Annotated in this window: 51 protein-coding genes and 2 other annotated features (1 of these 53 cut by a window edge); of the genes, 5 read left to right on the top strand and 46 right to left on the bottom strand. The window is 38.0% G+C overall.

Features of this window, described 5'->3' with window-relative positions:
• From V7138_RS04805 to V7138_RS04760, 10 genes are all read right to left on the bottom strand, one after another.
• Nucleotides 1-186, bottom strand: the 5' end (the start) of a protein-coding gene (locus V7138_RS04805) for a hypothetical protein (RefSeq protein WP_335394615.1). Its footprint begins 489 nt before the window's first position; 186 of the gene's 675 nt are visible here — the first part of the coding sequence; the start codon lies at nucleotides 184-186; its stop codon lies beyond the left edge, outside the window.
• 2 nt (nucleotides 187-188) lie between these two features.
• Nucleotides 189-1,160 carry a type IV pilus biogenesis protein PilM gene (pilM, locus tag V7138_RS04800; RefSeq protein ID WP_335394614.1) on the bottom strand — a complete coding sequence of 324 codons (972 nt, stop codon included), beginning with the start codon at nucleotides 1,158-1,160 and terminating at the stop codon, nucleotides 189-191.
• Nucleotides 1,161-1,170: 10 nt separating this feature from the next.
• Nucleotides 1,171-1,926, bottom strand: coding sequence for a prepilin peptidase (locus V7138_RS04795; RefSeq protein ID WP_335394613.1), 756 nt, complete (start codon nucleotides 1,924-1,926; stop codon nucleotides 1,171-1,173).
• A 63-nt stretch (nucleotides 1,927-1,989) separates the two neighbouring features.
• A complete protein-coding gene (locus tag V7138_RS04790; protein WP_335394612.1) occupies nucleotides 1,990-2,397 on the bottom strand; it encodes a type II secretion system protein in 408 nt (135 codons plus the stop codon).
• A gap of 136 nt (nucleotides 2,398-2,533) precedes the next feature.
• Nucleotides 2,534-3,739, bottom strand: coding sequence for a type II secretion system F family protein (locus V7138_RS04785; protein ID WP_335394611.1), 1,206 nt, complete (start codon nucleotides 3,737-3,739; stop codon nucleotides 2,534-2,536).
• Complete coding sequence (locus V7138_RS04780; RefSeq protein WP_335394610.1) at nucleotides 3,732-4,778, bottom strand: type IV pilus twitching motility protein PilT; 1,047 nt, start codon at nucleotides 4,776-4,778, stop codon at nucleotides 3,732-3,734. The genes V7138_RS04785 and V7138_RS04780 overlap by 8 nt, the downstream gene beginning before the upstream one ends.
• Nucleotides 4,779-4,789: 11 nt before the next feature.
• A complete protein-coding gene (locus V7138_RS04775) occupies nucleotides 4,790-6,445 on the bottom strand; it encodes a GspE/PulE family protein (protein ID WP_335394609.1) in 1,656 nt (551 codons plus the stop codon).
• 14 nt (nucleotides 6,446-6,459) lie between these two features.
• Entirely contained in the window at nucleotides 6,460-7,482 is a 1,023-nt protein-coding gene (locus tag V7138_RS04770; RefSeq protein WP_335394608.1) for a G5 domain-containing protein, read from the bottom strand.
• A 262-nt stretch (nucleotides 7,483-7,744) separates the two neighbouring features.
• Complete coding sequence (locus tag V7138_RS04765; RefSeq protein WP_335394607.1) at nucleotides 7,745-9,052, bottom strand: bifunctional folylpolyglutamate synthase/dihydrofolate synthase; 1,308 nt, start codon at nucleotides 9,050-9,052, stop codon at nucleotides 7,745-7,747.
• A gap of 68 nt (nucleotides 9,053-9,120) precedes the next feature.
• Complete coding sequence (locus V7138_RS04760; RefSeq protein ID WP_335394606.1) at nucleotides 9,121-11,763, bottom strand: valine--tRNA ligase; 2,643 nt, start codon at nucleotides 11,761-11,763, stop codon at nucleotides 9,121-9,123.
• Between the two features lie 50 nt (nucleotides 11,764-11,813).
• Nucleotides 11,814-12,042, bottom strand: a binding site (T-box leader).
• A gap of 337 nt (nucleotides 12,043-12,379) precedes the next feature.
• Here V7138_RS04760 and V7138_RS04755 point away from each other — a divergent pair.
• Nucleotides 12,380-12,574 carry a hypothetical protein gene (locus V7138_RS04755; RefSeq protein ID WP_335394605.1) on the top strand — a complete coding sequence of 65 codons (195 nt, stop codon included), beginning with the start codon at nucleotides 12,380-12,382 and terminating at the stop codon, nucleotides 12,572-12,574.
• A gap of 13 nt (nucleotides 12,575-12,587) precedes the next feature.
• On the opposite strand, the gene ysxE is transcribed toward V7138_RS04755, so the two are convergent.
• The 8 genes from ysxE to hemA all read right to left on the bottom strand — a co-directional run bounded on the left by ysxE (nucleotide 12,588) and on the right by hemA (nucleotide 21,378).
• A complete protein-coding gene (ysxE, locus tag V7138_RS04750; RefSeq protein WP_335394604.1) occupies nucleotides 12,588-13,628 on the bottom strand; it encodes a spore coat protein YsxE in 1,041 nt (346 codons plus the stop codon).
• A gap of 79 nt (nucleotides 13,629-13,707) precedes the next feature.
• The gene (gene spoVID, locus V7138_RS04745; RefSeq protein WP_335394603.1) at nucleotides 13,708-14,934 is read right to left on the bottom strand and encodes a stage VI sporulation protein D; all 1,227 of its coding nucleotides are present in this window, start codon (nucleotides 14,932-14,934) and stop codon (nucleotides 13,708-13,710) included.
• Nucleotides 14,935-15,088: 154 nt separating this feature from the next.
• Entirely contained in the window at nucleotides 15,089-16,378 is a 1,290-nt protein-coding gene (hemL, locus tag V7138_RS04740) for a glutamate-1-semialdehyde 2,1-aminomutase (protein WP_335394602.1), read from the bottom strand.
• A 65-nt stretch (nucleotides 16,379-16,443) separates the two neighbouring features.
• The gene (gene hemB, locus V7138_RS04735) at nucleotides 16,444-17,424 is read right to left on the bottom strand and encodes a porphobilinogen synthase (RefSeq protein ID WP_335394601.1); all 981 of its coding nucleotides are present in this window, start codon (nucleotides 17,422-17,424) and stop codon (nucleotides 16,444-16,446) included.
• Nucleotides 17,425-17,427: 3 nt separating this feature from the next.
• Entirely contained in the window at nucleotides 17,428-18,228 is an 801-nt protein-coding gene (locus V7138_RS04730; RefSeq protein ID WP_335394600.1) for a uroporphyrinogen-III synthase, read from the bottom strand.
• Nucleotides 18,228-19,160: a hydroxymethylbilane synthase gene (hemC, locus tag V7138_RS04725; protein WP_335394599.1), complete on the bottom strand. Its 933-nt coding sequence runs from the start codon at nucleotides 19,158-19,160 to the stop codon at nucleotides 18,228-18,230. The genes V7138_RS04730 and hemC overlap by 1 nt, the downstream gene beginning before the upstream one ends.
• Nucleotides 19,161-19,175: 15 nt before the next feature.
• Nucleotides 19,176-20,009 (bottom strand): cytochrome C assembly family protein, encoded by an 834-nt coding sequence (locus V7138_RS04720; RefSeq protein ID WP_335394598.1) that lies wholly within the window; start codon nucleotides 20,007-20,009, stop codon nucleotides 19,176-19,178.
• A gap of 16 nt (nucleotides 20,010-20,025) precedes the next feature.
• Nucleotides 20,026-21,378, bottom strand: coding sequence for a glutamyl-tRNA reductase (gene hemA, locus V7138_RS04715; protein ID WP_335394597.1), 1,353 nt, complete (start codon nucleotides 21,376-21,378; stop codon nucleotides 20,026-20,028).
• Nucleotides 21,379-21,636: 258 nt separating this feature from the next.
• Here hemA and V7138_RS04710 point away from each other — a divergent pair, with 258 nt between their 5' ends.
• Nucleotides 21,637-22,122 carry a LiaI-LiaF-like domain-containing protein gene (locus tag V7138_RS04710; protein ID WP_335394596.1) on the top strand — a complete coding sequence of 162 codons (486 nt, stop codon included), beginning with the start codon at nucleotides 21,637-21,639 and terminating at the stop codon, nucleotides 22,120-22,122.
• Between the two features lie 102 nt (nucleotides 22,123-22,224).
• Here the strand turns inward: V7138_RS04710 and V7138_RS04705 are convergent, their stop codons facing one another.
• From V7138_RS04705 to lonB, 6 genes are all read right to left on the bottom strand, one after another.
• Nucleotides 22,225-22,947 (bottom strand): amino acid ABC transporter ATP-binding protein, encoded by a 723-nt coding sequence (locus V7138_RS04705; protein ID WP_438824316.1) that lies wholly within the window; start codon nucleotides 22,945-22,947, stop codon nucleotides 22,225-22,227.
• Nucleotides 22,948-22,977: 30 nt separating this feature from the next.
• Nucleotides 22,978-23,640 (bottom strand): amino acid ABC transporter permease, encoded by a 663-nt coding sequence (locus tag V7138_RS04700; protein WP_335394594.1) that lies wholly within the window; start codon nucleotides 23,638-23,640, stop codon nucleotides 22,978-22,980.
• A gap of 65 nt (nucleotides 23,641-23,705) precedes the next feature.
• Nucleotides 23,706-24,452: a transporter substrate-binding domain-containing protein gene (locus tag V7138_RS04695; RefSeq protein WP_335394843.1), complete on the bottom strand. Its 747-nt coding sequence runs from the start codon at nucleotides 24,450-24,452 to the stop codon at nucleotides 23,706-23,708.
• Nucleotides 24,453-24,676: 224 nt separating this feature from the next.
• Nucleotides 24,677-25,273, bottom strand: a complete 597-nt coding sequence (yihA, locus tag V7138_RS04690) for a ribosome biogenesis GTP-binding protein YihA/YsxC (protein WP_335394593.1) — start codon at nucleotides 25,271-25,273, stop codon at nucleotides 24,677-24,679.
• Nucleotides 25,270-27,594: an endopeptidase La gene (gene lon, locus V7138_RS04685; protein WP_335394592.1), complete on the bottom strand. Its 2,325-nt coding sequence runs from the start codon at nucleotides 27,592-27,594 to the stop codon at nucleotides 25,270-25,272. The genes yihA and lon overlap by 4 nt, the downstream gene beginning before the upstream one ends.
• 164 nt (nucleotides 27,595-27,758) lie before the next feature.
• A complete protein-coding gene (gene lonB, locus V7138_RS04680) occupies nucleotides 27,759-29,438 on the bottom strand; it encodes an ATP-dependent protease LonB (protein ID WP_335394591.1) in 1,680 nt (559 codons plus the stop codon).
• A gap of 245 nt (nucleotides 29,439-29,683) precedes the next feature.
• Here lonB and V7138_RS04675 point away from each other — a divergent pair, with 245 nt between their 5' ends.
• Nucleotides 29,684-31,141 (top strand): vWA domain-containing protein, encoded by a 1,458-nt coding sequence (locus V7138_RS04675; RefSeq protein ID WP_335394590.1) that lies wholly within the window; start codon nucleotides 29,684-29,686, stop codon nucleotides 31,139-31,141.
• Between the two features lie 39 nt (nucleotides 31,142-31,180).
• Here the strand turns inward: V7138_RS04675 and clpX are convergent, their stop codons facing one another.
• The 14 genes from clpX to V7138_RS04605 all read right to left on the bottom strand — a co-directional run bounded on the left by clpX (nucleotide 31,181) and on the right by V7138_RS04605 (nucleotide 48,138).
• Nucleotides 31,181-32,443, bottom strand: coding sequence for an ATP-dependent protease ATP-binding subunit ClpX (gene clpX, locus V7138_RS04670; RefSeq protein WP_335394589.1), 1,263 nt, complete (start codon nucleotides 32,441-32,443; stop codon nucleotides 31,181-31,183).
• 407 nt (nucleotides 32,444-32,850) lie between these two features.
• Entirely contained in the window at nucleotides 32,851-34,137 is a 1,287-nt protein-coding gene (tig, locus tag V7138_RS04665) for a trigger factor (protein WP_335394588.1), read from the bottom strand.
• Between the two features lie 205 nt (nucleotides 34,138-34,342).
• The gene (locus tag V7138_RS04660; RefSeq protein ID WP_335394587.1) at nucleotides 34,343-35,368 is read right to left on the bottom strand and encodes a tetratricopeptide repeat protein; all 1,026 of its coding nucleotides are present in this window, start codon (nucleotides 35,366-35,368) and stop codon (nucleotides 34,343-34,345) included.
• 132 nt (nucleotides 35,369-35,500) lie between these two features.
• Nucleotides 35,501-36,088, bottom strand: a complete 588-nt coding sequence (gene leuD, locus V7138_RS04655; RefSeq protein WP_335394586.1) for a 3-isopropylmalate dehydratase small subunit — start codon at nucleotides 36,086-36,088, stop codon at nucleotides 35,501-35,503.
• Nucleotides 36,089-36,090: 2 nt separating this feature from the next.
• Entirely contained in the window at nucleotides 36,091-37,518 is a 1,428-nt protein-coding gene (gene leuC / locus V7138_RS04650; protein ID WP_335394585.1) for a 3-isopropylmalate dehydratase large subunit, read from the bottom strand.
• 99 nt (nucleotides 37,519-37,617) lie between these two features.
• Nucleotides 37,618-38,730, bottom strand: coding sequence for a 3-isopropylmalate dehydrogenase (gene leuB, locus V7138_RS04645; protein WP_335394584.1), 1,113 nt, complete (start codon nucleotides 38,728-38,730; stop codon nucleotides 37,618-37,620).
• 47 nt (nucleotides 38,731-38,777) lie between these two features.
• Entirely contained in the window at nucleotides 38,778-40,322 is a 1,545-nt protein-coding gene (locus tag V7138_RS04640; protein ID WP_335394583.1) for a 2-isopropylmalate synthase, read from the bottom strand.
• A complete protein-coding gene (gene ilvC, locus V7138_RS04635; protein WP_335394582.1) occupies nucleotides 40,309-41,337 on the bottom strand; it encodes a ketol-acid reductoisomerase in 1,029 nt (342 codons plus the stop codon). The genes V7138_RS04640 and ilvC overlap by 14 nt, the downstream gene beginning before the upstream one ends.
• A 56-nt stretch (nucleotides 41,338-41,393) precedes the next feature.
• The gene (gene ilvN, locus V7138_RS04630; protein WP_335394581.1) at nucleotides 41,394-41,912 is read right to left on the bottom strand and encodes an acetolactate synthase small subunit; all 519 of its coding nucleotides are present in this window, start codon (nucleotides 41,910-41,912) and stop codon (nucleotides 41,394-41,396) included.
• A complete protein-coding gene (gene ilvB, locus V7138_RS04625) occupies nucleotides 41,909-43,627 on the bottom strand; it encodes an acetolactate synthase large subunit (RefSeq protein ID WP_335394580.1) in 1,719 nt (572 codons plus the stop codon). The genes ilvN and ilvB overlap by 4 nt, the downstream gene beginning before the upstream one ends.
• An 84-nt stretch (nucleotides 43,628-43,711) precedes the next feature.
• Nucleotides 43,712-43,969 (bottom strand) — a binding site (T-box leader).
• A gap of 1,109 nt (nucleotides 43,970-45,078) precedes the next feature.
• On the bottom strand, nucleotides 45,079-45,588 hold the full coding sequence (locus V7138_RS04620) for a metallophosphoesterase family protein (RefSeq protein ID WP_335394579.1): 510 nt from the start codon (nucleotides 45,586-45,588) through the stop codon (nucleotides 45,079-45,081).
• A complete protein-coding gene (locus tag V7138_RS04615; protein WP_335394578.1) occupies nucleotides 45,585-46,190 on the bottom strand; it encodes an XTP/dITP diphosphatase in 606 nt (201 codons plus the stop codon). Before V7138_RS04615 ends, V7138_RS04620 begins: the two co-directional genes overlap by 4 nt.
• Before the next feature lie 3 nt (nucleotides 46,191-46,193).
• On the bottom strand, nucleotides 46,194-46,940 hold the full coding sequence (gene rph / locus V7138_RS04610; RefSeq protein WP_335394577.1) for a ribonuclease PH: 747 nt from the start codon (nucleotides 46,938-46,940) through the stop codon (nucleotides 46,194-46,196).
• A 136-nt stretch (nucleotides 46,941-47,076) separates the two neighbouring features.
• The gene (locus V7138_RS04605) at nucleotides 47,077-48,138 is read right to left on the bottom strand and encodes a GerMN domain-containing protein (RefSeq protein ID WP_335394576.1); all 1,062 of its coding nucleotides are present in this window, start codon (nucleotides 48,136-48,138) and stop codon (nucleotides 47,077-47,079) included.
• Nucleotides 48,139-48,302: 164 nt separating this feature from the next.
• Here V7138_RS04605 and V7138_RS04600 point away from each other — a divergent pair, with 164 nt between their 5' ends.
• Complete coding sequence (locus V7138_RS04600) at nucleotides 48,303-48,758, top strand: nuclease-related domain-containing protein (protein WP_335394575.1); 456 nt, start codon at nucleotides 48,303-48,305, stop codon at nucleotides 48,756-48,758.
• Between the two features lie 819 nt (nucleotides 48,759-49,577).
• On the opposite strand, the gene racE is transcribed toward V7138_RS04600, so the two are convergent.
• The 7 genes from racE to V7138_RS04565 form a co-directional block, all read right to left on the bottom strand.
• Complete coding sequence (racE, locus tag V7138_RS04595; RefSeq protein ID WP_335394574.1) at nucleotides 49,578-50,372, bottom strand: glutamate racemase; 795 nt, start codon at nucleotides 50,370-50,372, stop codon at nucleotides 49,578-49,580.
• Nucleotides 50,373-50,382: 10 nt separating this feature from the next.
• Nucleotides 50,383-50,841: a MarR family winged helix-turn-helix transcriptional regulator gene (locus V7138_RS04590; protein ID WP_335394573.1), complete on the bottom strand. Its 459-nt coding sequence runs from the start codon at nucleotides 50,839-50,841 to the stop codon at nucleotides 50,383-50,385.
• Between the two features lie 234 nt (nucleotides 50,842-51,075).
• Nucleotides 51,076-51,300 carry a spore germination transcription factor GerE gene (gerE, locus tag V7138_RS04585; protein ID WP_010678342.1) on the bottom strand — a complete coding sequence of 75 codons (225 nt, stop codon included), beginning with the start codon at nucleotides 51,298-51,300 and terminating at the stop codon, nucleotides 51,076-51,078.
• A 180-nt stretch (nucleotides 51,301-51,480) separates the two neighbouring features.
• Nucleotides 51,481-51,930 carry an acyl-CoA thioesterase gene (locus V7138_RS04580; RefSeq protein ID WP_335394572.1) on the bottom strand — a complete coding sequence of 150 codons (450 nt, stop codon included), beginning with the start codon at nucleotides 51,928-51,930 and terminating at the stop codon, nucleotides 51,481-51,483.
• Nucleotides 51,931-52,097: 167 nt separating this feature from the next.
• Complete coding sequence (gene sdhB, locus V7138_RS04575; protein ID WP_335394571.1) at nucleotides 52,098-52,856, bottom strand: succinate dehydrogenase iron-sulfur subunit; 759 nt, start codon at nucleotides 52,854-52,856, stop codon at nucleotides 52,098-52,100.
• 1 nt (nucleotide 52,857) lies between these two features.
• Nucleotides 52,858-54,618, bottom strand: coding sequence for a succinate dehydrogenase flavoprotein subunit (sdhA, locus tag V7138_RS04570; protein ID WP_335394570.1), 1,761 nt, complete (start codon nucleotides 54,616-54,618; stop codon nucleotides 52,858-52,860).
• Nucleotides 54,619-54,687: 69 nt separating this feature from the next.
• Complete coding sequence (locus tag V7138_RS04565) at nucleotides 54,688-55,296, bottom strand: succinate dehydrogenase cytochrome b558 subunit (RefSeq protein WP_335394569.1); 609 nt, start codon at nucleotides 55,294-55,296, stop codon at nucleotides 54,688-54,690.
• A gap of 401 nt (nucleotides 55,297-55,697) precedes the next feature.
• Here V7138_RS04565 and V7138_RS04560 point away from each other — a divergent pair, with 401 nt between their 5' ends.
• The gene (locus tag V7138_RS04560) at nucleotides 55,698-56,156 is read left to right on the top strand and encodes a YslB family protein (protein ID WP_335394841.1); all 459 of its coding nucleotides are present in this window, start codon (nucleotides 55,698-55,700) and stop codon (nucleotides 56,154-56,156) included.
• A gap of 88 nt (nucleotides 56,157-56,244) precedes the next feature.
• Here the strand turns inward: V7138_RS04560 and V7138_RS04555 are convergent, their stop codons facing one another.
• Nucleotides 56,245-57,489 carry an aspartate kinase gene (locus V7138_RS04555; RefSeq protein WP_335394568.1) on the bottom strand — a complete coding sequence of 415 codons (1,245 nt, stop codon included), beginning with the start codon at nucleotides 57,487-57,489 and terminating at the stop codon, nucleotides 56,245-56,247.
• Nucleotides 57,490-57,671: the final 182 nt, after the last annotated feature.

Raw genomic sequence — 57,671 nt, 5'->3', positions numbered from 1 at the left:
TAACTGCTTTTCTTTTAGTTCTGTAAGCTGATTTGATAGCTGTTCCTCTAATTGGGTTGCTTTATTATACTGGATAAAGAGCAATAAAAAGCCAATTAAAGCCACACTGACAATAATAATAAGGAGTAGTAATTTTGCTCGATTTTTAAATTCTTTTCTTGGTAGTAAATTAATATCTACAAGCATCCTCACACCTCTTTAAGTGCTAATCCTAATGGTAGAAAATAATGACTAGGAAGTTTATCAAATGTATCAATATGATATACCTGAATTTCATATCTTTCTATAAGTGCAGAACTAATGTCAGAAAGATTTGGGTGATCCCCACTAACAAGAATCCTTGAAATTTGTTCTTTCCCATGGGCCATATTAAAACTATAGAAATTCATCACATGTTCAATCTCTTTCATTATTTCATCTATGAGAACCTCTAATTTACTGCGATGACTGTTCCACTTGATAGATGCTAGCGTATGTGAAGAATTTTGTTGGATATCCCAATCATCAATTGATGTATCTAATGTAAGATGTCTCATAAACAATGGAATATCTTGATGAAAAATACTCAAGTTAGCGGATTGCAAATCAAATTGCAGCAATAAGGTATGCTCCGCTTCATTTGTTTTTTGACAAAAATGAAAGAGTCGATACATACATAGAGGTGTAATATCAGCTGCAATTGGTTTTAATGAAACGTCCTCCAATAGGGAGGAATATTCGAATGCAATATCCTCTGGTGCTGCAAAGATAAGAACCTCTTTTTTCTTTTCATCTTCAGACAATACTTTGAAATCAATAACAGGCTCATCAAATGGCAGATGAATGGTTGCTCCCAGTTCCAAATAGATGTACCCTACAATCTCATCATCTTTTACTTCATTTGGAATTGAGATTTTTCGAATCACAACAAATGGATCTGGAATGATGAACTGGACTTGTGAATTTTTTATCCCCCAGTCCGTTACACACTCTTCTAAAATGAGATGTAATGTGTCTCTTTCAAGAATTTTACCGTCTTGAATGATACCAGGGGGCAAGTATTTTTCACGAAACTTATGAACAGTAATAGGGTTAGACCGTTTCACACCCACGTATCGAATAGCATGGTCTTTTATGATGATGTTTGCAATTTTACTTGATGGAAATAATGAAAAAGCCATATGTATCCCCTTATCCTACTAAATCAATATATAAAGTGATCAGCTCATGGCCAAAAAAATAAGCGATAAGCGTACCAATGACAATCGAAGGACCAAATGGCATTGGTTTACCTCTTTTTACTTTTCCAAATGCCATACCAATTAATCCAAGAATTGTTCCAATGAGGGTTGCCAGGAAAAATGATAATAGAACAAGCTTCCATCCCAAGGCTATTCCTAAAACGGCATATAGCTTGATATCGCCTCCGCCCATTCCACCTTTGCTAACGATTGCAATTAGATATAAAAGCAGAAATCCGATGATACTTCCTGCAAACATGTCCCACCACGGGTCAAGCGGAACGAAAATGCGTTCAATAAGAAGTAATGGAGCAAAGAAGACTAATACCTTATCTGGGATGATCATGTATGTAATATCAGAAACAAATACAATAACTAATAAAGAGATTAAGGTCCAAGCGATAATCAATTCTTTTGACCATCCCACCAATATTGGTGAAATCGTGAAAAGAATTGCAGTAGCAAGTTCAATTGAAGCATAAATCGGTGAAATGCGTGTTTTACAATTTCTGCACTTTCCGCCTTGAAGGAGGTATGAAAATACAGGGATTAATTCGATTGCTGTGAGCTGGTGCTTACAAGTCGGACATGATGAACGTGGACGAACGATTGATTCGCCTGCTGGAATGCGTAGGCCGACGACGTTGAAGAAGGAGCCTAATGTTACTCCTAAAATTCCAATATAGAATAATAATGTAAAAAACATTTTATATAAGCCCCTATTCAAATATTTATATAACCCTCAATAGAGGGTTATATAAAATATATGTTAATCTAATTTTTCAGCAATTTCAGCTTCAGTTAAGGTGTCACCTTCTGCAATTGTAATATCATCAATTGAAGTAAATGCAAAAGTTAATTTACCAGAGCTTGCGTCTCTTGTAGCTGTTAATGAAAAATTTCCAGCCTTGTCATAGTACGCTTTAAACTTTTCACTACTTTGGTCAAGTGCCAATTTATTATTAGCGTTAAATTCCGGATTTTCAGCAGTAATATATAACCTAGCAGATTCAATTATTTGTTGAGCATCAGCGTAAGCAGCTTTTTCTTTAGTATTATTAATCACATTCCCAATCGCCGGTACCGCTATTGCCGCAATAATCCCCAAAATCACAATGACAGCTAGTAACTCAATTAGGGTTAGACCTTTTTGGTTCTTTATATTCTTTTTAAGCATGATTTCCTCTCCTTCGTATGGACTAGTCCATTTCTACTACTTATTATAATAGCAAATGCTGTTGAAAACACTAGAATTTTATTTAAAACGGTAAAGTTTAAGGGATTCTTTACAAATATGTGGATTTATTTACTTTTTATTGAATTTGATTAAAAATATCAAACATTGGCACTAAAATCGACGTGACTATGGTCCCGACGATTACACTTAGAAAAACAATCATTAGTGGTTCAATTAATGATTTTAATTGATCTGTTGTATTGTCTACTTCATCCTCATAAAAATTAGCAACCTTACCGAGCATTTCATCCAATGACCCCGTGCTTTCTCCAATTGCAATCATATGGGTAATAAGGGGCGGGAAAGCCCAATGCTTTTTCATCGGTTCCGTCATTGATTTCCCTTGTTCAAGAGCATGTCTTGATTGTTTTACCACATCTGCAATCACTTCATTTTCAACAATGGTTTCAACGACGGTTAGCGCTTGTAAGATAGGGACTGAACTGTTCAACATCGAGCTTAATGTTCTAGTCAATCGTGCAAGAACAGCCTTTTGAATGAGTTTCCCAAAAATCGGCATTCTTAATTGGGCATAATCCAGATAATATCTTGTTTGTTGTTTTTGCTTAAGTAACATAAAAAACAGATAAAGAAAAAGCACTACTAGAATGACCAGCCACCAAAACTTTTGCATAAATACACTTGCATTTAAAACGAATTTTGTTATACCTGGTAATTCGGCGCCAAAATCGGCAAACATATCTACAAACGTCGGAACAACTGAAACTAATAAAAAGATCACTACCACAATAGCAACTATTCCAACAACAGCTGGGTAAGCCATCGCTGACTTTACCTTCTGTCTTGTTTTATTTTGCTTTTCATAATAAGCAGCCAGGTTTTCTAATGTATCATCAAGATTTCCGCCCACTTCTCCCACGCGAACCATATTCGTAAATAGGGTTGTAAAAATCCGTTTATGCTTGGCTGTTGCTGCAGATAAGGGAATCCCCTCCCTTAAATCCACCTCTACCTCTACAAGTGCTTTCTGAAGGGGTTTACTACTTGTTTGGTTTGCCAAAATATGCATCGAATCAACAATGGTTACGCCTGCTTTAATAAGAGTTGAAAACTGTCTTAAAAAAATAACAAAGTCTCTAAGTTTAACAGGATTCCCAATCGCAATATCTTTTGTTAAAAAAGTTTCCGGTACTTCATTAATCGTAATGACGCGAATTCCTTTATCACGAAGAGATACAACCGCGTCCTTCTTTGAAGTTCCTGAAATGGTGCCGGATTTCTTACCGAATTTATCTCTACCTTCATATTTAAATCTAGGCATTTGTATTTAACTCCTGTAAATAGGGTTGAGCAATATCTTTTGAAATCACTCCAGCACGGACTAAATCTGAAAGGTCTGTTTCCAAGGTGTGCATGCCTTCTGCACGGCTTGTTTGCATCACATTTTTGATTTGATGATTTTTTTCATTTCGAATTAAATTTGCAACTGCAGAATTATTAAGTAATATTTCGGTAGCCGCCTTACGGCCTTTTTTATCAATTGTTGGGAATAACCTTTGTGATATAACACTTACTAATACATTTGCAAGCTGAATCCTTATTTGTGGTTGCTGCGAATATGGAAACATATCAATAATCCGATCAATCGTAGAAGGGGCATTTACTGTATGTAACGTTCCTAATACAAGGTGACCGGTTTCTGCTGCTGTGATGGCTGTTTGCGTCGTTTCTAAGTCACGCATCTCACCAACAAGGATTACATCAGGATCCTGCCGTAATGCAGCTCTAAGGCCGTTTGCAAAGTTATGAGTATCACTTCCAACCTCTCGTTGCTCAATAATACTCATTCCATGCTTATGGAGGTATTCGATTGGATCCTCTAATGTCACCACATGCTTGCTCATTGTTTGATTAATGTACTGAATCATCGCTGCAAGGGTTGTAGACTTCCCGCTGCCAGTCGGACCTGTAACAAGTACTAAACCTTGTGGCTTTTGACTGATCTTTTTTAACACCTGTGGTAATGCCAGATCTTCAATTGTCGGGATAGAAGTAGGTATGACACGAAACGCGATGGCTGGACATCCGCGCTGCATGTAGATATTGACACGAAATCGTGAAATACCCGAGATACCATATGAGAAATCAAGTTCTCCTTTTTGTTTAAAACGAACCCACATTTCCTCTGGTACAATTGCTTTAGCCATTTCCTCAATTACTGGAGGTTTTAAACTATCTTTTCCGTACCTTTTTAACTCGCCATTAATCCGAAAAATGGGTGGAACACCAGCTGTAATATGAATATCAGAAGCTTTATGTTCATGTGCTGAATGTAATATTCGATTTATTTTATCCTTCATTTACTTCCCACCTATTCAGCAGTTGTCACTCTTAAGATTTCCTCTGTCGTTGTTAATCCTTGTTTTACCTTTAATAGACCATCATCAATCAAAAAGATAGTTCCGTTTTTGATAGCTAACTCACGAAGCGTTATGTAAGATTCACGGTTCATGATTGCCCTTTTCATGTCATCATTGATCACCAATAATTCATGAATGGCTACCCTGCCTTTATATCCTGTCATATTACAGGTTCCACAGCCTTTTCCTCGATTTACCTTTTCAATTGCGATTCCACGTTTTGCGAAAATCTCTAGTTCACGTACAGTTGGTTCCTGTTGTTGACCACAATCTCGACAGACACGACGAACCAATCGCTGTGCGACGACACCTGAAAGCGACGAAGCAACAAGGAAGGGTTCCACTCCCATATCAATTAAGCGTGTAATCGTTCCAAGTGAATCGTTCGTATGAAGAGTGCTTAACACTAAATGGCCTGTTAATGAAGCTCTAACAGCTACATCCGCTGTTTCTTGGTCACGAATTTCTCCGACCATAATGATATTAGGGTCCTGTCGTAAAATGGCACGGAGTCCTTTGGCAAATGTCATTCCGACATTTGTATTTACTTGAATTTGGTTGATTCCTTCTAATTGGTATTCAACAGGATCTTCAATCGTTATGATGTTAACATCTTCAGAATTCAGTTGGTTTAATGCTGCATAAAGTGTTGAAGATTTTCCTGATCCTGTAGGACCTGTGATTAATACAATTCCTGTCGGATTATGTATCAGTTTTTTAAATCTTTTAAGGTTGACATTATTAAATCCTAATTGTGTAAGATTATTTAAAGAACTGCTTAAATCTAGAACCCTCATAACAATTTTTTCACCGTATACTGTTGGCAAGGTGGAAACACGTAAATCAATATGATGTGCTTCAAGATTTATTTTTATTCGACCATCCTGTGGGATACGGCTTTCGGTAATATCTAGGTTTGCCATAATCTTAATGCGTGCTGTAAGGACGCCTTGCATACTTTTTGGTAGTGACCGTTCCGTACGGAGTACTCCATCTACTCGATAACGAAGTAATACCTTTGTTTCATGTGGGTCTACATGAATATCACTTGCTCGCTGTTGAACAGCATTTTGCAAGATTTGGTTAACTAATTTTACAACCGGTGAATCTTCGTTGGTGATTTTCTCTTCTTCAATTTCTGCAGGAGCTTCAGCAAATAGCTCCTTTACCCCTTCATCTAGATCATAAAATTTATTAATTGCCCGTAAGATCTCATCCTTAGAAGCTATGACTGGTTCAATATAAAATCCAGTCGTTAACCGTAAATCCTCTATCGCATAATAATCCATAGGGTCCGCCATTGCGACAAATAGCTTGTCTCCTTCTTTCCGAAGGGCTATTAAAAGGTGCCTTCTTGCCATTTCTTTAGGTATCAATGTCATTAACGATGTATCGATTGGGTATCGAAACAGACTAACATGTGGTATACCTAATTGAAACTCAAGAACTTCAATTAATTGTTGCTCTGAGATAAACCCTTTTTGAAGAAGGATATCCCCAAGTTTTTGCGTTTCAGTTTGATCTTCAAGAGCTTGTTTTAATTGTTGCTCTGTTAGTAGACCTGCATCTATAAGCAAATCTCCTAATCGTTTGCGTGCTCTTCGCATGGAATGTCCCCTCCCTAGGATTTTTGTAAATGCAATGGATCAGGATCTTCCCATAAATCGGTATTTTCCTTTTCGTTGTCTTTATTAGATTCATTTCCAGATTCCTGATTATTTTCTTCTCCCTTTCCATTATTTGTCCCAGGAGTTTTATAATCTGGATTTGCAATATTACCTTCTGGTTCCGTATCATTCACGTTTTGAGGGGGTTCCGGAACTAAAATACTATGGGCTTCAATTTTGTGGATAGGTGGATAAAAATCCTCAGCTACCTTCACTTTTTCGTCTACTACACCAGTCTCTCTTATGATGCGATAGATTGTACCAATTTCCCCGGGAACTCCTTTTTGTCTAACAACCTTTGCCCCTTTCGATAACGTGCTGTCATACTGTTTAATAATCTTAGGTTCAAACGATTCTTTTTCCTCAATAACTATATGTATCGATTGTGGACTCTCCGGGCCAATAAGCTGCACAATAAACTCATGATTCACAAATGAAAACATAAGTTGAAACGCGTGAGGATTTGCATTGTAAATAATCAAATCCTTTCTATCTTTTTCAATCATGGCTTCATAACCGAAAGCAGCATAATAAGGCAACTGATTGCTAATATGTCTTTCTACAATTTCAAAATTTGAAGATAAAATCGTCGAATAAATACCTGTTGCAATTATACTTAATGCCTCATTTGAATAGTTAGTAGATGTACCGCTTTCCGACAAAAAGGAAAGCAAAGAGAAAGATTTGTTTGCAGGTATTGGTACAACACCAAACTCTTTCACCCATTGTACGATTTCACTTTCATCCTTTAAATCATGAATGGCCGATTGAGATACGACATGGTTATCATCCGTTTTGTCAATTTGATCAGTGTTATTCTCAATTTCCTCTGACGGTTCATTACCTGGTTTTTCCTTGAATGAATCATCAGCAAAAAATGCATGGTACGTTTTCGTTCCAATAGTCGAAAAAAGAGACAGGAGTAAAACACAGAGTATGAGCAAGCTGAAAATTTTAACTGTAGATAACTTCTGCATGGTTGTCCCCCTTTAACTCTTTATGTGACTTTAGTTGATATTGTCCCCAGATTCAATTACATGATTTTATAAAACATCTTATATGTACTCAAAATCAGATAGTAAAATATACCTATACCATCACATTTCATTTTATATGAAAATAGGAAAATACTAAAGAGGTTAACGAGTTATTTGTAATAAATTAAAATATTTTGTTACAGTTTGTCACTTGCATTTACGCATAAAAAAACGGGGCTATTTGCCCCTTATGTTTTCATATTTAGTGGATCGATAATAAAAACTTCCTAACCTCAGATATAAAATAAAGAGAACCCGTTATAATTAGAGCTGCATTTTCTTCCGATGATGCTCGCATTAATCCCGCTTCAACTGCCTCTTGCCACTTATCAATCGTTCTAATGGATTCACCGGCAGAAGAATTTTCATATAGTTCCTTGGTGCTTGCCGCTCTTGGGTAGTCAAAGGTAGTAAAAGTCAAGGTTTGACCAACCTTTTCAAGTTGTCCAATCATCGTGTCTAATTTTTTGTCGCCTAACGCACTAAAAATAATGTGGATATCTTTTCCTTTTAAATGAGTCCCTATCGTTTCAACAAGACTGTTAATACCTTCTGGATTATGCGCTCCGTCTAAAATAACAAGTGGTTCCTTCGAAATCTCTTCAAATCGTCCAATCCATTTTGTTTTCGCCAAACCTGCTACAAGTTCATTGTCACCGATTTGTGCAACACCATTATGTTGTAATAAGTGAACGGCCATCACTGCTAAGCTTGCGTTTCTAACCTGATGCGCACCCTTCATTAAGATGTGTAGATTTTGAAAGTTTTTATTTTGAGTCTTTACTGTAAAGCTTTCTCCATCATCTGATTGATGGCCCAGGATAAAGAAGTCTTGGTCTAATTGATAAAATGGACTCTCTTCTTCTTTTGCCTTAGCACTTATCACTTCAATTGCTTCCCGCTGCTGAGCTCCTGATATTACGGGAACGTTCCGTTTGATGATACCAGCTTTTTCACCCGCAATTTCTTCGATTGTGTCCCCAAGAATATTCATGTGATCAAAGCCAATGCTCGTAATGATGGATACAAGCGGAGTAATGACATTTGTAGAATCAAGTCTTCCTCCTAGCCCCACTTCCATAATTACAAAGTCAATAGCAGAAGTTTCCCCAAAATAATAAAGGGCCATCGCGGTAATGACTTCAAACTCAGTAGGACCACCAAGTTCGGTTTCCTCCAGTTCTTCCGCTAATGGTTTAATCACTTGTAAAAGAGAGACAATTTCATCATCTAAGATGGGCTTTCCGTTTACACTAATTCGCTCATTAAAAGACTCAATATAAGGAGAGGTGAAGGTTCCAACCTTATAACCTGCTTCTTGTAAAATATTACGAAGGTAGCTGACAGTTGAGCCTTTCCCATTAGTTCCAGCAACATGAATTGTCTTTATTTTTTTCTCCGGATGATTAAGTCGTTCCATCATCCATTCCATTCGGGCTAATCCCGGCTTCATGCCTAGTCTTAATCTCCCATGAATCCATGACAAAGCTTCATCGTATGTATATATCATATGAGTTTCCTCCACAGTTTTTATAATGAAGGAAAGACGAATCTATAATAGATTCGCCTTTTATTCATTTAGCCTCTTAGTTCTGCAATGCGCTCGCGAACTGTTTCGCGTTTTTCGAGATAGTCTTTTTCTTTTGCTCGTTCTTCATCAATGACTTTTTGAGGTGCTTTCTTCACGAAACCTTCGTTACCAAGTTTCTTCTGAACGCGTTCAACCTCTTTATCAAGCTTTTCTAGTTCTTTTTCCAGACGCTTGATTTCTTCATCGATGTTGATCAGCCCTTCAAGCGGAAGGAATAATTCTGCACCTGTTACAACTGAAGTCATTGCCTTTTCAGGTGAAGTAATGTCGGTTGCAATCGCGAGCTCACTTGGGTTACAGAATCGTTCAAGATAAGAGCGATTCTTTTCTAATTGTGGCAGAATCGTTGCATCCTTTGCTTTTATATAAAGCTTGATTTGTTTGCTCATTGGTGTATTTACCTCTGCACGGATATTACGAACAGAGCGAATAATATCAACCAATAGTCGCATTTCCCCGGCTGCTTGATCGTCTGATAGTTCCGGATTAACTTCCGGCCATTTTGCAATGGTAATAGATTCACCATTATGTGGCAAGTTTTGCCATATTTCCTCGGTAATGAACGGCATAAATGGATGTAATAATCTCATTGTGTTGTCTAAAACATAGGCAAGAATCGATCTCGTAGTTTTCTTTGCTTGCTCGTCTTCACCGTATAAAGGAAGCTTCGCCATTTCAATATACCAGTCACAGAAGTCATCCCAAATGAAGTTATATAACACCCTGCCTACTTCACCAAATTCATATTTATCCGCAAGCTTCGTTACGGATTCAATGGTTTCATTTAAGCGAGTTAGGATCCACTTATCGGCAACTGATTTTTCACCGCTAAAGTCGATATCCTCAAACTTTAAATCGCCCATGTTCATTAGGGCAAAACGTGAAGCATTCCAAATCTTATTCGCAAAGTTCCAAGTCGCTTCAACCTTTTCCATACTAAAGCGTAGGTCTTGACCTGGTGAACTTCCAGTGGATAAGAAGTATCGTAATGAATCAGCACCGTATTGGGCGATGACATCCATTGGGTCGACACCATTTCCAAGTGACTTACTCATTTTACGACCTTCTGCGTCACGTACTAGACCGTGAATGAGAACATCTTTAAATGGACGTTTTCCGGTAAATTCGAGTCCTTGGAAAATCATTCTGGATACCCAGAAGAAGATGATATCATAGCCTGTCACAAGGGCATCTGTTGGATAGTAGCGTTTAAAATCCGCTGCTTCCTTGTCAGGCCAGCCCATTGTAGAGAATGGCCATAAGGCAGAACTAAACCATGTATCTAATACATCATTGTCCTGCTCCCAGTTTTCGATGTCAGTTGGTGGCTCATGATCTACATAAACCTCACCTGTATCTTTATGGTACCAGGCTGGGATTCTATGACCCCACCATAATTGACGAGAAATACACCAATCACGAATGTTTTCCATCCAATGCAGATATGTTTTTTCAAAACGGTCTGGAACGAAATGTACCTTTTCTTCCTGTGTTTGAAGCTTAATCGCTTCATCCGCTAACGGCTGCATTTTTACGAACCATTGGGTTGATAGATATGGTTCAACAACTGCTCCACTTCGCTCACTGTGGCCTACCGAATGAAGGTGGTCTTCAATTTTGAAAAGAACGCCTTCTGCTTGAAGATCCTTCACAATTTGTTTTCTGCATTCAAATCGGTCCAACCCTTGGTATTTACCTGCATTGGCATTCATTGTTCCATCCTCATTCATCACAAGAACACGTTCAAGATTGTGGCGATTGCCTACCTCAAAGTCATTTGGGTCATGAGCAGGTGTGATTTTAACTGCACCTGAACCAAATTCCATATCAACATATTCATCCCCAACAATCGGAATTTCTCTTCCTACAATTGGAAGAATGACTGTTTTACCAATTAGATGTTTGAAGCGTTCATCCTTCGGGTGAACGGCAATGGCGGTATCACCAAGCATTGTTTCCGGACGAGTGGTTGCAATTTCAATCGTTCCGCTGCCATCTGCTAATGGATAGCGCATATGGTAAAATGCACCCTGCACATCTTTATAGATTACCTCGATATCAGACAGGGCTGTTTTTGTCGCAGGGTCCCAGTTGATAATGTATTCACCGCGATAAATAAGTCCTTTTTTATAGAGAGTAACGAACACTTCACGTACTGCTTTTGAAAGTCCTTCATCAAGTGTGAATCGTTCTCTTGAATAATCTAATCCAAGACCAAGCTTAGACCATTGCTCACGAATATGACTCGCATACTCTTCCTTCCACTTCCAGGTTTCCTCTACAAATTTTTCACGTCCTAAGTCATAGCGAGTTTTCCCTTCTTCACGAAGCTTCGCCTCAACTTTTGCTTGGGTCGCGATTCCTGCATGGTCCATGCCCGGCAGCCAAAGAACGTCATGGCCCTGCATTCGTTTGATGCGAGTTAGGATATCCTGTAAGGTTGTATCCCACGCATGCCCTAGGTGCAGCTTTCCTGTTACGTTTGGTGGTGGAATCACAATGGTATATGGTTTTTTCTCAGCATCGTCTTTTGCTTCAAAAAATTTGCCATCCAACCAATATTGATAGCGGCCCGCTTCAATCGTTTGCGGGTCATACTTTGTTGATAAATTCTTTTCATTTCCCTCCATAAGAGTTCCTCCTTAAATACAATGAAAATAAAAAACTCCACTCATCCTAATAAAAGGACGAATGGAGTGTATTCGCGGTACCACCTTTTTTCATAGATAAAAAAGCTTATCTATGCTCTCAAGAAAAGATAACGGCTTTTCACCGGCTTTTACTACTTCATTTTCATAAAAGCTACTTAAGGGTGACCTTCCATCGTAACGTTCCTAAGAAATCTCACAGCTACTGATTTCTCTCTCTGAAGGGGTATGCGATGTACTCTTCCCTCTCATCGTATGTACATTAATGGATGTTTAAAAGTCGCCAAATGATAAGCTTCGAATCTCTGCGTCACTCGGTCTCTCCGGTCCTCGCGTATTAAAAGCATACGCTCTGGTCCTCGAGACTGTCCTTCCTTGACCTTCTCGCTTCTGATTCGTCGACTTTAAAACTTTTATTGTGTTCTTAAAGATTCTACTACTAATTTTTATCAATTTCAATAGGTATTGTCAATAAGGATAGCCAAGTTTCATATACTTTATTCTCGTACGTGTCTTTTGTTACAAATTTGTTGGATTGGAACTATTCTGCTTTTCCAAGCATATTTTAATTATAGGATTTCCTGAAGGGAGAGATCATATGAGAAGACATCGTTTAAGAAAATACGCCTACCCTCCTTGGCTAAGGCAATGCAGAGATGTTTGTCACCAATTTATCATCCCGATCACTATCGTTCAAGCGGTTCGAACCCTGTTCCTGCCAACCTCGTTTGATGTGCTCTTTTTAGCCATCTTAATCTTGCTTGCCGTCTCCTTCTATTTAGACTGGATTTAAAAAATCCCATACATTATTCCGTATGGGATTCTTCCTTTTCCTGTTCTTTTCTTTTTTGTTCGGCTTCAAGAAGTTTAACAGAAACAAATTCAATATTTTTCATTTGCCAATATGCCCGCTGCAACAACTGAACATGCTCTAACTCTGATCTTTTTTGTTTCTGAGCTGTATAATTTTGCACACAGCGATATAAGGACTCTGGAAATGCCAAATGACTTAACAAGAGATAAAATTCCTCTTCTCGTAATGGAAATCGGCTTTGATAAGATTCAAACCACTCTAAACAATCTGTACAAAGAGTAGGAAAGGTTTTTAATATTCGGTAATAGAGGATAACTAAATCATTTGTTGGATTCCCATAGGCTGCCCTCTCAAAATTTGAAAGATACCCTTTTCCACTTTCATCATATAACAAATGTGTATCCGATAAATTGTTTAATGTTAAAACTGTACGAAAAGACTCCTTCTCTACCATTAACTCGTGCCATCTATCAAGCTGGTTTCTTGCAAATGATGAGGCTAAACTGCTTTCATAAAAATACGTACAAAACTGGAGTTCAAATGGGGACATAAACCACTTTGTTTCGGCTTCTTCAACAAATTTTTCAAGAAACTGATTTCGCTCTTCCCATTTCTTGATGATTGCTTCATAATGTCCCGTAATCTCATTTTTATCGCTAATTTGCTGTTTTCTTGCCGTTGTTAGATGAATCCTTGCGATTTCTTTAAAAAGGGCATGGTAATGGCCTCCACGTTGCTGTGGGGTGCTGCTCTTCAGCCATGGCATTAAGTAATAGAACTTTTGATTATGATAGACAAGGTATTTCCCTTCAACCGTCGGATAAATGGGTACAGCTCTTGTATAGCCCTGTTGGAATAACTGTTGAAGAAGAGTGGGGAAGGATGGATTGATTTTGTGTGAAATGACTTTTAGAGCATACGTACCTTTGTTTGTCATCACTTTCGTGACTTTGCCGAACTGTTCGAATGATAATGGCTGGAGATTATATTTTTTTAAGATGGGCCCGATTTTACTGACATCGATTTTATCCATTGGGCCAATCACTCTCTTTCCTGACAATTTTTCTAAAGAAAACAGGGCGAGGTTTTTCTCCCCACCCTATTGATTAAATTTACGTATTCGCTTGGACAGGAATATATAATAACTGTCCTTCAGAAACGGAATCGGTATTTAGTGAATTTACTCGTACTAATTGCTGCACACTTATTTCATAACGCTGTGAAATCTTCTCCAATGAATCTCCGTGTTGTACGATACAGATTTTCATCGTCGTATGATCATCAACTTCATCTCTGCCAAATATTTTGGTTAATAATAAATCATTTTCACTTCGTTTTACAGATTCCTCTGTTTTATCATCTCTCTGTTCTTTCCCCTCTTTTATTTCCTGTACAGCTGTTGAGCTTTTTCTATTGGGTTGATCAGAACCAAAGGATAATTGATTATCATGCCTTGCTTTTACTTCGATTGAAGGTGTTAGAACAGCATGAACCTCTTCCTCTTCAATCACTTCGACAACTTCGCTTTCCTCTTGTTCCTGATAAGCTTCTTTTCTTGCTTCCACTTCAAAAGGAACAAATAGGTCAGCATCAGCTTCTTCGTCCTGCTGTTCACTCACAGCAATAACTTCCTGTTCCTCTATTTCATTATGTAGCACCACTACTTCCTCTTTCGTTTGCAGTACTACCTCTTCTTGCTCTTCACGTTTTTCTTCAGCGACTGCTTGAACTTCTTCTACCTCTTGCGCCTCTTCTACTTCTTCACGTTTTTCCTCGGCTGTCACTTCAGCTATATCCTCTTCGAACGAACTGCTTCTTACAAGTTCAAGTTCTTCTTCAACCGGTTGTTCATTCACAATAGAGGATTGTGCTTCTTGTTTGATAGCCTCTGGGGCCGCTTCCGTTTTAGGTGCATGACTTACGCCTTGGATACCACTTATGGCTAAATCAGCAATAATTTGTAAGCAGCCACGCTTTGGAATTTCATAGTCAAATGTTTCAATTAAAACATACACATCATCTAAGCTTTGAACACGATCTTGTGGAATCGTAATATCGACAGGGAAGCGATGGTTTAGTTCACTAATTCCATCCTCACGTGTAATAACCTCATTTACCAGTCGAACTGAGGCAAAATCACGTTCTCCATCTTCCGTATCATTATCATCTATTCGATATTCACCTGTTAGCTGTAATGCACCGCGAATGGACACATATTGGTCATGCTCTTGTATGACAATATCTGGGTCAAGTGATATTGAGATGAGCTCAGAGACTTCCTGTCCCTTTTGAAACCAGACTGATTCTTCTACTGAAAATCGTAAGTTTTCAGATGACATCAGCTACTCCTCCTTTCAGTCTCCTTCTAAACAGATTTACTATGACATTACAATTTTTATGATTGTTCCAAACGATTTATGATAAATTCTTAAAGAAGTTAGTCAAATAAAAAGGCAGACCCAGATGTTTTTTATCTGAGTCTGCCATGTGGTCTTACCCTCTTATTTTTGAAAATGCTTTTTCAGCTGCTTGAATTGTTTTTTCGATATCTTCTTCAGAATGAGCTGTAGAAAGGAAAATCCCTTCAAATTGAGATGGTGGAAGGAATACTCCTTCATTTGCCATTTCACGATAATACGTTGCAAAATAATCTAAATTAGATGTTTTGGCAACATCATAGTTAATTACTTTTTCATTAGTAAAGAAGAAGCCAATCATTGAACCAGCACGATTGATACAAAGTGGGATATCATATTTTTCTGCTGCTTTTGTAAGTCCTTCTTCAAGTCGGTCCGCTTTCTTCTTAAATTCAGTATAGTGTTCAGGTTTAAGCTGAGATAGAGTTTCATAGCCTGCCGTCATAGCTAATGGGTTACCTGAAAGTGTGCCTGCTTGGTAGATTGGCCCAGCTGGAGCGATTTGTTCCATAATATCTGCACGTCCGCCATATGCCCCCACTGGTAGACCACCACCGATTACTTTACCAAGACAGGTAATGTCAGGAGTAACGCCGAAATAGCCTTGCGCACAATTATAATCAACTCGGAATCCAGTCATTACTTCATCAAAAATTAATAATGTTCCATACTTAGTTGTAATTTCCCGAAGACTTTCAAGGAATCCAGGCTGTGGAGGAACAACACCCATATTTCCTGCTACTGGCTCGACAATCACCCCAGCAATATCTTCTCCAAACTGTTCAAATGCATATTTTACTGCCTCTAAATCATTATAAGGAACCGTAATTGTATTTTTAGCAATTCCCTCAGGCACGCCTGGGCTATCAGGTAAGCCAAGTGTGGCAACACCAGAGCCTGCTTTAATTAATAAAGAGTCACCATGTCCATGATAACAGCCTTCAAATTTCAAGATTTTATTTCGTCCTGTATAGCCGCGTGCTAAACGCAATGCGCTCATAGTAGCTTCTGTTCCGGAGTTCACCATACGGACGATCTCAATGGATGGAACTCTTTCTATTACAAGTTTAGCAAGCTTATTTTCAGATAATGTCGGAGCTCCAAAGCTTGTTCCCCATTCTGTTACCTTTTTAAGGGCTTCCACGACTTGATCATCCGCATGACCATGAATAAGTGGTCCCCATGATAATACGTAATCTATGTATTCATTTCCGTCAATATCATATATTTTCGATCCCTTTCCACGCTCCATGAAAATAGGATCCATATTTACCGATTTGAAAGCACGAACTGGGCTATTTACTCCACCTGGCATTAGGTGTATGCTTTCCGAAAATGCCGCTTTTGACTTTTCATAACTTCTCATCTTCGTAACCCCTTTCTTTAATGGCGTCTTAGCCTTGTCATGTTAATGAGGGACAGACTCTAAATTTAATTTTCTTTTAACCAACGAGCCACATCTTTTGAGTGATACGTAATAATTAAATCCGCTCCTGCTCGTTTCATTCCAGTTAGCATTTCCATGACGATTTCTTTTTCATTTATCCAACCGTTTTGGGCCGCTGCTTTAATCATCGAATATTCGCCACTAACATTATACGCAACGATTGGCGCATTAAAATGATTTTTCACATCCCGGACAATATCTAAGTATGATAATGCTGGTTTTACGATGATGAAATCTGCACCTTCTTCAATATCAGATTCAGCTTCACGGAATGCTTCTAAGCGGTTTGCATAATCCATTTGATAGGTTTTACGATCACCAAATGAAGGAGAACTCCCGGCAGCATCACGGAATGGACCATAAAATGCAGATGAATATTTAACCGCATATGACATAATCGGAACATTTTCAAAGCCTGCTTCATCTAGGCCATGTCGAATAGCTGTAACAAATCCATCCATCATATTAGATGGTGCAATAATATCCGCACCCGCTTTCGCTTGACTTACGGCTGTTTTTGCTAACAATTCAAGGGATGGGTCATTTAGTACCTCGCCGTTCTCGATAACTCCACAGTGGCCGTGTGAAGTATATTCACAAAGACAAGTATCTGCAATGACAATTAATTCTGGATGTTTTTCTTTTATGAAACGAGTTGCTTCTTGAACAATCCCGTGATTATGATAGGCTCCTGTACCAACCTCATCCTTTTCATCTGGTACACCAAATAAAATAACTGATTTAATTCCCAACCCTACAATCTCATTTAATTCTTGTTCAAGTAGATCCAATGAAATATTATAGACACCTGGCATCGAGGAAACTTCTATTTTCTTATTTTCTCCTTCAACAATGAATAAAGGGTAAATTAAATCATCCGTATGTAAATGTGTTTCACGCACTAATGCTCTCATATTTGCAGATTGGCGTAATCTCCGATGTCTAACAAATTGTAATTTCTCCATCTCTTATTTTCCTCCTTGTGATTGTAAAAAACCGATGATTTCCATAAGTAAATGGTCTGTTGTGTAATGTTCAGGGCAAATATGAATGGGGATATGTAATTGCTCTGCCGCTTTTTGGGTCTCTGGCCCAATGCAAGCGAATATGACATGCTTTGTCCATTCTTCCCACTCCGTTTGTTCCACCATTTTATAAAATTGCTTCACTGTAGATGGACTTGTAAATGTGATTATGTCTATTTGTTTTTCTTTTAAAAGCTCGATTAAATGTTCCTTATCACGAGTATCTCCTGCTGTCTCATAAACAATTAAATCAGTAACTCCAGCACCGCGCTTTGTTAACTCATCAACTAAATAAGAACGTGCTAAATTACCGCGAGCTAATAAAAATTGGACACCTTCTTTTACATACGGTCTCAAACTTTCGAACAAGCCTTCGGCAATAAATTCAGCCGGAACTATCTCAGGCTTATACCCCTTTGCCAATAATGCCTTTTCTGTTTTTGTACCGACTACAGCGATTTTAGGCATGGTTAGTTTCCTACTTACTTTTTCCACTACCTCATCATAAAAATCAAAGAAGAAATCAACACCATTTTTACTCGTAAAAACCAGCCATTCATAATGATCTAATTGCTGAATCGTTACTTTAATAAAATCTGTTTCTTTTGGTTTTTGGAACGTTAGCAAAGGAATTTCGATTGGCGTACCACCAGCTGCCGAGATTTTCTTAGAAAATTCAGCAGCCGCATTTTTACCTCTTGTATTTAAAATCGTTTTCCCGAAAAGAGGTTGTTCGCCTTTCATTACTTGTTAAGCTCCTCTTTCACTTGATCAATTAACTCTTTTGCACCAAGGTCTGTTAATTTTTTCGCTGCTTCGTGTCCCACTTCAATTGGATTTCTTCCATTCACTTGTTCTTTGTATATGATTTTCCCGTCCGGAGAACCTACCAACGCTGTTAACGCAATTTCTTTATCATCTGACATCGTTGCATAAGCCGCAATTGGAATCTGGCAGCCACCCTCCATTTTATGGAGGAAAGCACGCTCTGCAGCAACCGTATTTTGCGTATATTCATCATTTAATTTTGATAAGGCAAGTAAAATTTCAGTATCATCTTCACGGCATTCAATGGCAAGCGCACCTTGTCCCACTGCTGGTAAACAAACCTCAGGGTCCACAAATTCTGATACTACGTCGTCCGACCAACCTAATCGCTTTAAGCCTGCTGCAGCCAAAACGATAGCATCGTAGTCTTCATTTTCCAGCTTTGAAAGCCTTGTATCGATGTTTCCGCGAATCCATTTAATTTCAATATCTTCTCTTTTTGCTAGAAGTTGTGCACTTCTACGCAAACTGCTTGTTCCCACAATTGATCCACTAGGAAGGTTATCAAAGGATACATCTTGCTTCGAGATAATGACATCACGGTGATCTTCACGCTTCGGAACACATCCAATGATTAATCCTTCAGGTAACACAGCAGGCATGTCCTTCATACTATGGACAGCCATATCAATTTCCTTATCATATAAAGCCTGTTCAATTTCTTTAACGAAAAGGCCTTTACCTCCAACTTTCGATAACGTAACATCAAGAATTTTATCGCCTTTTGTCACGATTTCTTTTACCTCAAACTCATTGGGTACACCTAAATTTTTAAGTTGCTGGATTACCCAGTTTGTCTGTGTAATCGCCAATTTGCTTCTACGAGAACCAACAATAATTTTCCTCATAAATACTCCTCCGTTCTATGAAAGCCAAAAATGAAAATTCGATAAGCTTCCAAATAAAAAGAAATTAACTAGTAAAAGTAAAAATGCTCCTATATTCCAGTATGCAATGGTTTTTCCTTGGAGCTTTTGGACAACCCTTTTATACAGGTACACGATGTAGATACCTAAAACAAAAAAGGAACCTAACACCTTTGTATCGTAAAAATAAAAATTTTCAACCTTTATAAAGGCCCATAGCACGCCCAAAATAAGTGCTAATAAAAGCATCGGCACTCCAATGAGATTCAATACGTATGACATATAGTCTAGTTTAGACAAATCATCTAGCCGGAGAAGACGCTTTCCCCATTTTTTCTGTTTCAACAAATTGTATTGAATCAAATAAAGGATTGAAAATACAAAGGATAATGAAAAAGCCCCGTATGATAGAATCGCCATCGTGATATGAATCATCAGCAATTCTGAAATTAGCTGGGTTTCCACCGCACTTGAACCATGCTGACCTGGGGCGAAGGTATGTAAAGCCATAATGAAAAACCCTAATAAATTGGTAAAAAAAACAAAAAAATCAACTCTCAAAAACTTGTTTAAAATTAAAGAGAGCATAATCAAAACCCACGCATAGAAATAGAGTCCTTCAAACATGGACAAGATCGGCAATCTACCTGTATGTATCATTCGTGTAAGCAGAAAAATTGTTTGAATGATCCATACAAATGCAAGTAACCAGAAGGCAACCTTGTTTACCTTCCGGTTATTATGAAGAAAGTCTATAAAATAAAGAAGGACACTTAGGGCATAGAGGATTACAGTAAACTCATGTAATCTCGTTACATTCATCTCTACCATATCGATTTTCTCCTCATTATGACTGTAGAGAAGGCTGCTGTCTATTGGCTGCTACGACATTCATATTACTTTTTTCCTTTTGCATCCCATACTCAGAAACAACTGCTTCCTCGATATCAAAAATCTTCATAAATAATGCTAAAGATTCATCTGCATTTGGCTGCGCAGCAAGTTCCTTTACTTGTAAAATAGGGTCCCGCAATAGCTGATTAATAATACTTTTCGTATGTTTGTTCAATACTTTTCTCTCGCGCTCAGTAAGATTAGGCATTTTGCGCTCAATGCTTTCCATTGTTTCAGCCTGAATGGCTAAAGCCTTATTTCGTAGTGCTGAAATAACTGGAACCACACCTAAAGTATTCAACCAATTTTTAAATTCAATAATTTCATTTTCAATCATGAGTTCAATTTCTTCAGCAGCTATTTTACGCTCCTGAAGATTTGCCTCCACGATTCCTTCTAAATCATCAATATCATATAAAAAGACGCTTTCTAAATCGGCAAGTCCTGGGTCCAAGTCTCTTGGTACAGCAATATCCACCATAAATAAAGGACGACCCTTTCTCATCCGTTCGACGTCTTGCATCATTTCTTTCGTGATGACATAGCCTTTTGCACCAGTTGAACTAATCATGATATCAGCATCAACTAAGGCACATTGTAATTCCTCAATTGCTCTTGCTTCTCCTTGGAACTTGTCAGCAAGGCTTTGGGCTTTTTCATAGGTACGATTCATGACTGTTACTTTCCCTACACCTGAACCATGTAGGTTTTGAACAGCCAGTTCGCCCATCTTTCCAGCACCAAAGATGAGTACATTTTTATTCGAAAGATCACCAAAAATCTTCTTCGCTAGTTCGACGGCAGCATAACTCACTGAAACAGCGTTTGAACCAATTTCCGTTTCAGAATGTGCACGTTTTGCTAATGTAATGGATTGTTTAAATAGATGGTTAAAAACAGTACCTGAAGTACCTTGATCTTGTGCAGATAAAAAGCTTGAACGTACTTGTCCAAGGATTTGTGTTTCCCCAACCACCATTGAATTTAAACCACATGTAACATGGAACAGATGATTTACGGCACCTTCATTTTCAAAAATGTTTAAATAAGGAGTAAACTCCTCTTTATCAATCCCAAACCACTGTGATAGAAAATCTTTAATATAGTAGCGTCCTGTATGCAGTTGGTCGACAACAGCATATATTTCTGTCCGGTTACATGTTGAAACAATTACGTTTTCTAAAATACTTTTTTTCCCTTTCAATTCTTTCATTGCTTGTACAATGCTTTCTGAATCAAAGGTTAATTTTTCACGTATTTCGACAGGGGCTGTTCTATAGTTTAGTCCGACCATAATTGTATGCATAATCTCTCACCCCAACTTTTAATAATGAAATGGATTACGTCCAAAAAACTACTACTATTATACCATGTCCGATGTGAACGATTGTCGAAAAATGTGTGAACAGTTTTTGACAACCTATGCTAAGATGATTTTATAATAAAATAAACATATAAAATTAAGCTATAATTGCGTTTATACTTATATATAAGACATTTTGACTTCAATCGTTACATTAACAAAAAAGCATGATCAAATCAAGTAACTAGCATGGGGGACTATATGAAAAAAAATAATCTCTTTTCTGGTATCATCCTTGTTGGGATTGGTTGCTATCTTTTGCTCCAACAATTGGGCATACCAGTATTTACTAACTTCTATTCATGGCAAACACTCATGATCATTGTCGGGATTGCTTTTCTTGTACAAGGATATGTTGAAAAACAGCCAAGTAACATCTTACCTGGTTTTATCTTAGTAGGCTTTGGATTCCATTTTCATAGTATCAATCAACTTACCTTTTGGCCCAAACAGCCAGGTATGTTATTGTTCATAGTTGGCCTTGGAATGCTGTTTACATATTTTAAGACTAAAAATGGACTTTTCCACAGTGTCGTTCTCTTACTTATTTCGCTCTTGTTCCTCAATTACAGTCGATTTATTAGCTGGTTAGGATTCTTAGAAGGTGGGTTATCTTTCATTTTGGACTACTGGCCCCTTCTCCTTGTTGGAATCGGCTTTTATTTATTATTCATTAAGAAAAAGTAAATTATACCAAAAGCGATCATACCCACGAATTGAATATCTTCGCGGGTATTTTTCATAAAAAAAGGTATCCCAAAGGAAGCTCTTTGAGATACCTGTTACTCCTTATAAAATGGAGTTCAGAAAATCTTTTGTTCGTTGTTCTTTTGGATTCTCAAAAATGTCCTTTGGACTTCCCTCCTCGACTATTTTTCCATCATGCATGTATATGACACGGTCTGCAACTTCTTTTGCAAACCCCATTTCATGGGTGACAACAACCATCGTCATTCCTTCATTCGCTAATTGCTTCATCGTATTGAGTACCTCGCCAACCAACTCTGGGTCAAGCGCTGATGTAGGTTCATCGAATAACATGATTTCAGGTTTCATCGCCAATGCCCTTGCGATTGCAACACGTTGCTTTTGCCCACCTGATAATTTAGAAGGATACACATTCACCTTATCAGCCAATCCTACCTTTCCAAGAAGCTCCTTCGCCTGCTCAATTGCCTCTTGTTTTGAAATCTTCTTAACCTGTGTGGGGGCTTCTATAACATTATCAAGGACTGTCATATGAGGAAATAGATTAAAATGCTGAAAGACCATTCCAACTTTTTGGCGAATTTCAGTTAGATTATGGCTTTTAGGCTCAATTTTTTCGTCCCTAATCCTAATTTCTCCACTTTCCTTTATTTCTAAAAAGTTCAAACAACGAAGCAATGTACTTTTACCAGAACCACTAGCTCCAATTAAACAAACTACTTCACTTTCTTTCACAACCATGTTTATATCTTTTAGCACATGTAAGTCACCAAATGATTTATTTAGATCTACAACCTTTATCATTTCCTTCTTTCCCATCTTTTTTCACCGTCCTTATTTGTCGCTAGCTGCCAGCTTTTTCTCAAGCATTCCAACTAAAATAGTAAAGAGCAGAACAAGGATTAAATAATAGATCGCGACAATTAGCAAATAGGTCATGTAATCAAAGTTATTAGAGCCTAGAGTTGTCGAAACATTGAAAAGTTCATTTAAGCCAATAAAGGCTGCTAGTGATGAGTCCTTCAATCCGATGATAAATTGATTTCCAAGTGGGGGTAATGCTCTCCGAAATGCTTGAGGAAGGATGATTCTTCTCATCGTTAAGATTCTGCTCATTCCCAAAGACTGCCCTGCCTCCATTTGACCACTATCAATTGATTGTATCGCGCCTCGAAAAATTTCAGCAATATATGCACCATTATGAAAGGCCAACCCTAACGTTACAGACCAAAACATGGATATATCTAAAGCAGATAAGCCAAAATAAAAGACAAAAATTTGAACAACTAGTGGTGTCCCTCTTACTAGATAAATATACAAATCAGCTAGTTTAACTAAGATGGTTTTCCCGGATATTTTTAAGAATGCAAAAAACAGCCCGATAAAAACTGCGATTAAAATCGCAACAATCGTTACTTGTAGTGTAAGAAGCATCCCCTTTAAAAACACGGGGTAGGATTCAATCAACTGCTCGATGATATGACTTAATTCAGGCAATTTCACTCAACTCCTTTAGAAAAAGAAACGAATGCGTAGAAAAACACATTCGTTTCAATGATGTTTTATTCTTCTGGATTAGTCGTTATGTCTTCTTTGAAGTATTTTTCACTTATTTCCTTCAAGGTCCCATCTTCTCTAAGTTTTTTTAGGGCTTCATTTACCTTTTTCAATAATTCATCATTATCCTTTGCGACTGCAATGGCTTGCTCACTCAAACCGAGAATGTCTTTACCTACAATTTCTACACCATTGCCCATCGCTTCTTTTCCAGTTAAGAAATCTGTAATAACCGCATCGTGTTTTACAATTGCCAATGCTTCTAAAGCCGTTACATCACTGTCATATTGAACCACATTCCCAGTTACTTCTTCAGCAATTTTTGCATAGGTAGAGCCCTTAGAAACGGCAATTTCCAAATCCTTCAGATCTTCTAGGCTCTGAATATCACTATCCGGTCTAACAAAAATTTGCGGTCCCGAATAATAATAAGGTGTAGAAAAGTTGACATGCTCTGCTCGTTCTTCCGTTATCGTATGGCTCGCAACTGCAGCATCAAACCGACCAGTCTTTACACCCTCAACAATACTGTTAAACTTAAATCTCTTTTGCTCTGGTTCTAAACCAAGCTCCTTAGCAATTGCTTCTGCCACATCAATATCGAAGCCAGTCATAACCCCATTACCATCTGTTACACTAAATGGATTATACTCACCTGATGAAGCAAATGTAAATTTTCCGTCCTCCACCAATGACATCCCATTTGAAGATGATTTCTCACTGCCACAAGCGCCCAAGATAGCAATAACCATAAGCAAAACGAAAAAAGGAATAAATCTCTGCTTCACACTTCTTCCCCCTTATTGATTCCTACTAAAAATCATGACGAATTTTTAGTAGAGAATACCTATCATTCCTTATATCTTTATTAGTCCAACCCTTCGTATATAACCAAATCGGTAAAATCACCCTTGAAACACTCTAATTTTTCATAATTTCCTAAAATTCCTCAAAAAAAACAGCCAAAGCAGATGCTTTAGCTGTTTTCTCCGTTCATATACGATTGTAAGACTGACCAGGCTTCGTCCTTCCCTAAACCCGTTTCTGACGAAAACTTGATGAGGTGATCACCTGGCTCAAGTTCCAATGTTTCTCGAACTACCTTTAAATGTTTATCCCATTTTCCTTTTGGAATCTTATCAGCCTTTGTTGCAATCACAACAACTGGTATTTCATAGTGCTTTGCAAAATCATACATAAGCACATCATCATTAGTTGGGGGATGTCGTAAATCAACAATGAGAACGACTGCTTTAAGCTGTTCTCGCTTTGTTAAATACGTCTCAATCATTTTCCCCCATGCTTCTCTTTCTTTTTTAGATACCTTCGCATACCCATAGCCGGGAACATCGACAAAATACAATAACTCATTTATGATGAAAAAATTTAATGTTTGCGTTTTACCAGGCTTTGATGATGTCCTAGCCAATGCTTTACGATTAATCATTTTATTAATAAACGATGATTTTCCTACATTCGAACGTCCTGCCAGTGCAAATTCAGGTAAATCCCCTTCAGGATACTGATCCGGTCTAACAGCACTGATAACGATATTTGCACTTGTTACTTTCATTTTTTCTCCTCGACTAACGCATGTTTTAGGACTTCATCCAGATGTGAAACCGGAACAAATTCAACATCTTCTCTTACACTTTCGGGGATATCCTCAAGATCCTTTTCGTTTTCCTTAGGGAATAGGATCTTTGTTAATCCTGCACGATGGGCACTTAGTGATTTTTCCTTCAAACCACCAATAGGCAGAACACGTCCTCTTAACGTAATCTCACCAGTCATCCCTACTTCCTTGCGAACAGCTCTTCCGGTTAAAGCAGATATTAGAGCCGTTGCAATTGTAATCCCTGCAGAAGGACCATCCTTTGGTACAGCACCTTCCGGAACGTGAATATGGATATCATTCTTCTCATTAAAATTCGCATCTATTTTCAACTCTTCAGCTTTAGAACGAATGTAACTAAATGCTGCTTGCGCAGATTCCTTCATCACATCCCCAAGCTTACCTGTAAGAACAAGCTTTCCTTTACCTGGTGCTAAGGAAACCTCAATAGATAGTGTATCCCCACCGAACACAGTATAAGCAAGCCCAGTAGCGACACCCACTTGATCCTCGAGTTCCGCTTGACCATAGCGGAATACCTGTTTGCCTAAAAATTCTACAACATTTTTATCGGTTATGATAACGCGCTTCTTTTCACCAGATACAATAATTTTTGCAACCTTACGACAGACTTTCGCAATTTGTCGCTCCAGTCCGCGAACCCCCGCTTCCCTCGTGTAATAACGAATGATGTTCAATAGGGCATCCTCACGTATTTGCAATTTACCTTTCGTTAAACCATGCTCTTTAAGCTGCTTTGGCAATAAGTGATCTTTTGCAATATGAACCTTTTCAAGCTCGGTATAACCAGCAATCGTGATAATTTCCATGCGGTCACGAAGCGGTCCAGGGATTGTAGCCAAATTATTCGCCGTTGCAATAAACATAACCTTTGATAAATCATAAGGCTCTTCAATAAAATGGTCACTGAAGTTGAAGTTTTGTTCAGGGTCTAATACTTCAAGCATTGCAGCTGAAGGATCTCCTCTAAAATCACTCGACATTTTATCAATTTCATCTAATAAGAAGACTGGATTTATAGTTCCTGCTTTTTTCATCCCTTGGATGATACGACCAGGCATTGCTCCGACATATGTTCTACGATGTCCTCTAATTTCAGATTCGTCCCGAACTCCTCCAAGCGAAATTCGTACGAAATTTCGTCCAAGTGATTTGGCCACAGATTTAGCCAAAGAGGTTTTACCGACTCCGGGAGGACCAGCTAAACATAGAATAGGACCCTTTAAGGAATTAGTTAACTGTTGGACCGCTAAGTATTCAAGGACCCTTTCTTTCACCTTCTCAAGTCCAAAATGGTCTTTTTCAAGGATTTCTTCCGCACGATGAATATCTAGACGATCTTCCGTTGCTTTTGTCCATGGCAATGCTAACAGCCATTCAATATAATTACGAATTACTGCACTTTCAGCAGAAGTTTGCGGAATTTTTTCGTATCGATCAAGTTCCTTTAATGCAACTTCCTTAACATGCTCAGGCATTCCTGCTGCTTCAATTTTTTCCTTGAGAGAGGTCACTTCACCCGTCTTGCCTTCTTTATCTCCCAATTCCTTTTGAATGGCCTTCATTTGCTCACGAAGATAGTATTCTTTTTGGGTTCTTTCCATCGAACGCTTTACACGTTGACCAATTTTCTTCTCGAGACTTAAGACTTCCTTTTCATTATTAATGATTGTAATTACTTTATTCATTCTCTCACGAACATCAATCGTTTCAAGAATGTCCTGCTTTTCTTGAAGTTTAAGAGGAATATGAGAGGCAATGATATCTGCCATTCTTCCTGGCTCTTCAATATCTGTTACAGAAGTGTATGTTTCGGTTGATATTTTCTTTGAAAGCTTTATGTATTGTTCGAAATACTCAAGCATCATACGCATGAGTGCTTCTGCTTCAACATCTTTTGTCTCGTCTTCTTCAAATGTTTTGACTTTTACTGAATAATGGCTGTCGTTGTCATAGACTTCTTTTATTTCCGCACGGTAAAGTCCCTCAACTAATACACGTATCGTTCCGTTTGGTAACTTAAGCATTTGTTTTACTTGTGTTAATGTTCCTATGTTATAAATATCATCCTGTGTAGGATCGTCAATTGCCACATCTTTTTGGGTTGTTAAAAAAATGATATGGTCTTCTACCATTGCTTTTTCCAATGCTTGCACCGATTTGTCACGGCCCACATCTAGGTGCAAAACCATGGTCGGATAGACGAGCAATCCTCGAAGTGGTAAAAGAGGAACAATGATTTCTTTTTTTCTTGTCATTGCTAACACCTCAAAATTGAATATAGTTCTTAAATGTAAATTTTATCTTATTTGAAAGCTAGTGTCTATTTTAGGGATTTTTCTTTTTGAAAAAACGAAACAAAAAAGACTCCGACGCTCCTTTTTAGTATGTCGAAGTCTTTCTATTTTAAACTGTATTGGTTTTAGACAGACTCTGTTTTTGAATATGTTGTAGAAGCTGGAATAATAGCTTGCTTGGCTTGCTTCCCGCGTTCTGGTGTTTCGATTGCAATTTCAAAAACCTCTTCAAGATTTGTAACCGGAATAATTTCAATCCCATCAATTTCCATTAAGATCGATTGCATATTCTCTTGTGGAATAATTACCTTTTTTGCTCCTGCTTGTTTAGCTGCCTTTATTTTCGGCACAACTCCACCAATAGGTTTTACATTTCCATGGATACTGATTTCACCTGTCATGGCTACCTTATGATCTACTGGAAACTTGTGAATCGCCGAATAAATCCCTGTAGCCATTGCAATTCCCGCAGATGGTCCATCGATTGGTATTCCGCCAGGGAAATTAACATGAATATCATAATCATGTGCTGGCACTCCCATTGAACGAAGTACCGTAATGACATTCTCAATCGAGCCTTTCGCCATACTTTTTCTTCGAATAGATTTCCCGCGGTCACCAATACTTTCTTCTTCCACGATACCTGTTATATTAATCGTTCCTTTATCTTTAGCAGGAATGACTGTTACCTCAATTTCTAACAGCGCCCCGGTATTCGGACCATATACCGCCAATCCATTGACAAGACCCACCCTTGCACTTGGATAAATCTTTTTATCATAACGTGGTGTTAACTGGCTGGAATGAAGCACCCATTCAATATCTTCATCTTTAATAAAATCACGATCCTCTGAAATCGCGATACCTGCGGCGATTTGAACCATGTTGACGACCTCGCGTCCATTGCGTGCATAGGATGCAAGTGTCGCGATTCCTTTCTCCGATGCCTGCATACCTACTTTTTCAAGCGCCTTTCTTGTTACAATTGCTAATTCATCCTGATCCAATTCACGGAAAAACACCTCAAGGCAACGTGATCGAATCGCAGGTGGCAGTTCATTTGGTGTTCTCGTTGTTGCACCAATCATCCGAAAGTCAGCTGGTAAGCCATTTTTAAATATGTCGTGTATATGTGTGGGGATTTGCGTATTTTCCTCACTGTAATAAGCACTTTCAAGAAATACCTTACGATCCTCTAACACCTTAAGCATTTTATTCATTTGAATCGGGTGAAGCTCTCCAATTTCATCAATGAATAGTACTCCGCCATGTGCATGTGTCACAGCTCCGGGTTTTGGCTGGGGAATACCAGCTTGCCCCATCGCACCTGCCCCTTGATAAATTGGATCATGAACAGAACCAATTAAAGGATCGGCAATTCCACGTTCATCAAATCTTGCAGTTGTTGCATCTAATTCTACAAAAACAGCCGATTGTTTAAATGGAGACTTTGCATTACGTTTTGCTTCCTCCATCACTAGTCGTGCTGCTGCTGTTTTTCCTACTCCAGGTGGTCCATAAATGATGACATGCTGGGGATTTGGTCCACATAGTGCGGCCTTTAATGACTTAATGCCATCCTCTTGGCCAACGATATCTGAAAAACTAGTTGGTCGTACCCGCTCAGCTAGAGGTTCTGTTAAGGAAATGGATCTCATTTTCCGAAGCTGTTCCATTTCTTTTCTAGATTCTTTATCGATTGATACCTTTTGAGTTCGCTGGTTTTTAAGGAGATTCCAAAAATAAAGCCCGATAATCACTCCAAAAAATAGCTGTACGAATAAAACAATACCTGTCCAACTCATATTATTCCTCCTGCTCGCAAAGATAGACTCTCTATTGCTATTATCTCCTGAGTAAAGGCGGAATAAACCAAATTTGAAGGATTTTTGAACAGCCGTTTCGTACTGTTTGTATTAGTATAAGAAAAGCCTATTAGATAAAAACCAAATTCATCCATAATATACATATTCATCTAGTTAATTTGAACTATTTAAAAAATATTGATTATCTGTAAGATATATATTGTGTGAATAAAAGGAGTGAAAATATGAACAAAAAGTGGGTACTGGTACTTATTTTAGCATCGATACTAATTGTCAGTGGCTGTACAGAAAAAGAGACCAAGTCACTAGATCAATCACAAGAACAGGAAGTTAATCAAAATGAACCCAAAACAGCTACAGTAAAGGAAAAGGAAACAATCGCTCAGGCAGAAGAAAAGGATTCAGAAAATGTAATCGAGCAAGTAAGGAATATAATCATTCCCAATTCTTTAGAAGGGTTTCAGGAGCAGCCAGCTGGAATTTTCACATCAGATATTCCTTTTGAAGAAGAAACAAAGCAAGTTTGGGGTGAATTTGGACTAGGGAATTATGAAGAAGAGTTAACGAATAAACTTGCAGCATTTACTTCAGAAACAAATGACACAACCGATATTTTTAAAGCCCTCCATTTTTATCTTGGCAGCAACGCGTATAATCGTTCGATTTCAGAAATTAAAGAGTTTGGTATTAATTGGTATGAACCCTATCTTCCAGAGCCAGAAGACATGCAAAACGAACTGGTAAAAAAAGACTCGGTTCCAAGCGAAGTTTATATTTTACTTGATGCAAGTGGAAGTATGTATGGAAAAGTTCAAGGAATGCAAAAAATGTCCATTGCCAAGAAAGCAGCAAGCCGTTTTGCCTCAACTGTAGGAAATGAAAAAGAGATTTCTCTTGTTGTATACGGACATACAGGTTCGAATCAGGAAAAAGACAAACAGCTTTCTTGTTCAAAAATAGAGGATGTATATCCGCTCCAAAAATTTAATCCCGAGGCCTTTTCAGAAGCAGTAAATTCGGTCCAGGCAAGGGGATGGACACCACTCGCAAACGCTATTGATTTTGTACATAAAAAAACTGAAAACTCATCCAATAACGTAACACTATACATCATAAGTGATGGTATCGAAACATGTGATGGTGACCCTGTAGGAACAGCAAAAGCCTTCGCCGAGAAAAACTCAAATCGAGCCGTTAATATTATCGGGTTCGATGTAGATACTGAGAGTGAAAATCAGCTTAAAGAAGTAGCAAGTGCTGGTAATGGGGAGTATCTTTCTGCCAATACAATTGAAGAGTTAGATAATTCGATTACAAAGAAATGGGTACCTTCGTTTCAAGAAATCATGAGTAAATCCAATTCCCTTCTCAAGCATTGGGGGCAAATGAATAATGCCATGAGGGACAGAGCAAAATTAGCCAGTAATTTTTACTATGCAGCAACCAATGAACGAAGTAGATTCATCTCTGCTATGCAACTCATGCGTTCCGAAAACATGATTAGTCCTGAAACATATGATGCTTTACTAAAAGCGGTGGATGCAAAATGGAATCTAAGTGCAGAATTAAAGAATCAACTAAGTACTGAAAACCATGAAAAAACAGAGGCCGAACGTCAGCGAATCATACAAAAAGTAAATGACTGGACACAACGTATGAACGAATTACGAAATTCACAATAGTAAAAAATCCCGAGGTTTTTAACCCCGGGATTTTTTACTTTAAGCAGAGATTTCTGTATTCTCAACAATGGTTCCATCATCCAAAAGAAGCTTTGGTGATGTATTTTTTGTAACAGTTTCTGCAGTAATAATACATTTTTTAATATCATCTCTTGATGGAAGATCAAACATTACATCAAGCATAATACCTTCAATAATGGAGCGTAAACCACGAGCTCCTGTCTTACGTTCAATTGCTTTTTTCGCAATTTCTATAAGGGCATCTTCTTCGAAATCTAACTCAACTTCATCTAACTCAAGCATTTTTTGATATTGCTTCACTAGGGCATTCTTAGGCTTTGTTAAAATTTCAACTAATGCATCTTCATCAAGCGGCTCAAGGCTTGCAATCACTGGCAGACGACCGATAAATTCAGGAATTAATCCGAACTTTAATAAATCTTCCGGTAATGATCTAGATAGTAACGATTTTTGGTCTAAATCTTCTTCGATAATGTTAGAACCAAACCCGATTACTTTCTTGCCAAGACGACGCTTAATGATTTGTTCAATTCCATCAAAAGCTCCACCAACAATAAATAAAATATTTGTCGTATCAATTTGAATGAATTCTTGATGTGGGTGCTTTCTACCACCTTGAGGAGGTACGCTTGCCACAGTTCCTTCAAGAATTTTTAGTAGTGCTTGCTGTACACCCTCACCAGAAACATCTCTTGTAATCGATGGGTTCTCTGATTTACGTGCCACCTTATCGATTTCATCGATATAAATAATACCCTTTTCAGCCTTTTCTACATCATAATCAGCTGCTTGAATTAGCTTTAAGAGAATATTTTCTACATCTTCACCGACATATCCAGCTTCAGTTAATGAGGTCGCATCAGCTATGGCAAATGGTACATTTAAAATACGAGCCAACGTTTGAGCAAGCAATGTTTTACCACTTCCGGTAGGCCCAATCATACAAATATTACTCTTAGACAATTCAACATCATCTATTTTGCTGTTTGAATTGATTCGCTTATAGTGGTTATACACGGCAACAGCTAAGGATTTCTTTGCTGAGTCTTGCCCTATAACATATTCATCTAGAATCTCTCTTATTTCTTTTGGTTTTGGTACATCTTTAAATTCAACTTCTTCCTCTGTACCTAGTTCCTCTTCAACGATTTCAGTACATAACTCGATACATTCATCGCATATATAAACGCCTGGTCCAGCAACTAACTTGCGAACTTGATCTTGTGTCTTGCCACAAAAAGAACACTTAAGTTGCCCTTTTTCATCGTTAAATTTAAACATCTTGTCACCCCTTATTTGTTTCTTCTCTCTACAATAAGCCAAAATTTTTTCGGCTCCGATAATCGTCTAATCTCTTCCTCAACATTTATCGTACACCTTTATCTTTAGGCAGTCTTGTTTGAACTTAGGCCCCATACCATCGGTTCGAAAATTTCTAATTCGTTATGTATTGCACATTGTACCATATTTCTTCTTCAGATAGGTAATAAATAACTCTCATGTTTATTATGTAAGTATGTTTGATTGAAAACGCCTAGTGAAACGTGTTAACATTGCCCTCCTTTTAAGTGTTCCCATATTCATTAGAATAAAACTACTACCAACAGCCTATTGTATGTACTACTTCCATGTTTTGGGTATAAAACAAGGCACGATCATATCGCGCCTTGATATTCCCTTATTTATTATTATGCAACACTTTTGCTATTTTCTACAAGAAAATCGATTGCTTTTCTTATTTTTAAATCTTCTTTAACTCCATCTACGCCACCAAGCATTTGCTTAAGTTCTTCAGCAGATACTCCGTACATTGTAGACATGTTTTGAAGTTCTTCGTTAATTTCTTCTTCAGAAACCTCGATGTTTTCAGCATTTGCAATTGCTTCTAATGTTAAGTTAACAAGAACACGTTTGCCAGCATCTTCTTTCATTTGTTCACGTAATGCATTTTCATCTTGACCTGAGAATTGGAAGTATAGGTCAAGGTTCATACCCTGCATTTGTAAACGTTGTTCAAATTCACGAACCATGCGGTCTAATTCAGTATTAACCATAGCCTCTGGAATATCGATTTCTGCATTTTCAGATGCTTTTTCGATCAATATGTCTTTAAGGTTATTTTCAGCATCACGCTTCTTTGTTTCTTCTAAACGAGTTCTTGTTTTAGCTTTTAACTCATCTAATGTTTCCACTTCATCGTCTACGTCTTTTGCAAACTCATCATCTAACTCGGGAAGTTCTTTTCCTTTGATTTCGTGAATTTTAACTTTAAATGTTGCTGGCTTACCTGCTAAATCTTCAGCATGGTACTCTTCAGGGAATGTAACTTCCACATCTTTTTCAGCTCCAGCAGCAACTCCAATTAATTGCTCTTCAAAACCTGGGATGAATGAGCCTGAACCAATTTCGAGTGAATAGTTTTCAGCTTTTCCACCTTCGAATGCTTCTCCATCAACGAAACCTTCGAAATCAAGTACAACAGTGTCGCCATATTCTACAGTACCTTCTTCTTTAACAACAAGTTCTGCATTGCGCTCTTGTAATTGTTTGATTTCTGCATCAACTTCTTCGTCAGTTACTGTTTCATCAAGCTTTTCAACTTCTAAGCCTTTGTATTCGCCAAGTTTAACTTCTGGTTTAACTGTAACTTTTGCAGTGAAGATAAGGTTTTTTCCTTTTTCAATTTGTTCAACATCAACTTCTGGACGGTCAACTGGCTCGATTCCAGTTTCTTTGATTGCACTTTCATATGCATCTGGAAGAATAATATCTAATGCATCTTGGTACAATGATTCAACACCAAAACGCTTTTCAAACATTCCACGAGGCATTTTACCTTTACGGAAGCCAGGTACGTTAACTTGTTTAACTACCTTTTTAAATGCTTCGTCAAGCCCTTTGTTAAATGTTTCAGCATCCACCTCTACAGTTAAGACACCTTGGTTTCCTTCTAATTTTTCCCACTTTGCGGACATAATTCTTTCCCTCCAACTATCTATTTGTTAACTATTTTTTTCCGATATGTAAATTAGGTAACTGTTACCATTTGTCGGTAAACTAGCATTTTACAACCATTACATTATAACATAGAATAGGTACCTTTCAACATATAGAATATTTTTATATTGTTAGAAAGTTTACCCAAATACTCTCTATTATAAAATGAGAGTTTCTATCCTTTTACTCAAAATAAGAAAAGTGTTCAACCTTTGCTAGTTTAGACAAGGTGTGTTTTAGTTCAAACAAACTGACATTATATAGTTGCTCGAGTGTTTGATTCTCGATCTCCATTCCATGTAACTCACTACTATATAAATGTAAGGCTGCTGCATAAACAGAAGCCTCCTCCTCCAATGTAAAGGGATAGAGTACAAAAAGATGCTGCAGCCAAATCTCTTTTGCCGTTTCGTAAAGAGTCGGATTTTCATTTTGCAGTTGTTTTTCTAAAATGGATAGAACCTGGATAGTAAAAGGAGACATGGATGGATCGACAAGCTTGGCGGGATTTACCTTTATTGTCTCACCAAATTTCTCCACCTCTATCTCGAGATCCACCGAATTTGTAACGAGTAGCTGAATGATCATTGTTTTTATAATCGGGTGTTTCTCCGGTAAAGCTAAAAATGGAACGAGAAGATCAAGGTAATTTCTTATATTTACTTCCTTTAGGGATTGGATAGTTGCTATTTGATTTCCAATCAACCCTTCATTATATAAGATGTTCTGTATCCGATCCTTGGCTTCCTCTTTCGAGTAATCAGATTCTTTTTCTGCCACGTCTACAACCAGCATTCGTTTACTTAGTTCTAGTAACTGAGTGAGATTGTCCAAATACGCAGGAGGAACCGAATCTTCGTCAAGTACAGCCTCAATTGTTGTTTTTACCTCATCATATTGTCCGAGCTGGATTAAGATCGTCACATAGATTTGCAGCACGTGAAAGTAATCCCCGACATCCTCTTTTAACATGACTAAACAGTTCTCTTTTGCTTGCTCTAATTCTCCTAATTCAAAAAGACAAATTACAATGCCTAACTCTATCTCATGGTTACCTTTTTCAAGCTCCTTGGCCTGTTTCAATAATGTTAATGCCTCATTAAATTTCTTATTCGTTAAAGCTTCTAATCCTTTTTCCATTAATCTTTCTTTAAGCTTAGGAAAAGGAATAATTTTTTCCTGTTTCTTACCTTTTGACTGTTTATCCATAGAGTTTTCCAACCCCAATATCATTTTTCTACTTGAGTTATAAGTTTACCAATGTAAAAATGAGAACACAATAGAATGTCTCGATATCATACAAAAAAGATAGACAAAGTCAAAATGACTTTGTCTATCTTTTTAGTTCGCTGTTTTAAGTTCGTGTTCTCTGATTTGCTGCTCATAGGAAAGTGTTTTATCAATTTCATCCCAACCATTAATCAACATTTCCTTCCAATGGGAGTCAATGGAGAACTCCGTCTTGAACCCTTTTGAATCAACAATTGTTTGATTTTCTAAAGAAATGGTGCATTCAAAACTAGCATCATTTGCTTCCTTTAAAAGATACTCAATTACGCTTTTTTCTAACACGATTGGAAGCATTCCGTTCTTTAGACAGTTATTATAGAAGATATCCGCAAAAGAAGGAGCTAGGATTGCTTTAAATCCATAGTCTTGTAATGCCCATGGCGCGTGTTCACGCGAAGAGCCACACCCAAAGTTTTCATTCGCAACTAGAATCGATGCCCCTTCGTTTTCCTTACGGTTTAATTCAAAATTTGGATTTGGGCTTCCATCAGCTTCAAAGCGCCAATCAAAAAAGGCATATTTACCAAACCCCGTTCTTTCAATACTCTTTAAAAATTGCTTTGGAATAATTTGATCAGTATCGACATTACTTCGATCCATTCCGGCAACTTTGCCTGTATGTGTAACAAATGGTTCCATGATTATGCCTCCTCTCCAGTTGCTACTTTTTGAATTTTACGTACGTCTACGAATTTTCCATAGATTGCTGCTGCTGCTGCCATTGCCGGACTCACCAAGTGTGTACGAGCCCCCTTACCTTGTCGCCCTTCAAAATTACGATTAGATGTAGATGCACATCTTTCACCAGCAGGTACCACGTCAGGGTTCATGCTTAAGCACATGCTACATCCAGCATCACGCCATTCAAAGCCTGCTTCTCGGAATACATCTGCAAGACCTTCTTTTTCTGCTTGTAACTTAACTTGTTGTGAGCCTGGCACGACTAATGCACGAACATTTGGAGACACTTTTTGTCCCCGAATAATGTCAGCCGCTTCACGTAAATCCCCAATGCGAGAGTTTGTACAAGAACCAATAAAGACATGCTGAATTTCAATTTCGTTAATGGGTGTTCCAGGAGCAAGTTCCATATACTCATAAGCACGCTCTGCTGATCTTCGATCAACTTCTCTTTTAAAATCCTCAGGGAATGGAACGGTATCATCAATTGTCACACTCATGGATGGGTTTGTACCCCACGTAACAGTTGGTAAAATTTCATCCGCATGAATTTCTAGAACAGTATCGAAAACTGCTCCTTCATCCGTTGCAAGCTGCCTCCATCTTTCAACAGCGGCATCGAATTCAGCGCCAGCTGGACTATATTTTCTTCCATTTAAGTATGAGAATGTTGTTTCGTCTGGGCTAATTAAGCCAGCTTTTGCTCCACCTTCAATGGACATATTACATATCGTCATTCTTTCTTCCATCGACATATTGCGAATCGCTTCACCCGTATATTCAATAACATGTCCTGTTCCAAAATCAATTCCGAATTTTCGAATAATCGATAAAATAACATCCTTTGCATAAACACCTGGTGATAGTGTTCCAACTACATTGACCTGCATCGTTTTAGGTTTTTGTTGCCATAATGTTTGGGTTGCAAGAACATGTTCAACCTCACTTGTCCCAATTCCAAATGCTAGGGCTCCAAATGCACCATGTGTAGATGTATGACTATCTCCACATACAATCGTTTTTCCTGGTTGAGTTAAGCCAAGTTCAGGTCCAATAACGTGTACAATCCCTTGTTCAGGACTGTAAAGGTCTGCTAAAGGAACATTAAATTCCTTACAGTTTTTTTCTAACGCACTCATTTGTTTTGCAGCAATTTCATCCTTTGTTTGGAAGCGATCACTTGTAGTAGGAACGTTATGGTCCATTGTTGCAAAAGTCAAATCAGGTCGTCTTACTTTTCTATTTTTTAAACGTAATCCTTCAAAGGCTTGTGGAGAAGTTACTTCATGGACAAGATGCAAGTCAATGTATAGTAAACTTGGTTTCCCCTCTTCATGATTGATCACGTGTTGATCCCATATTTTTTCAATAATTGTTTTTGGTGCCATTCGTATCTCCATCCTCCTTTTCATTTTTTTGAAAAGACAAGCTCGGTATAAAACCGAGCTGTCTAGTAGGTCTTGCTATGCAATTTCAAGAAAGAAGATTTATGCATATGCAGACATAATATTAGAAATTGCCCCGTCCTCAACTAAGGCCTCTTTGATTTTTTCCACCATTTCAGTTGTTGAAATTGCTCCCTGTTGTGAATCCACAATATCTGCAGTCCGGTATCCAGCTGCTAACACTTCATCTACCGCTTTTTCTACAGCTTTTGCTTCTTCATCTAATCCAAATGATAAACGTAAAAGCATGGCTGCTGATAAAATGGTAGCGATTGGATTCGCAATATCCTTACCGGCAATATCTGGTGCTGAGCCATGGATTGGTTCATATAGACTTGGTCCATCTGTTGATAAACTTGCTGATGGAAGCATTCCGAGTGATCCCGTTAGCATTGATGCTTCATCACTTAAAATATCACCAAACATGTTTTCAGTGACGATGACATCAAACTGCCTTGGATTCCGAATAAGTTGCATCGCAGCGTTATCCACAAGCATATGCTCGAGCGCTACATCTGGATAAGATACAGCTACTTCCTCAGCAACCTCACGCCACATTCTGCTTGATTCCAATACGTTTGCTTTGTCAACAGAAGTTACCTTCTTCTTTCTTGACATTGCCATTTCAAATGCTTTCTCAATGATACGCTTCATTTCGGAACGTTTATAGGATAGAGTGTCGACAGCAGCTTCCTCACCATCTTCTAATGTTCTTCCACTTGGCTTTCCGAAGTAAAGCCCACCAGTAAGCTCCCTAACGATAACAAAATCTGCATTTTCAATGACTTCTTGTTTAAGTGGAGAGGCATCTAGCAAGCTATTAAAACAAGTTACAGGTCTTACATTGGCATATAAATTCAACGCTTTTCGAATTTGTAATAATCCTTTTTCAGGGCGTAAATGTGGAGGGTTTGTATCCCATTTTGGACCTCCAACTGCCCCTAGTAATACCGCATCACTTTGTTTACATACTTCCAGTGTTTCCGCTGGCAGAGGAGTACCTTCGGTGTCTATAGCTACACCACCTATTAAAGCGTGTTGAAATGTAAACTCATGATTGTATTGTTCGGCAACAGCCTTCAACACTTCGATTGCCCCTTTAGTTACTTCTTTACCTACGCCATCACCACGAAGTACGGCAATACTTTTCTTCATTCTGACTCCTCCTCTTATTTCCACACTGAAAATAGTATTATTTACTGTTACACTCCAACTTTTTCAAGTAATTTCTTATTCTTTTCAACAGCTAGTAATCTATTGACTGCATTTACATATGCTCGAGCGGAAGCCTCCAGCACGTCTTGTGCAGAACCTCTTCCACTGCTTTCCACATTGTTATGTCTTACTTTAACGAATACCTCTGCCAATGCGTCACGTCCAGCGCCAACAGATTGGATTCGATAATCATCTAGAGTAATAGAAATACCGAAGCAGCGCTCAAGTGTGTTATACAGTGCCTCAACACTTCCTGACCCCGTTGCAGCTTCTTGAATTTGTTTGCCTTCACGATCTGTTAAAGTAATCGTTGCAGTAGGGATTTGGTTCGTACCATATTGTACTTGCATTGAAGTCAATTGGTACATATCCTCGACATTTGCAACCTTTTCATCGACTAATAATGTAACTAAATCATCATCAGTGATTTCCTTCTTCTTATCCGCTAAATCTTTAAATAGCTTAAATACTCGGTTAATTTCATTGTCATCTAATGAATAACCTAATTCGAAAATACGGTTACGGAATGCGTGTCTACCAGAGTGCTTTCCAAGAACCATTGAATTAGATTTAACCCCAACTAATTCCGGAGTGATAATTTCATATGTTGTTTTTTCCTTTAATACACCATCTTGGTGAATACCTGATTCATGTGCATAAGCATTTTTACCGATAACAGCTTTGTTTGGAGGAACAATCATACCTGTTAATTTACTAACTAAATCACTTGTACGCTTGATTTCATCCAGCTTTAATCGGGTGTTTGCTTGGTAAAAGTCTTGACGAATATGCAATGCGACTGCCACTTCTTCAAGTGAAGCATTACCCGCTCTTTCACCAATACCATTAATGGTTCCTTCTACTTGTAAGACACCATGCTCAACAGCAGATAATGAATTGGCAACAGCCATTCCTAGATCATCGTGACAGTGAGTCGAAAGGATAACTTTATCAATATTCGGCACGTTATTTAATATATAAGTAAACATTTTTCCATATTCTTCTGGCGTACCGTAACCTACTGTATCTGGTAGGTTAATAACATTAGCTCCTGCATCAATTACTTCTTTGATGATTTTTGCTAAGAAGTCTAATTCGGTACGACTCGCATCCTCTGCAGACCATTGGATGATTGGGAAAAATTTCGAAGCATATTTTACACTTTCTACAGCTGTTTGAATGACCTGGTCTTTTGTTTGCTTTAGCTTATATTGTCTATGAATTGGGGATGTAGCAAGAAAGGTGTGGAGACGAGGCTCCGCTCCACCCTTTAATGCTCCCCAAGCAGCATCGATATCGCTTTTTACAGCTCTTGCTAAACCCGTTACAGAAACATTTTTGATGGTGTCAGCAATTTGTTTAACTGACTGAAAATCACCATCTGAGGCAGCTGGGAAACCGGCCTCCATAACATCCACATTGAGTCGTTCCAGTTGCTTCGCTATTTCAAGTTTTTCGTGTAAGTTTAAGTTAACTCCAGCAGACTGTTCTCCATCTCTTAATGTAGTGTCAAAAATATTAATTTTCCGCACGGGTACCCACCACTTCTTTCGTTTGTTTTTGCTTAACAAATGGCATCATTGCACGAAGCTTCTTACCTACAACTTCGATTTGGTGTTCAGCTTCAATCTTATTAATTGCATTGAATTCTGGACGATTTGCTTGGTTTTCAAGGATCCAACCTTTAGCAAATTTACCTGTTTGAATATCTTTCAATACTTCCTTCATTTCAGCTTTTACACTGTCAGTAACAATACGTGGTCCCGTTACGAAATCTCCCCACTGAGCTGTGTCAGAGATTGAATATCTCATTCCAGCTAATCCATCTTCGTACATTAAATCAACGATTAATTTTAATTCATGTAAACATTCGAAATAAGCAACTTCTGGTTGGTACCCAGCTTCTACTAATGTTTCAAATCCTGCTTTAACTAACGCAGAAGTACCACCACATAATACAGCTTGCTCACCGAATAGGTCTGTTTCAGTTTCTTCTTTAAATGAAGTTTCTAGAACACCCGCTCTAGCTGCTCCAATACCTTTTGCATAAGCAAGTGCCACATCTTTTGCATTTCCAGTTACGTCTTGCTCAATCGCAAATAATGCTGGAACTCCTGCACCTTCAGTAAATGTACGGCGTACTAGATGTCCTGGTCCTTTTGGAGCTACTAAGAAAACGTCTACGAAGCTTGGTGGTACGATTTGGCTAAAGTGAATGTTAAAACCATGAGCAAATACTAATGCATTTCCTGGCTCTAATCCTGGTTCGATTTCTTCTTTATATACCTTTGGTTGATTTTCATCTGGAAGTAATACCATAATTACGTCCGCTTGCTCTGCTGCTTCACGAACTGAATATACTTGATGACCATCATTTTTCGCTTGTTCAAATGATTTCCCTTGACGTAAACCAACAATTACATCAACGCCACTTTCGCGTAAGTTTAGTGCATGTGCGTGTCCTTGTGAACCATAACCAATGATAGCAACCTTCTTATTTTGTAAAACTGAATCATTTACATCTCCGTTATAATATACCTTTGTCATTTTAAAATCTCTCCCTTATTAGAATTAAATTATATATATTAATGTGATTAATACCCTTAAACAATTGAGTAAGACTTCGAATTTGAAGCCGTTTTTTGGTTACCTCTCGTGAAAGCTGTTGTACCAGTACGGGCAACTTCTTTGATACCGTATGGTTTTAAAAGGTCAATTAAAGCTTCAACTTTATCTGATTCGCCTGTTACTTGAATAACGAGGCTTTCCTTACTTACATCAATGATAGTTGCTCTGAAAGGATCTATTAAGCTATAAATCTCATTTCTATTTGATGGACTGGATGCTACCTTAATAAGAGCTAACTCTCTTGCCACAATGGCTTGATTTGTAATATCCATGACCTTAATCACGTCGATTTGCTTGTTTAACTGTTTTGTAATTTGTTCAACTACAGTTTCCTCATCTAGATGTATAACAAATGTCATCCGTGAGAGTCCCTCAGTTTCAGAGTGGCCAACTGTGATGCTTTCAATATTGTAATGACGCTTTGTTAACAGGCCGGTGATTCGATTAAGTACACCTGCGCGGTTATTCACTAGTAATGTAATAATCCTTTTCACAGCTTAACACCTACCATTTCATGATGACCCTTTCCTGGTGAAACCATTGGATATACATTTTCGAAAGGTGTCACACTAAAGTCCATTAGAACAGGTCCATTATATTCAAAAGCTTCTTTTAACACTTGTTCCGCTTCTTCTTTATTTGATGCTTTTAATCCCTTAATTCCATATGCATCGGCCAATTTCATAAAATCTGGCTGGTTTGGAATTAATGAATGTGAATATCTTTCTTTATAGAAAATTTGTTGCCACTGTCTCACCATTCCTAATGCTTTATTATTAAGAATGATGATTTTGATTGGAAGATTTAATTCCTGAATGACTGATAGTTCTTGTAGTGTCATCTGGAATCCACCATCTCCTACTATAGAAACAACAGTTGCCGATTTTTCTGCTAATTGGGCACCAATACTAGATGGTAAACCAAAGCCCATTGTTCCAAGACCACCTGATGTTACCCAACGGTTTGGCTTTGAAAATTGATAGTATTGAGCTGCCCACATTTGGTGCTGACCGACATCAGTTGTTACAATCGCTTCCCCATTTGTATATTTATAAATGAGTTCTATCAATTTTTGTGGTTTTAATTCATCTTCAGATGGTTTATAAACGAGTGGATATTCTTCTTTCCACCCCGCTAGTTTTTCTCTCCACTCCTTGGAATCACCTGGTTTTCCGTTCTGATGGACAAGGCTTTTCAGAACCTCTTTTGCATCCCCTACAACTGGAATTTTAGTAGGTACGTTTTTTCCGATTTCAGCAGGATCAATATCAATATGAGCAACTGTCGCATTTGGAGCAAAATGTTTTAGATTTCCCGTTACCCGGTCATCGAATCTAGCACCAATGCTAATGAGTAGGTCACATTCATGTAAAGCCATGTTAGCTGTGTATGTTCCATGCATTCCAGCCATTCCGAGATAGAGTGGATGATCTGCAGGGAATCCACCTAAACCTAGAAGTGTATGGGTTAAAGGAATATTTTGTTGTTCAACATATTCTCTTAATTCGTCGGCTGCTTTTGCGAATATTACCCCAGCTCCTGCAAGTATAACTGGCTTTTTCGCTTGGCTTACTGCTTCAACCAGCTTACGAATTTGTAAGTGGTTCGGCTGTATGGTCGGCTGATAACCAGGTAAATGAATTTCCTGGTCGTAGTCAAATTCGGCTTCACTTGATGTCATATCTTTTGGAATATCAATTAATACAGGTCCTGGTCTTCCAGAAGTTGCGATATAAAATGCTTCTTTAATAATCTTTGGTAGGTCTTTCACATCTCTTACCTGATAACTATGTTTTGTAATTGGCATTGTGATTCCAAGTACATCCGCTTCTTGGAAAGCATCAGAACCAATTACGGTTGAAGCAACCTGACCTGTAAATACAACAAGTGGAATTGAATCAATCATTGCATCTGCTAATCCTGTGACAATATTTGTAGCACCCGGTCCAGAAGTAGCAATGACGACACCTGGTTTTCCTGAAATTCTCGCATACCCTTCAGCTGCATGTATTCCACCTTGTTCATGTCTACTTAAGACATGAAAAATACCAGAATCATATAAACTATCATAAATATTAAGTACAGCACCACCAGGATATCCAAAAATGACTTCTACGTTTTCCCTTCTTAATGCTTCAATTAGCATTTGGGAACCGTTCATCTTGGTAGAAGATTTTGCTTGTTCTTCCACTTTTGCATTTACGCCCATTTTTCCTTACATCCCTTCCTTATAGTAAATAATTAGTAATAAAAAAATAAAATGCCAGTCCACCCACTAGACCAATTTCTTGGTCGAAGGGGTGAAAAGGCATTTATCACTTTCCACGGTACCACCCTTGTTCGCGATCTAAAAGACCGCCTCAGGAACAACATCTGCTGTTCATTTTGATAACGGGTGAGCTGTTACCAAACACCCGGTTAGCCCTACTAATATAGTTCAAGCTAACACTCTGAGGTGAGTTCATCTAACGGGATAACACCGGCTTCCACCATTACCGGCTCTCTGTTGATATCGTAACGTAAGATTACTTATCCTCTTCAACGTTTATGATTATTGAAATTTTTTAAGTTACATCTTTTTAAGTTTTATGCGGTTGCCGCATCTTTAATACCTAAAAACTTAAACGCTTTAAACGATTGAAAACTAAGGTACAAAAAATAATCCAAATCCATGAACTATGCTGTTAATTCACGAAATAAGAAATAGTCTATTTTGTGAAAATATTTATATTAGAACCAATATTACTCTCATTTTTTATTAGAGTCAACACCATTTTAGGGAATTATTTGATTATTTTGATTTGCAACAAAATCTGAATGCGTTTACAACTTTGACACCATGCGGTTTCTGAATTCAAAGAATTTCATGAAAAATTTGTGAACAAAATTTAGAAATAGGGAACTATGGTATCTACTTTATTTTAAGGGGAGGATCTGGAAAATACATTTAAGAGAAATAAAAAAACACTTCGATTCATTTAGATGAAAAGAAGTGTTTGTGATTGATTATGTAATATGGCGTCCCAGGAGAGATTCGAACTCCCGACCGACGGCTTAGCTTACCACTATGACTTTCGTCACCAACAATTGTTGTTTGTAGTCTGGACTATATCTTCACCATTTCAGGTGCGACACGTGTAGTCTCTACGGAACCTCACAATAATCATAAACAGATTATTCCTCGGAGTTTTTACCATCAATTGACTTGATCATTCAAATCTCCTCGGTCTTAATAAGAAGTAAGTTTCCTCGGTATTACCATCAGCTTTACACTGTTAAGGCTTCACCGATATAGTGTCGTCCACTCTATAAGTTTTTGTTTCCCTATAGAGGCTCCTATTCTTGAAGGCCGTTGCTCTATCCTGCTGAGCTACTGGGACATTGTTATTAAGTTATATGTAGTTCAGTTAGCCACTACTTTATTTGCTAAATCCTGTTCCTTCCTCTCCTTGCATTTTCGAGGATGACTAATGCGTCGGAACAAAGCTACACAGATGCAATTCTAGAAGTTTCGCTTTGCTGATCTACTGGGACATAATTTTTTGTGTCGTTAACTTATTAGCGACATTTTTTATTATAGTCAGATAGGAATCAGATGTCAACAATTTTTTAAGATTTTTTTTCTAGAGGGAGCAAATTTTTACTCCCTACGCTATTGTATCATAAAATTACCTTCGTTGATAACTCCTCAATTACGTTTCCTTCACTATCGTAAAAAACAACATTAGCTTGATTGTCAGCAATCTCTAAAATAACATACGTTTTTTCCTTGCGCATTCTCGGCAACCGGAAGCTGCCAGGATTAATAAACAAAATATCTTCAACCATTTCTGCACCAGCAATATGCGAATGTCCAAAACAGGCTATGGACGCCCCCACTTCTTGGGCACGATATTTTAGATTCATTAATGTCATTTTCACATTGTACAAATGACCATGGGTAAGATAGACCTTTATCCCATTTAATAGAACCACCATATCATTTGGATAGTTTGAGTCAAAATCACAATTACCTCTTACTGCAGAAAATCCACTCATTTCCTCAGATTGTGAAGAAAGCTCAGAATCTCCTAGATGAAGCATAAATTCCACATCATTTTTATGGCGTTCTTTGATTTCGAGTAATTCATTTGTTAACCCATGGCTATCACTTATAATTAGTACTTTCATCGTTGAAACTCCTCACGTTCCCTTAAAAGCCTGTCCAGCTTTCTAAGAGCATTACCACGATGACTAATTTGATTTTTTTCCTCTTTTGACAACTCAGCCATTGTTTTCCCTTTTTGAGGAATAAAAAAGATTGGATCATAGCCAAATCCATTTTCCCCTATAGGTTTCTCTGTAATGACTCCCTCACAAGTTCCTTCAACAATTTCCGTTTTTTCACCAGGAATAGCTAATGCCAGTGCACAATGGAATCTGGCAGCTCTTTTTTCTTGCGGAACCCCTTTAAGTTCATCTAAAACTTTATTAAGGTTATCAAGGTCATTTTTATGCTCACCAGCATATCTTGCCGAATACACACCTGGTCTGCCATCAAGAAAGTCGATTGCAAGACCTGAATCATCTGCTACAACAGGTATATGAAGCTTTTTTGCAATTGCCTCCGCTTTGATTTGTGCATTTTCAGCAAAGGTTACACCTGTTTCCTCAATATCCTCAATAGTTGGATAATCGAGTAATGACTTCACCTCTACCCCCTGACTAGCAAAAAGGTCTCTAAATTCTTTTACCTTCCCTCGATTTTTAGTAGCTATCATAATTTCCTTCACTTATTAGTCCTTCTTTCCAATTAAGTTTGCTAATTCACCTAATGCTTCTTTCTGAGTCAGAATCAGTTCATTTATTCCCTTTTCGGCAAGTTCTAATAATGTTAGTAATTGATTACGCGAAAAAGTAGATTCTTCCCCTGTTCCTTGTAGCTCCACAAATTCTCCCGCCCCTGTCATAACCACATTCATATCCACATTTGCAGCTGAATCTTCTATGTAATTTAAATCAAGAATTTCCCCTATTTCTGGTTCAATTCCAACCGAAATGGCAGCTAAAAAGTCAGTGATTGGAAATGAACTCATTTTTTTATCCTGATAGATTTTATGTACAGCAAGAACCATCGCCACAAAAGCACCTGTAATCGATGCTGTCCGAGTTCCTCCATCCGCTTGGATGACATCACAGTCAATCCAAATCGTTCTTTCACCAAGTTGCTCGAGATTAACAACAGATCGAAGGGCACGCCCAATTAAACGCTGAATTTCCATTGTCCTTCCTGAAATCTTTCCCTTACTCGATTCACGGATATTTCTCTGCTCTGTAGCCCTTGGAAGCATTGAATATTCAGCTGTGATCCACCCCTTACCTGAACCCCTCATAAACGGCGGCACTCGGTCTTCAATGCTTGCATTACAAATAACCTTTGTATCCCCAACTATTATTAAAACAGATCCTTCTGGATGTTTTATATAGTTCATTTCAAGCTGAATCGGTCGAAGCTGATTATCTAAACGTCCATCAACTCTCAAAATTAAAACCCCCTGTCTAAACTAAAAAAGATGGGCTTGTATTACCCAACCATCCATTTTATAGTATATCAAAATTTCTCTCTTCTATAGTTGCAATAAGAAAAAGGATGTGAACAATGTCCACATCCTCTCTTTTTTAGAAACTACCAGTATTCACATTTGCTGGACGAGTTACCGGTTCTGTTAATGACTTCCCATCTTCAGTAACAACATCTTCATTACCATTTACTGTAATGGCAACACTCTTCACTTCAGGCTGCTCCGTTAAGGACAATACTAGTGAGTTGATCACATGCTTGGAGATCATTTTCTCATTAAAGGCACCATAAATTGCTTCATTAAAGTCTAACGTTACTATTCCATCTTCCATTTTGGCACTCAATAGTTTTACATCTTGATGAATCTCACTAATTAAATCCGATCCCATATCAGGTCCTTCGATTAACGCATTTACAACTGCCGATACTTTGTCATCCCCCGTATTTTCAACACGCTTTGTCACTGGTACATAATACTCCCCTGCATCGTTTTGCACAAAGAAATAAAGAGTCACAGGACGGCTGTTTGTAATGTCGACAACTCCGCTATTATCAATATTTATTCCATCAGCTCTACTTAAGTCTGCTGGGATTGGAGTACCATCAACAGGCATTTCATCTAATTTATAACCATTCACACTGATAACAACATTGTTCACATTTTCAAATTGGGTTAATGTATAAGTAATGGCTTGTAAAATTTTCGCTTCATCTTCAGGGTTATAGTTTGCAAATTCCTTCGAGAAATCAGCAGTAATTGTTCCATCCTTCAAGTTTACATCCACTGTTGTATCCTGTGGAATTACCGCTTTGAATCCATCTGGTAATATTTCATTTAACGGTCCACCAGCAACTAAATACTCAAGGACCTGTCTTGCTGCAGCATTATCTTTTGGAAGATCAACAGTGTACGGGACCACTAAACCATTCTCATCGATTAGATACAGGTCACGTTTGACTGTTTCAGTTGCAGCTTCCTCCTGATCAGTTGCCTCAGTAGCTGGGTTCTCCCCATTTGCTACTGTTTCATCAACTGCTTCGTTTTTTGGTGGATCCATTTGTTTGGCTTCTTCCTTTCCACCTAATAAACCACATCCTGAAAGTAACACTGTTGAAGTAACCACTGTGGCAGCTATTGCAGATTTAGTTATTTTACGCATTCTTTTCCCTCCTAAGGCAGTTTGTACTACTATGTATACGAGCCCTATTTTCAAATTAGACCGCTTTTTAGCGAAAATGTGGACAAAATGTTTTGATTTCATCAGTTAATAGATTGTAAAAATAGAATAGAAGATTTACAATTGTTTTGAAAGTGAGAAAGAAAGTGTTGCGTTTGATCATTAAAAGCCGTACTGATCCAACTGAATTAAAGCCCCTAAAATCCATCCGTGCACGGAAGATGGTTTCCCAAAAAGTTGAGAATCAAGTCAATACACTTGAGAAAGATTATTTTGGTGAAACATTGTTTGACCAGCGATTAGAAAGTCTTTCACTTGATTGCCTCATTATCAATGACCTGCTTCTTGAAACAAACAATACCTATTACCAAATCGATTCACTCCTAATTTCCCAAAACGTCATTCACATCTTTGAAATAAAAAACTATGAAGGTGATTACCTAATTGACGGCGACCGGTTCCGAACTTTTTCTGGAAAGGAGACAAAAAATCCTCTCAATCAACTTAATCGTTGTGAATCTCTTTTCCGGCAAATGCTTCAACAACTTGGATTTAATCTTACAGTTGAAGGGCACCTTGTTTTCGTTAATCCCGAATTTTAACTCTACAACGCTTCACCAAACCTGCCGATTATTTTTCCATCCCAAATAAAACGATTTATGAATAAATTAAATTCCCAATCTTCTAGTTTGGGTGAAAAACATCATTCTTTGGCAAAAAAGCTACTATCGCTACATATAATGAAGTCTCCTTTTTCATTACTGCCCAAATATAGTTTTGACGAGATGGAGAAAGGGATTTTGTGTACGGTGTGTTGGAGTGGGTTTATGGATAGTGCGAATCAGCACAAACTTACCTGCCCTGATTGTGGAACTTGGGAGGATAAGGAAACCGCAGTAACTAGAAGCATCGAGGAATTCGGGCATCTTTTCCCGGAATTAAAGATTAAAGTCAGTACAATATTTGAATGGTGTAACGTAATTAAATGCAAAAAGACGATTAGAAAAATACTTTCAAAAAAATACAATCTAATTCAGTCAGGAAGATCGTCTTATTATGAGAGGCGTAATTAAATATAGACCTACAATAATTTAAGGAAAGGGTTGTCGTAGATAGAATTAGGACGATGGGTGAGGGTACGATTTGCCTCTATTCTTACCTTCACTTTGATTCAGGACATTGTATGAGGGTACGATTAACCTCTATTCTTACCCTCACTTGAATTCAGAACATTGTGCGGGGTACGATATACCTCTATTCTTACCTTCACCTGTACTTTGTACATCTTTTGATGGTAATATTAACCATTATCCCCTTATAGAACGAAGTTTTTATCATCAATAGTTGTATTACTTTATAGTGAATATCCTTATTGAAAGTCACCCAAACACAAAAAGCCCCCTCTCGGGGACTTTCCTCAATTACAATTTTACTGATTTCACATTATATACTGGTTGCTCAAACCAGTTGGTGGCGATTCGTTGGAAGATTTCTTTATCACCTGTTGTGAGGAATAGGTGATTCTTTTTCCTCGCCTTTTTGTTTAATAATCCACTATAGAACAATACAGTGCTGACTTCACGGGCAGTTTCTGCACCGGAATCGATGAGCTTGATTCGATCTCCAAGATAGGCTTGGATGGTATCACGTAGCAGCGGATAATGGGTACAGCCTAGAATTAAGGTGTCGATTTCTTTACCTCGAAAAACCTCCAATGATTCGGCTACAATTTGTTCAGCTTTAGGGCCAACAAACTCCCCTGCTTCGACAATCGGGACGAACCGCGGGCATGCGAGACTATCGACATTGATTTGGTTGTTGATTGATTTTAACGCATCTTCATAGGCGCCACTTTCGATTGTGTTGGCTGTTCCAATTACGCCAACATAGTTATTTTTAGTAACCTTCAGGGCAGTCCTTGCTCCAGGATAGACAACGCCGATCACAGGAATAGGCAGCTCAGCTTGGATTTCATCCAATACAAGGGCGGTTGCCGTATTGCATGCGATGACTAGCATTTTAATTTCATGTGACAATAAATAGTTCGTCATCTCCCATGTAAACTGACGAACTTCTTCCTTAGGTCTTGGCCCATACGGACATCTTGCGTTATCACCTAAATATATAATTTCTTCATTTGGTAATTGTCTAATTATTTCCCGAGCAACGGTTAGACCGCCCACCCCGGAATCAATAACTCCGATTGGTCTTTTCAAACGTTTCGCCTCATTCTACTCGCATTTCTTGATGTAATTTCCTTAAACTTTGTTCTAGTTGGATTACTTCATCTTCGGAAAAGTTCTTCATGATTTCATGTAAATAATCTTGTCTTTTTTTAATCACTTCTTCGATAATGCGTTCTCCTTCTTCAAGTAAATGAATTCGAACGACACGACGATCTTTTGGGTCTTTTACGCGCATAACAAGCACATTTTTTTCCATCCGATCAACAAGGTCTGTTGTTGTACTGCAAGCTAAGTACATTTTATTTGATAATTCGCCAATTGTCATATCTCCGTGCTCAAGTAACCACTGAAGCGCAATAAATTGTGGTGTTGTAATTGTAAAGTTACTTAAAATTTCCCGGCCTTTTTGTTTAAGTAAACCGGAAATAAAGCGAAGAGATTTTTCGATATCTGCGATTACTTGGTAGTCTTTTGTTTCATTGCTCTCTTGTACAGTCATTACATCCTCTCCTAGTATCGTTTATAGTGTAAATTTCAAACTGTTTTTCTCTCATGTAAACAGCTAATGAATTATGTCATCGAAAAGAACTTTTTCGTTTTAGGAAAAAACTATATTATTCTTATTTTCTACTTTTTTCGCGTAAAAAGCAAGTTCCAGTATTAGAATTATGTAGGGTGTTCCCTAAAATAAGTAACCGGCTACCTTACTTAAGTAAAGTGTAGCCGGTAATACTTAAAGTTCAAGTTCTCCCATACGAAGGAGCTCTACAACTGCTTGAGAACGCCCCTTTACTCCCAGCTTCTGCATCGCATTCGAAATGTGGTTACGAACTGTTTTTTCGCTAATGAATAGTTCACTTGCGATATCTTTCGTTGTTTTGTCTTGAACTAGTAATTCAAAAACTTCTCTCTCTCTTTTTGTTAGTAGCGGTTTTGGTTGAAACTCTTTCTCCTTCAAGTATTGTAACCCTCCTTGCTAAGGTTCGAGCTGAACTACTGGATGGGTATATATTTAGTCACAATATAGTATGAGAAGGAGAGTGTTGCTGTGACTGCTAAAAGGTTGATATGTAGACTTTTTTGCGTCCATTTTTTCATGTATTGGTATATTCGTTCTACTTAGCTCATACAATATAGGTTAGGTGCTTTTTAACAAATGCTTCATATCATCAGACCATGGTTCCCCTTTTCCTGTTCGTTTAGACATTTGAACTAATGCACTCCTACCGACAAAACAAATGGCCTCCTCTTTATCCTTTGCCATATAATGAATATCCATTGAGGAATTGCCAAGTTTGTGTATTTTAACATATAACTTAAGTTGTTCTCCAAAAAAGACTTGTTTCAAATAATCACATTGTTGGCTTGCTACCACAGGGATTGCATCGCTCGATTTATCGATCCACTTCTGCATAAACCCAAGGTGATTAAAATATTGAATTCTCGCTTCCTCAAAGTAGGTAAAGGGTACAGTATTATTTAAATGTCCAAACATGTCTGTCTCAGAAAAACGTACTTGAATCGGTTGGAAAAAATCAAATGTATTCTCCCATGTCTCAATATCATCGATATACGTAATTTGTTTCATTCCAATAGCTCCCTTACATAAGATTATTCAGGTCAAGGTAAAGTGGTGCCTTATTCTATAGCGAAAAGGTGTTTTTTTAAAACATCTAAGGTGTCACCTTTAAAGAAGGATCTCTTCGTAAAAAAAGCACTCCTCCATTTGCATGAAGGAGTGCTTTTCCATTTCTATTAGACTTGGTCACTACCAAACATATTTCTGAATGCTTGGATAGATGTATCTCTGTTTAGAGCTGCAATTGATGTCGTGAGTGGAATCCCTTTTGGACAAGACTGTACACAGTTTTGTGAGTTACCACAGTTTGCTAGGCCTCCATCTCCCATAATTGTTTCTAAACGTTCAGCTTTATTCATAGCACCAGTTGGATGTGCGTTGAATAAACGAACTTGTGATAGCGGTGCAGGACCAATAAAATCAGATTTGCTGTTAACGTTAGGACATGCTTCAAGACAAACACCACATGTCATACATTTTGATAATTCATATGCCCATTGACGTTTCTTCTCTGGCATACGTGGGCCAGGACCCAAATCATAGGTTCCATCGATTGGAATCCAAGCTTTTACTTTTTTCAATGAATCAAACATTCTGCTACGGTCAATCTGTAGATCACGTACGATAGGGAATGTCTTCATTGGCTCAAGTTTGATTGGTTGTTCAAGCTGGTCAATAAGAGCTGAACAAGATTGGCGCGGCTTGCCATTGATAACCATTGAACAAGCACCGCAAACCTCTTCTAAACAGTTCATATCCCAAGTAATGGGAGCAACATTATTTCCATTGATGTCTACCGGATTACGACGAAATTCCATTAAAGCTGAAATGACATTCATATTTTTACGGTATGGCACCTTAAATTTTAATACATATGGTTCAGAATCTGGAGTATCTTGACGAGTTACATGAAATTCAACTGTTTTTTCACTCATCTTACTTCTCCTCCTTATTCTTAGTATAGTCACGTTTACGTGGTGTGATTAATGAAGTATCAACCTCTTCATAATGGAATGCTGGAGCAGTTGCCTCACCAGTAAATTTAGCCATCGTAGTTTTTAAGAATTCCTCATCATTACGATCTGGGAAGTCTGGCTTATAGTGAGCACCACGACTTTCATTACGGTTATAAGCACCAATTGTAATTACACGTGCGAGTTGAAGCATATTTTGTAATTGACGAGTAAATGTTGCACCTTGGTTGCTCCATTTAGATGTGTCGTTGATATTAATGTTCTTATATCGCTCCATAAGCTCTTGAATTTTTTCATCTGTCTTTAATAACTTGTCATTGTATCGAACAACCGTTACGTTATCTGTCATCCATTCACCAAGCTCTTTGTGAAGGATATATGCATTTTCGGTACCATCCATCGCCATGATATTATCCCATTTTTCTTGCTCTCGTTTCTCATGGCTATCGTAAACAGTTGATGAAATGGAATCAGAACCCTTCTTAAGTCCTTTAATGTAATGAACTGCATTAGGGCCTGCAACCATACCACCGTAAATAGCAGATAATAGTGAGTTAGCTCCTAAGCGGTTTGCACCGTGCTGTGAAAAATCGCATTCTCCTGCAGCAAATAATCCAGGGATGTTTGTTTGTTGATGATCGTCAACCCATAATCCACCCATTGAATAGTGAACGGCAGGGAAGATTTTCATTGGAACCTTACGTGGATCATCTCCCATGAATTTTTCATAGATTTCAATAATTCCACCTAATTTAATATCAAGTTCCTTTGGATCTTTATGAGAAAGATCTAAGTAAACCATGTTCTCACCGTTGATACCTAATTTCATATCTACACAAACATGGAAGATTTCACGTGTAGCAATATCACGTGGAACTAAGTTTCCGTATGCAGGATATTTTTCCTCTAGGAAGTACCAAGGTTTACCATCTTTGTATGTCCATACACGTCCACCTTCACCACGAGCAGATTCACTCATCAGGCGAAGTTTGTCATCACCAGGAATTGCTGTTGGGTGGATTTGAATAAACTCACCGTTTGCATAATAAGCACCTTGTTGGTACACAATAGATGCTGCAGAACCAGTATTAATAACTGAGTTAGTTGTCTTACCAAAGATAATACCAGGTCCACCAGATGCCATGATTACAGCATCAGCAGGGAATGATTTAATTTCCATTGAATGAAGGTTTTGCGCTACAATACCACGACAAATGCCTTCGTCGTCTTGAACAATCCCAAGGAATTCCCAACCTTCATACTTTGTAACAAGTCCAGCTACTTCGTGACGACGAACTTGTTCATCTAATGCATATAGTAATTGCTGACCAGTTGTAGCACCCGCGAATGCTGTACGGTGGTGTTGAGTTCCCCCGAAACGACGGAAATCCAGTAAACCTTCGGGTGTACGGTTAAACATGACTCCCATACGGTCCATTAAGTGAATGATTCCTGGTGCAGCTTCACACATTGCCTTAACTGGCTTCTGGTTAGCTAAAAAGTCTCCACCATATACTGTATCGTCAAAATGGATCCACGGAGAATCCCCTTCACCTTTTGTATTAACCGCACCGTTAATCCCACCTTGTGCACAAACAGAGTGAGATCGTTTTACAGGTACGAGTGAAAATAAATCAACTTGTGTTCCTTCTTCAGCAGCTTTGATGGTAGCCATTAAACCAGCTAGTCCACCACCAACTACGATAATCTTTCCTTGACTCAAAGTAGTTCACTCCCCAATAAAGAGATCGTTCAACCCGTGTTAAATTGTGAACGTTCTTATTTTTAATTCTTAAACGAAAGCAAAAATAGTAGAAACACCTACGTACGATAAAGCAATAAAAATAATGATTGTAACGTATGTTGCAATTTGTTGAGAGCGAGGAGTTATGGTTAGCCCCCAACTAACAGCAAATGACCATAGACCATTTGAAAAATGGAAGATTGTGGAGATTACACCAACAAGATAGAAAACGATCATTGCAGGTGAACTTAAGATATCTTCCATCATATTAAAGTTAACTTCTGCTCCAAATGCTGCTTGAACACGTGTTTGCCATACATGCCATGCCACAAAAATCAGAGTAATGATTCCGGATATACGTTGTAAGAAGAACATCCAGTTACGGAAAAATCCGTATCTACTCACATTGTTCTTTGCAGTAAAGGCAATATATAGACCGTAAATCGCATGAAATAATAACGGTAAATAGATAATAAATATTTCCAGAAAAAGTCTAAATGGGAGACTCCCCATGAAACCAGCAGCACTGTTAAATGCGTCTGCTCCCCTTGTCGCAAAGTTATTCACCACTAAGTGTTGGATTAAGAATACCCCTACAGGAATTACACCTAATAATGAATGAAGCCTGCGATTAAAAAATTCACGATTACCAGCCATACTTTTACCCCCCTTTAATAATAAACCGCACCTTCTTAGGCACTCCTTTTCATTCCTCATCCTGTAAAATTATGTATTAGGACGAAATAAAACTGACAAATGAAAACCTTTGCAGGAAACTATAAATTACTTTTTTCATAGATAAAAAGACAAATGCGCCTGCTATTTTCTTTTATCAGTATAATGTAACAAGTTCATTTTACTCCCATAAAGTAAGAGCGTCAAGGAAACAAGTCCACAAATTATTCATAAAAATGATAATAATTGTACACATATGATAATATCGAACCCAAATAAAATACGATTCCAGATGACAAAAAGAAACAAAAAAATTCATGTGTTTCTTATCCCCGATAGTTTATAATAAAAGAACAGAGAAAGAGGGGAATGCAGTGAAGAACATGAACATCAATGAGCAAAATGCAGAGCAAAATGTAAACTCAAATGAACAGACCGTTTCTGTTTTTGGGTATGAACTTATACGTGAAATTTTAATACCCGATTTATTTGGAAAAGAAACTCCACAGATTTTATACTGGGCTGGAAAAAATCTTGCCCGTAAATTCCCCTTACCAACGATTGAAGAAATCATTTCGTTTTTTCATGATGCTGGATGGGGAGACCTTAGAGTAGAGCGTTCAGATAAGAACTCCATGGAATTTCATTTGGATGGATCGATTGTGTCTTCTCGTTTAAAACGAAAAGACATTTGTACTTTCCAATTGGAGTCTGGTTTTCTTGCTCAACAAATTCAACAACAGAAGAATCGAATCACTGAAAGCTTTGAACAACAAAAAAGACGAGCACAAAAAATCATATTTACAGTAAAATGGGACAACAAAGACATGACTGAAGAATAAAAGCCTGCACAATTTGTGCAGCTTTTTTTATATAGAAAAGGGCGCCAACGGCTAATAACTCCATTGAACGACCCTGTTAAATTTCAAATTAAAGTTTTACTTTTGCTTTTTCTTCTTCAACCGCAGCTAAATTAAATGAATCATGTAAAGTTTCAACTGCACGTACCATATTAGCTTGATCAACAACAGTTGAAACCTTGATTTCAGATGTACTTACCATTTTCACTTCAATGTTTTCTTGTGCTAGCACCTGGAACATATCAGCCGCAACCCCTGGATTTGAGACCATACCAGAACCTACAATCGAAACCTTTGCTAATCCATCTTCATGCTGGATGCTTTCATACTTTAATATGTCCTTATTATTTTCTAAAACAGCTAATGTATCGCGTAAATCTTGAGTTTTTACTGAAAATGAAATATTTGTATGATTTTCATCGGTCTGGTTTTGGATGATGATATCTACGTTTAGTCCATTCTTTGCGAGTGTACCAAAGATCGTTGAAAGTGTGTGTAATTCATTTGGTAATCCAGATACAGTTACCCTTGTAATTTGGTCTTCAAAAGCAATTCCCCGAACAACAAGACTCTTTTCCATTGAAACTTCCTCCTCAATAACAGTTCCATTTTCTAGCTCTAGGCTTGAACGAACTTCAAGCGGCATATCAAAGTTTTTTGCAAATTCTACTGCACGTGGGTGAAGGACACCGGCACCTAGGTTTGCAAGCTCCAGCATTTCATCATAGGAAATAGAATGAAGTTTTCGTGCAGTTGGAACTACACGAGGATCAGTCGTATAAACACCTGTTACATCAGTGTAGATATCACATTTGTCTGCATTCAATGCTGCTGCAAGTGCAACTGCGGTTGTATCAGACCCACCTCGTCCAAGTGTGGTAATATCTCCTGAACTGCTGATTCCTTGAAACCCTGCAACGACAACAACTTTTCCTTCATTTAAGCTGTCCTTAACTCTTGATACTTCAATATTTTCAATACGGGCATTACTATGTATAGCCTCAGTTTCAATACCGGCCTGCCACCCTGTATAGGAAACAGATTCATAGCCCTTTTCTTGTAATGCCATCGTTAAGAGGGCGATTGTGATTTGTTCACCTGTACTTAACAGCATATCCATCTCGCGTTTACTTGGTGAGCTTGTAATTTCATTTGCTAAGCTTACAAGCTGGTCAGTTGTTTTACCCATCGCGGATACAACAACTACTACATTATTTCCTGCTTGGACTTCTTGAATAACGCGATTTGCCACATTTTTAATTTTATCTGGTGAACCTACTGAGGTGCCTCCAAATTTTTGAACAATAATCCCCATGGTCATACCCTCTCTTTCGAATAATCAAATGCGCCTCGGTGTATTTGCGCCCAGATTTTAGGCCCACACGATGTGGGTCACAAAGACGTTGCCACAGGATGTGGCGTTTCTAGTCTTTGCTCTTATAAATTTCCTTTAAAAATCTGAGGCATCCGCCGGAGGATTTTATTTTATTCAACTGA

This window comes from Bacillus sp. JJ1533 (genome assembly GCF_036965045.1).
Taxonomy (GTDB): domain Bacteria; phylum Bacillota; class Bacilli; order Bacillales; family Bacillaceae_L; genus Ferdinandcohnia.
This window is presented reverse-complemented; position numbering and strand designations above follow the sequence as displayed.

Bases quoted from the DNA above. Each gene is read 5' to 3' on its own strand.
- pilM (WP_335394614.1), bottom strand. From the start codon at position 1,160: ATGGCTTTTTCATTATTTCCATCAAGTAAAATTGCAAACATCATCATA.
- V7138_RS04795 (WP_335394613.1), bottom strand. From the start codon at position 1,926: ATGTTTTTTACATTATTATTCTATATTGGAATTTTAGGAGTAACATTA.
- V7138_RS04790 (WP_335394612.1), bottom strand. From the start codon at position 2,397: ATGCTTAAAAAGAATATAAAGAACCAAAAAGGTCTAACCCTAATTGAG.
- V7138_RS04785 (WP_335394611.1), bottom strand. From the start codon at position 3,739: ATGCCTAGATTTAAATATGAAGGTAGAGATAAATTCGGTAAGAAATCC.
- V7138_RS04780 (WP_335394610.1), bottom strand. From the start codon at position 4,778: ATGAAGGATAAAATAAATCGAATATTACATTCAGCACATGAACATAAA.
- V7138_RS04775 (WP_335394609.1), bottom strand. From the start codon at position 6,445: ATGCGAAGAGCACGCAAACGATTAGGAGATTTGCTTATAGATGCAGGT.
- V7138_RS04770 (WP_335394608.1), bottom strand. From the start codon at position 7,482: ATGCAGAAGTTATCTACAGTTAAAATTTTCAGCTTGCTCATACTCTGT.
- V7138_RS04765 (WP_335394607.1), bottom strand. From the start codon at position 9,052: ATGATATATACATACGATGAAGCTTTGTCATGGATTCATGGGAGATTA.
- V7138_RS04760 (WP_335394606.1), bottom strand. From the start codon at position 11,763: ATGGAGGGAAATGAAAAGAATTTATCAACAAAGTATGACCCGCAAACG.
- V7138_RS04755 (WP_335394605.1), top strand. From the start codon at position 12,380: ATGAGAAGACATCGTTTAAGAAAATACGCCTACCCTCCTTGGCTAAGG.
- ysxE (WP_335394604.1), bottom strand. From the start codon at position 13,628: ATGGATAAAATCGATGTCAGTAAAATCGGGCCCATCTTAAAAAAATAT.
- spoVID (WP_335394603.1), bottom strand. From the start codon at position 14,934: ATGTCATCTGAAAACTTACGATTTTCAGTAGAAGAATCAGTCTGGTTT.
- hemL (WP_335394602.1), bottom strand. From the start codon at position 16,378: ATGAGAAGTTATGAAAAGTCAAAAGCGGCATTTTCGGAAAGCATACAC.
- hemB (WP_335394601.1), bottom strand. From the start codon at position 17,424: ATGGAGAAATTACAATTTGTTAGACATCGGAGATTACGCCAATCTGCA.
- V7138_RS04730 (WP_335394600.1), bottom strand. From the start codon at position 18,228: ATGAAAGGCGAACAACCTCTTTTCGGGAAAACGATTTTAAATACAAGA.
- hemC (WP_335394599.1), bottom strand. From the start codon at position 19,160: ATGAGGAAAATTATTGTTGGTTCTCGTAGAAGCAAATTGGCGATTACA.
- V7138_RS04720 (WP_335394598.1), bottom strand. From the start codon at position 20,009: ATGGTAGAGATGAATGTAACGAGATTACATGAGTTTACTGTAATCCTC.
- hemA (WP_335394597.1), bottom strand. From the start codon at position 21,378: ATGCATACAATTATGGTCGGACTAAACTATAGAACAGCCCCTGTCGAA.
- V7138_RS04710 (WP_335394596.1), top strand. From the start codon at position 21,637: ATGAAAAAAAATAATCTCTTTTCTGGTATCATCCTTGTTGGGATTGGT.
- V7138_RS04705 (WP_438824316.1), bottom strand. From the start codon at position 22,947: ATGATAAAGGTTGTAGATCTAAATAAATCATTTGGTGACTTACATGTG.
- V7138_RS04695 (WP_335394843.1), bottom strand. From the start codon at position 24,452: ATGGTTATTGCTATCTTGGGCGCTTGTGGCAGTGAGAAATCATCTTCA.
- yihA (WP_335394593.1), bottom strand. From the start codon at position 25,273: ATGAAAGTAACAAGTGCAAATATCGTTATCAGTGCTGTTAGACCGGAT.
- lon (WP_335394592.1), bottom strand. From the start codon at position 27,594: ATGACAAGAAAAAAAGAAATCATTGTTCCTCTTTTACCACTTCGAGGA.
- lonB (WP_335394591.1), bottom strand. From the start codon at position 29,438: ATGAGTTGGACAGGTATTGTTTTATTCGTACAGCTATTTTTTGGAGTG.
- V7138_RS04675 (WP_335394590.1), top strand. From the start codon at position 29,684: ATGAACAAAAAGTGGGTACTGGTACTTATTTTAGCATCGATACTAATT.
- clpX (WP_335394589.1), bottom strand. From the start codon at position 32,443: ATGTTTAAATTTAACGATGAAAAAGGGCAACTTAAGTGTTCTTTTTGT.
- tig (WP_335394588.1), bottom strand. From the start codon at position 34,137: ATGTCCGCAAAGTGGGAAAAATTAGAAGGAAACCAAGGTGTCTTAACT.
- V7138_RS04660 (WP_335394587.1), bottom strand. From the start codon at position 35,368: ATGGATAAACAGTCAAAAGGTAAGAAACAGGAAAAAATTATTCCTTTT.
- leuD (WP_335394586.1), bottom strand. From the start codon at position 36,088: ATGGAACCATTTGTTACACATACAGGCAAAGTTGCCGGAATGGATCGA.
- leuC (WP_335394585.1), bottom strand. From the start codon at position 37,518: ATGGCACCAAAAACAATTATTGAAAAAATATGGGATCAACACGTGATC.
- leuB (WP_335394584.1), bottom strand. From the start codon at position 38,730: ATGAAGAAAAGTATTGCCGTACTTCGTGGTGATGGCGTAGGTAAAGAA.
- ilvC (WP_335394582.1), bottom strand. From the start codon at position 41,337: ATGACAAAGGTATATTATAACGGAGATGTAAATGATTCAGTTTTACAA.
- ilvB (WP_335394580.1), bottom strand. From the start codon at position 43,627: ATGGGCGTAAATGCAAAAGTGGAAGAACAAGCAAAATCTTCTACCAAG.
- V7138_RS04620 (WP_335394579.1), bottom strand. From the start codon at position 45,588: ATGAAAGTACTAATTATAAGTGATAGCCATGGGTTAACAAATGAATTA.
- V7138_RS04605 (WP_335394576.1), bottom strand. From the start codon at position 48,138: ATGCGTAAAATAACTAAATCTGCAATAGCTGCCACAGTGGTTACTTCA.
- V7138_RS04590 (WP_335394573.1), bottom strand. From the start codon at position 50,841: ATGACTGTACAAGAGAGCAATGAAACAAAAGACTACCAAGTAATCGCA.
- V7138_RS04580 (WP_335394572.1), bottom strand. From the start codon at position 51,930: ATGAAACAAATTACGTATATCGATGATATTGAGACATGGGAGAATACA.
- sdhB (WP_335394571.1), bottom strand. From the start codon at position 52,856: ATGAGTGAAAAAACAGTTGAATTTCATGTAACTCGTCAAGATACTCCA.
- V7138_RS04565 (WP_335394569.1), bottom strand. From the start codon at position 55,296: ATGGCTGGTAATCGTGAATTTTTTAATCGCAGGCTTCATTCATTATTA.
- V7138_RS04560 (WP_335394841.1), top strand. From the start codon at position 55,698: ATGAACATCAATGAGCAAAATGCAGAGCAAAATGTAAACTCAAATGAA.
- V7138_RS04555 (WP_335394568.1), bottom strand. From the start codon at position 57,489: ATGGGGATTATTGTTCAAAAATTTGGAGGCACCTCAGTAGGTTCACCA.